Source organism: Pseudomonas sp. PB101 (genome assembly GCF_009764265.1).
Taxonomy (GTDB): domain Bacteria; phylum Pseudomonadota; class Gammaproteobacteria; order Pseudomonadales; family Pseudomonadaceae; genus Aquipseudomonas.
Genome location: NZ_RWIR01000066.1, coordinates 1 through 48,430, shown reverse-complemented (window position 1 = coordinate 48,430; position 48,430 = coordinate 1). Strand labels below are relative to the sequence as shown.

Here is a 48,430-nt window from a genome sequence, read left to right as displayed (position 1 = left end):
AGGCTCGCTCCCACATTTGCAATGTATTCCCCTGTGGGAGCGAGCCTGCTCGCGAAGAGGCCAGCACTTTCACCGCACAACTTGAGAGACGTCCCTATGCCCGGACTCAAGAAAATCCTCATCGCCAATCGCGGTGAAATCGCCTGCCGCATCCAGCGCACGGCCCAGGCGCTGGGTTATCGCACGGTCGCCGTGTTCAGCGATGCCGATGCCGATGCCCTGCACGTGCAGATGGCCGACGAAGCGGTCAACATCGGCCCGGCGGCGGTGCAACAGTCTTACCTGAACATCCCCGCCATCCTCGACGCGGCCCGGCGCACGGGGGCGGATGCGATCCATCCGGGCTACGGTTTCCTCTCGGAAAACGCAGGCTTTGCCCTCGCCTGCCGGGATGCCGGCCTCACCTTCATCGGCCCCAGCCCCGAAGCCATCGAACTGATGGGCAGCAAGCGCCTGTCGAAGATCGCCATGCTCGAAGCCGGCGTGCCCTGCATCAAGGGCTATCAAGGCGCCGAACAGGACGACGTCACCCTCAGTCGCGAAGCCGCGCGCATCGGCTATCCGTTGATGATCAAGGCCAGCGCCGGCGGCGGCGGACGCGGCATGCGCCTGGTGCACGATGCCAGCGATTTGCCGGATCAGATCCGTACCGCGCGTTCCGAAGCCTTGAACGGTTTTGGCAGCGGTGAACTGATTCTCGAGCAGGCACTGGTCGAACCTCGTCATGTCGAGATCCAGCTGTTCGGTGACCAGCACGGCAACCTGATCTACCTCGGCGAGCGCGATTGCTCGGTGCAGCGCCGACACCAGAAAGTCATCGAGGAAGCCCCCTGCCCGGTGATGACGCCTGAACTGCGCCAGGCCATGGGCGAAGCGGCGCTCAAGGCCGGGCGGGCAGTGCAGTATGTCGGTGCGGGCACCGTGGAGTTTTTGCTGGATGCGCGCGGACAATTTTACTTCCTGGAGATGAACACCCGGCTGCAAGTGGAGCACCCGGTCACCGAACTGATCACCGGGCTGGACCTGGTGGCCTGGCAGTTGAACATCGCCGAAGGGCAGCCGCTGCCCTTGCGCCAGGAACAGGTGCAACTCCACGGGCACGCCATGGAAGTGCGCCTGTATGCCGAAGATCCGGCCCAGGGTTTCCTGCCGCAGACCGGGCGTGTCGTGGCTTGGGAACCGGGTCTGCAGGACGGCGTGCGGATCGACCATGGCCTGATCGAAGGTCAGGTCATCAGCCCCTTCTACGACCCGATGCTCGGCAAGCTCATCGCCCATGGGGCCACCCGCGAGGAAGCCCGGCGCAAATTGCTGCGGGCGGTACAAGACAGCGTACTGCTGGGCGTGCAAAGCAATCAGCGCTTGCTCGCCAGCCTGCTGGATCACCCGCAGTTCGCTGGCGGCGATTTCAGCACCGGGTTCATCGCGCAGCATTTTTCCGCGCATGCCTGCCTGCAACCCCACGCCCCTGACGCGCAACACCTGGCGATCGCCACCGTCCTCCTCTATCAGGCTTCAGCGCAGACTCATTCGGCCCCGCTTTGTGGTTGGCGCAACAACGCCAGCGTACCGCTGCACTATCGCATCGGCCTTGAGGATCAGGATTGGCCCGTAGCGCTGCTCGCCATCCCGGGCGAACCGCTGCGCATTCAAGCCGCCGAGCGCACCCTCGAACTGAGGATCATCCATTGCGACGGACGCTGGGCCACCCTCGAAATCGACGGCATCCGCCAACGTCACGCCTACCGGCTGGAGACCGGGCGACTTTGGTTGTTCACCCGGCCGGGCAGTCTGCAGTTCACCGATCGCACTCAAGCGCCGGTCAGCAGCCAGGCCAATGTCAGCTCCGGCACCCTCAAGGCACCGATGGACGGGGCGATTGTCGACGTCCTGGTCAACGAAGGCAGCAAGGTGACCAAGGGCCAACTGCTGGTGGTGCTGGAGGCGATGAAAATGGAGCACCCATTGAAATCGGGCGTCGACGGCGTTCTCAAGCGCCTGCAAGTCAAAGTCGGGGATCAAGTGAAAAACCGGCAGATTCTGTTGGAGGTCGAATAAGCCGCTAGGCGGAACCGCCGGGTTTGGCTACGCTCAAACCCTACAGGACGCGGATACCAGGAACCCTGCAATGCCTCATTGGCTGGTCATTGATCTGGAGGCCACCACCGATGAGGGGGGATGGCCCGTAACGGATATGGAAATCATTGAAATCGGCGCCGCTCTGGTGGACCGCAAGGGACGCGAACTGGATCACTTCCAGCGCTTCGTCCGCCCTGTGCGGCGTCCGTTGCTGACGCCGTTTTGCCGCGAACTGACGCACATCACCCAGGCAAACATCGATACCGCGCAACCGCTGGGCGAAGTCTGGCCGGCGTTTGAGCGCTGGCTTGGCCATCACCACACGCGTCTCGAAGGCTGGGTCAGTTGGGGCGATTACGATCGCAAACAACTGCTTCAGGAATGGCAGCGCCTGGGACTCGCCAGCGTGCTGGCCAACGTGCCGCACATGAACCTCAAGCAGCGCTTTGCCAAGGCCCGACGCCTGGAACGTCCGCTGGGGCTCAACGGCGCGCTGCAACTGGCCGGGCTGCAGTTTACCGGCCAGCAACACCGGGCACTGGAGGATGCGCGCAATACCGCACGCCTGCTGCCACTGGTTCTTCCGCTTTAGACAGGTGACGACTCCCGGGGCCTTGTGCATACTGGCCGGCCCTTTTTAGCCCTTTTCGAGGAATCGCCCATGTTTAAAGTCAACGAGTACTTCGACGGCACCGTCAAGTCGATCGCCTTTGGCACCGCAGAAGGTCCAGCGACCATCGGCGTCATGGCACCGGGCGAATACGAATTCGGCACCAGCCAGCGTGAAATCATGCACGTGGTCAGCGGTGCACTGACCGTCAAACTGCCGGACAGCAGCGACTGGGAAACCTTCGCCGCCGGCAGCCAGTTCAACGTACCGGCCAACAGCAAGTTCCAGCTGAAAGTCGCCGTCGACACCGCTTACCTGTGCGAATACCGCGGCTAAACCTGCGCGGCCTCTTCCAAAAAAGTCGCTTCAATAAAAAATGCCCGTGTTGTCAGAAACGGGCATTTTTTGTTCTGCGCAAAATTACTCGAGGATCTCCACCGGCATGCCGACTTCGAGTCGACCGTTGCCGTCGTTGACCAGGTTCTGGCCGAACATTGCGCCGTCGGCTTGCGAACGGTATTTCTGCAAGGTTGCCAAGGGCTCGCGGTCGTCGCTGCGCTCCCCGGTCTGCGGATCGATAGTGGTCAGGATGCAACGTGAACAGGACTTGACCACGCGGAACTCGACTTCGCCGATACGGACACGCTTCCAGCCGTCCTCGGCGAAGGCTTCACTGCCTTCGATCACCAGGTTTGGCCGAAAGCGCAGCATCTCCAATGGGCGCCCGACCCGTTGCGACAAGTCCTCGAGGGAGGCCTGGCCAATCAGCAGCAGCGGATAACCATCGGCGAATGCCACCTGATCGTCGTCCTTGCCGAACCCGGCCTCGGTCATCCGCGCCCGATCCAGCGGCACTTGCACCAGGCGTGTCGGCTTGCCAATGAACCGGCTGACCCAAGCCCCTGCTTCATCGCCTGCATCGGGGACTCGCAAGGTGTCGCGCCAGATGGTCACGCCACGCAGCTCTGCATCACTGCCGGGCAAAGCGATGTCGATCGGCGAATGGCCGGCTGCACTGAGGGTCAAGCCGCCTGCGGCATTCCATAACGCCGACAACTGGCTCATCTGCGCCACCGCACGCTGGGTCAGGAAGCGACCGCTGGCCTCATCCACCAGCATCCAGCGGCGATCGCCGTCCAGCCCGAGTTTATCGAGACCGATCTGTTGCAGGGCCTCACCCCTGGCGGACTTCAACGGATAACGATACAACGCGCTCAGACGCAACATGGCCAGCTCCCTGGTTAGCAAAACGCCACCCTATACGAGCTTGAAGGCCGAATCAAAGGCTGACGAGCACCCTGTGGGAGCGAGCTCGCTCGCGATTGCGGTAGGACAGTCAACATTGATGCTGAATGCAATATCGCCATCGCGAGCAAGCTCGCTCCCACAATGACCGTATCTTGATCAGGCCGGTACTTCGTCCAGCATCAGGCGCTGACGGACCACGTCGACGAGTTTGTCCGGCTGGAACTTGGAGAGGAAATTGTCGCAGCCGACCTTTTTCACCATCGAGTCGTTGAAGCTGCCGGACAAAGACGTGTGCAGCACCACGTACAAGCCACGCAGGCGCGGGTCGTTGCGGATCTCGGTGGTCAGGCGATAGCCATCCATTTCCGGCATTTCCGCATCGGTGAAGACCATCAGCAGCTTTTCGGTCATGTCCACGCCGGTGTCGGCCCAGGCCTTGAGCATGTTCAGGGCCTTCAACCCGTCGCTGGCGATGTGCATCTTCACGCCCAGCTGTCCCAGGGTATCGCGCAACTGCGCCAGGGCGACGTTGGAGTCATCCACCAACAGCACTTCACGGCCACGGGCGCGTTCCAGTACCGGATCTTCAAGTTTCTCGCGAGAGACCTTGGCGTTGTACGGGACGATTTCGGCCAGGACCTTTTCGACGTCGATGATTTCCACCAGTTGATCATCGACTTTGCTGATGGCCGTCAGGTAGTGCTGGCGGCCGGCGCTGGTCGGCGGCGGCAGGATGGCTTCCCAGTTCATGTTGACGATCCGGTCCACGCCACCGACCAGGAAGGCCTGCACCGAACGGTTGTATTCGGTGACGATGATCGTGCTGCCAGGCCCCGGCACCAAGGGACGCATGCCGATGGCCTGGGACAGGTCGATCACCGGCAGGGTCTGACCACGCAGGTTGACCACGCCGCACACGAAAGGATGGCGCTGCGGCATCAGCGTCAACTTTGGCAGCTGCAAGACTTCCTGTACTTTAAAGACGTTGATCGCGAACAGTTGTCGTCCGGCGAGGCGGAACATGAGAATTTCCAGGCGATTCTCACCCACCAGTTGCGTGCGTTGGTCTACCGTGTCGAGAATGCCGGCCATCAATGACTCCTGGTCTTGTTCGGATGAATCCACTTGAAGAAGGTTATCGGCTGTCTTTGCCGAAGCTTGACCCTCGCTAAAATGCCACGCGCAGGCATTGATGTCACATTAACATCATGCTTAACTGACGCTGCAGTTACATCTAATGCGCCGCACTTCAACGCCTCGCGACCCCGGTTTTCGTGAAAGGTTCCGCTATGTAAGGGATTCCCCTATCAACAATCAGGTGCAACCTGATATTCGCAATATCCAATAGCCATTAATGTGACGCCATTCTCATTGCATGAACGGAGTCAGGCTTTTGTGTGCGATCGCAAGTAAGTGGCCAACCACCCTCTCGTGTTCCCCAGCCTGCCTGTGGGCCAGTCGCAGCCCGTTCACCCGACGACTCGGCAATGCCGGGGTCCCGACCGCCCTCGTCGACACACACGATATCCCCTCATTTGCCATGACGTTGTGGAGATAAGTATGCCGAACGACCGTAAAGAGTGGGCCCTGCGGCTCCCGGAGTTTCTCGTCGAGGCTGAAACACTCCTGGCTAAAACCGAGGAATGCCTGAGTCATCTTCAGCTGATCAGCAATGACAAGGACGCCATCGACTGCATGCTCAGTACGCTGCTCAAGCTGGCCAACAAGGCCGATGCCCTGGCATTGGCCGCCGTGTCGGAATTTTCCCTGCATATACATGGCCTGCTGAACCACGCACAGAACACCATGAGCCTGCACGACGAGGCGTTGAGCGCACTGAAAGACTGTCTGACCCTGATTGCCTGGCAACTCGAACTCATCGACCAGACCACCGGACAACTCAGCCTCGACGACAGCGAACAGGCCACCCTTATCGAAGCCTTCGCCTTTCAGGTCGGACAAAGCCGGTTCCAGCCACCGGTCAACGCCAGGCCGTTTACCCTCGTGTCCTATTCGGAACGTCAGGCGTGAACTGACCCAACTCTGCCGTCTGGCGTGACTGGGTTATCAATCCCGCACTGTTACTTAAGTGCGCACATGTCGCAAATGAATATCTCATAGCTATAAGCGACATCTTTCAACAACCACTTTTACTCATCGACTAGTTCACGACCGTATAGACAAGGGCATTGCCTGACCTCGGCATTCTGCCAACTTGCTGCATTATGGAACCATCGTCCAAACGGCTGAATTCCTGACTTCCCGGACATGTATACAGACGCGACCAACGGTATCTTAAGTGCTACTATGCCGCCTGTTAGTTGGCGCCAATTAATGGCAGTGTGGTTGCAGCCGGACACAGCTCGCTCCCGTTCGGGGCGAACTCTCCATTTAAAAGTACATTCCGTTGAAGTCGACGCTCCACATAAAAAAACAGGGGCCTGTCAGCCAGCATGACCGGTCAGCCCGCAGCGAACATCCATTGGCTCCATCCGCTATGCACGCCAGCCTCAAGTCAATCGCCACGTGGCCACCTTCCCGAGAAAATGCACGCACATTCACGCTGTTGCTATGCACCTTCTCGACGCTTGGCAGTTTGCTGGTCTATGGCTTGTCCATCCCTTTGCCCCTGCCATTGCTGCTGCTCGACATTGCCGCCCTGAGCAGCGTTGCCGTGCAGTACCGCCTCTCGCGCAAATCCATCAAGTTCCAGCCTCAGGAACTGGCCGACCGGCTGCTGCAGGTGCAGGAAAACGAACGTCACCGGTTGAGCCGCGAACTGCATGATGACATCGGCCAATTACTGACCGCCGCAAAGCTGCAAAGCGACTGGCTCAAGCGCCGGATGCCCGAAGAACTCCACGGGCAATGCTCGGTCCTGTGCGACACGCTGGAGGAAACCCTGGCCAAAGTGCGTGACGTCTCCGCCATTCTCAATCCCCGGCAGTTGACCAGCCTCGGGCTGGAAGCCAGTCTGCGCGCGCACTTGCTCAAGACCCTGGCCAACACCCCGGTGAACTGGAGCCTGGAATGCCAGCAGCGCCTGACCGGCATACCGGAGGAAATGGCCGTGGCCGCTTTCCGCATCACCCAGGAAGCGGTCACCAACATCCTGCGCCATGCCCAGGCCAAGAACCTGCTGGTATGCCTGCAGCGCCTGCCCCAAGGCCTGCAGTTGCAGATCCGCGATGATGGCCAGGGTTTCGCGCCGGCAACCGACCCAGGGCGCGAAGGGCAACGTGGCATGGCCGGGATGTCGGAACGGATCGACCAACTGGGCGGCACGCTGACCGTGACCAGCGAGCCGGGCAAAGGCACTCAAATCGAAGCTCTATTTCCCTGGGCGCCCCGTGCACTCGAACGGGCCAGTTCGAATAAGGTTATGCATTGACTTGTAATTTACTACTGGTGGATGACCACTCGCTGATCAGGGCTGGCGTGCGCGCCCTGGTGATGGACCTGCCCGGCTATGCCGTCATCGGTGAGGCCAGTGACGGCTCGCAGTTGCTCGAAATGGTCGCGCATCTGTCCCCGGATATTATTCTGCTGGATATTTCGATGCGCCACACCGGCGGCCTCGAAGCCTTGCAGCAGCTCAAGCGGGTGCGCCCGCAGAGCAAGGTCCTGATCCTGTCGATGCACACCGACCCGACCCTGATCATGCAGGCCCTGGAATCCGGCGCCCACGGCTACCTGCTCAAGGACACCACGGCGACCGAACTCGAGCATGCGCTGGACGCCTTGCGCAACAACGAGCGCTATCTGAGCCCGGCCATTGCCCACACGGTGATCACTCAGGCGCTGACCCGCAACCAGAAGCACCAACCCGACCCTGCCGACTCGCACAACCTGACGGCACGTCAGCTGGAAATCCTGCGGTTGATCGTGCGCGGCAAATCCACCCGAGAGATCGCCAACGGCCTGGGGCTGAGCGTGAAGACCGTCGAAACCCACCGTTCGCAGATCATGAAGCGTTTGCAGATCTACGATGTGGCCGGCCTGGTGCTGTTTGCCGTGCGTGAACAAATCATCAGCCTTGATGACTAGGTACTTCACTGGCCCGCAGTAGCGGTGATTTTTCGGGCATATGCACGAGCAACGCCGCCGGGCGAACCGCGAAACGCAGGTTGTCCCCTTCAAGAGGCTCACCATCCAGGTTGATATAGAGCCCTTCCGAGACCTTGATCTCGACCCAGGGCAGGCGCGCGCGGACAAACATGCTGTCGATGCCAAAGCCTTCGGTCAGCAGGTTTTTCAATGTAGCGACCACCTCCTGCGGTGCCGGCAAGATACTGATATCCAGCAAACCGTCGTCTACCAGCGCCTGCGGGCACAACGCCCGTCCACCACCTGCCTGCCGGCCATTGCCGATGCCCAGCGCCAGCAGATCGCCGCGCCATTGAAAACCCGGTCCCTGCAATTCACCGTAGGCGGTATGCAGCTCATTGAAGCGTGACAGGCCGGTAAACAGGTACGCCGCGCCGCCGAGGATTTTCTTCAGATCCTCCGGGGTGTTCGCTGTGACATGGCTGCCAAACCCACCGGTCGCCATGTTCAGGAATACCTGCCCGTCGACCTCGCCCAGATCAATGGCAGTCGGCACCACATCCAGCAGCGCCAGCGCCTGATCGGGCTCCAGCGGCACGCCCGCCGCACGCGCAAAATCGTTGGCGGTTCCCAGCGGCATCAAAACCAGGCTGGCCGTTTTCGGATGCTCCGCCATGGCTTCGGCAATATCGCGCAAAGTGCCATCGCCGCCACCGGCAATGATGTGTCGATACCCTGCCGCCAACGCTTCGCCCACCAGTCTCTGCGCATCGCCAGCTTCCCAGGTCAATCGAACAGCCAGCTCCCAACCTTGCTCACGCCGGCTTTCGACAGCGGCGCGAACCGCCTCGTTGAGTGCCTGTTTGCCGTGCAGAATCAACAATGCCTTGCGATCGCCCATCAGTTCACTCCCGGTTTGGATGCCATCTGGGAGATGTTGACCGCAAAGGCTCGGTTAAAAGTCGCAGACAACCGAATTATTTCCATTCGGACAGTCTTGATCGCTACACAACAGGATTTTTCTTACAAAACATGAGGAATCGGCTCAATTGACCGGAAATCCGAATTGGGAGACTTTTGGGGGCCACAGCAGGACACCACAAGGACGTGCCATGCAAAGCCAAGACCTCGGATCAGCGGCCAGCACAAAGGCCACGGGAGAAATTGATATGGAACCGCGCGTCACCGAGCTGGAAACACACCTCAAGCACATACGCAGGGACATGGACGAAATCCGCGCTGACCTCAATTCCATCAAGCACAGGCTTGCCTACTCGGCATGCGGAACGATCGTAATCCTCGGCCTCCTTGGCTGGATCGCCAATAGCCGCTTCGAACAGGTCGTTTCATTGCTTCTGGCGAGTTGAATGGCCATCAACCTGAAACCCGGTCAATCGACCGGGTTTCATGTAACAAAGGCGCTGCAATTTCAGCTCAGGACTTCGCTCAGTGGAATGAAGAAAACGCTGTCGCCCTGAACCAGTGTGCGACCTTCCAGGACTTCTACCAGCCCATCAGCCCAGGCAGCGCTGCGCAGCACGCCGGAACTCTGGTTTTTGTAGATAGTCGCCCTGCCGTTCTCCAGCCGCCCACGCAAATACTCACGCCGATTGCCAGGCTGCGGCCAGTCAAACCCTGCCGGCAGCTGCACCTTCAGTGGCTCAACCTCTTTTACACCCTGACGACGCAGGAGATATGGCCTGGTCAACAAGGCAAAGGTCACGAGGGTCGATGCCGGATTACCCGGCAAGCCAATCACCGGCACCCCGCGAAAATGCCCGAACGTCAACGGTTTCCCAGGCTTGATGGCGAGCTTCCACAGCGTCAACTCGCCCTCTTCGCGCAAGGCGATACCGAGAAAATCGGCTTCTCCCACCGATACGCCGCCGGTCGAGAGGATCAGATCGACATCCTTCAACTCAGCCAATCGGGAACGGGTGGTTTGCAGATTGTCCGGCAGAATGCCCGCGTCGACGACCTCACACCCCAAACGCTGCAACCAGCTACACAACAACACCCGGTTGCTGTTGTAGATCTGTCCTGGCCCCAGCGTTTGCCCGGGCTCAATCAATTCGTCGCCGGTAGACAGCACCGCCACTCGCACCTTGCGAACCACTTCCAGCTCGGCGCACCCCAGCGAGGCAGCCAGCCCTTGCTCGATCGGCCCCAGCCGCGTACCCGCTGGCAGAATCAATTCGCCGACGGTGGCTTCCTGGCCTTGCGGGCGAATGTTCTGGCCTTGGGCCAGGGCTTGGGTGAAACGCACTCGCTCATCGACCTGAACCTCGGCGTTCTCCTGCATCTCGACACAATCGGCACCGGCGGGCACAGGTGCCCCGGTGAAAATGCGCGCACAGGTGCCTGGCTGCAACGGATCGGGGGCCTGGCCGGCAAACACCTTCTGGCTGACCGCCAACGGCTCTCCCGTCCAGTCCGCCATGCGCAAGGCATAACCGTCCATGGCACTGTTGGGCCAGGGCGGCAGGTCAAGGGTCGACAGCAGATCTTCAGCCAGTACACGCCCCTGTACCTGCGCCAACGGCAAGCGTTCACGCTCGACAATCCTTGAGGCCTCGGCCATTTCCAGCAAGCGCGCCAGCGCCTGCTCGACCGGCATCAGGCTGCCGGTCTTGCCAGGCTTACCCACGGGATTCACAAGGCGCAGCCTGTTTCAGGTGAGGCACGAAATTGCACGGACGATGCCGCGCATCCAGTTGCTCGGCCAGAATGCCGTCCCAACCGGTGCGCACGGCATTGGTCGAGCCCGGCAAACAGCAAACCAGCGTGCCATTGGCCAGACCGGCCAACGTCCGGGACTGAACGGTCGAGGTGCCGATATCGGCAACCGAGATCTGGCGGAACAGCTCGCCAAACCCATCAACCTGTTTGTCCAGCAGGCAGCTGACGGCTTCCGGTGTGCTATCACGCCCGGTAAAACCGGTGCCGCCGGTGATCAGCACAACCTGCACGACATCGTCGGCAATCCAGTTGGCGACTTGCGCGCGAATTTTGTAGAGGTCATCTTTGAGCAACACCCGGGCTGCCAGGTTATGACCGGCAGCGGTCAAACGGTCGACAAAGAGCTGGCCCGAGGTGTCGGTGTCCAGTGTGCGGGTATCGCTGACAGTCAGCACAGCAATGTTCAGCGGTGCGAAAGGTACATCAGCCTTGGCTTTCATAGGCTCGTCCAGTTGTAGGAGAAACAGCCCGGTGTTATATCACAGCGCTCCGTTTTTTCGCCGCTCCCATGGAGAGCTGCCATGACCACGAATTCACAATTGCCGCCCTGCTCCATTCTGCTCCTGGCGGGCGGTCGCGGCCAACGCATGGGTGGCCAGGACAAAGGGTTGCTGGACTGGCGTGGCGAACCACTGATTGCGCATTTGCATCGCAAGACTCGCCCGCTGACCGATGACCTGATCATCTCCTGCAATCGCAACCTAGAGAAGTACGCCCCCTACGCCGACCAGTTGGTCCACGATGACGAGGGTGACTTCCCCGGGCCGCTGGCTGGAATTCGCGCTGGCCTCAAGGCTGCCCGGCACACCCACCTGCTGGTCCTGCCCTGTGACGTTCCGGGCATTGATGCGGCACTGATCGGCACGATGCGCGAGACCGCCAACCTGCACCCGGACAAGCCGCTGATGGTGCGGCATGACGAGCACTGGGAGCCATTGTTGTGTGTCATTCCCGTGCTGCACGGGGCAGCCTTTGAACAGGCCTGGAACGAGGGTGAGCGCAGCCCTGGCCGATTGATGCGCAAGCTCGGCGCGACCGCGCTGCAATGTCCCGACAAAGACCCGCGGCTGGCCAACCTCAACACGCCGGAACTATTAAGCGGTCATGACACTGTGTCAGACTGACGGTGATCCGGAACTTGCGCGGGCGGTACACGTCTCAAGTTCAGTAACCAAAGATTTCTTATTCGGAGACACACACTCATGACTCAACGGACCCTCGCCACTTTCATGCTCGCACTCGGCCTGGCCACCCTCGCCGGTTGCGCATCACCTACGGTGATCACCTTGAATGACGGTCGCGAAATCCAGGCCGTCGACACGCCAGAGTTCGACAAGGATTCCGGTTTCTACGAATTCGAACAGCTTGACGGCAAGCAGACCCGCATCAACAAGGATCAGGTTCGTACCGTTAAAGAGCTGTAATCCGACGCTGCCGGATACAGAAAAGCCCGCTTGATGCGGGCTTTTTCATGCCTGAAGCACGGCACTGCAGGGGCGCTTTCCTGATCACCATTGCAGGGTGATTTCACTCTCGAACACTCGCTCCTGGCCCGTGACCGGATCGATGAACTTCAGCCCCTGAGCCAACAGTTTCAAAGGATTGGCGTAGTCATCCTGCGCATCCTTGAGCACCTCGGGGTAAAACGGGTCGTTGCAGATAGCGGCGCCCAACGCGGCCATGTGTACCCGCAACTGATGTTTCTTGCCCGTTACCGGGTAAAGACCATAACGCCAGAGATCGCCCTGTTTCTCCCTGACTTCGACCGCCGTCTCGGTGTTGCTGGCCCCAGGCCCTTCCTGCATGCGGAAGAACGGCTCGCCATCGACCAGCCGGCTTTTATGCACCAACGGGAAAGCAACGTCGGGCAACGCCGCTGCGATGGCCTCGTAGCGTTTTTCGATCCGACGGGTTGGAAACAACGACTGATAAGCCGAGCGGCTCTGCGGATTGGCGGAAAACAGGACCAGCCCTGCGGTATGCCGGTCGATGCGATGCAATGGCACCAGGTGCGGATTGTCCAGGCGACGGATCAAGCGCCTCAGCAGCGTCTGTTCGACGTATTCGCCCGCCGGCGTCACGGGTAGAAAATGCGGTTTGTCCGCCACCACCAGATGCTCGTCCGCGTACAGGATCGACTCGGTCACCGGAATCGGCTTCTCATCCGGCACTTCGCGAAAATAATGAATCCGCAAACCTTCCCTGTAGGCCAGGTCGAGGGCGATCGGCTTGCCCTGCCCATCGAGGACCCGGCCACGGGCGATTCTGTCCAGCCATTGTTCACGACCGATGGCGCTGAAATGCTCACACAGGCAATCGACAACGGTGTGCCACGGGCCAGGTGGCAAGTAGAGCGTACTGGCCTGACTGTGTGCCGCGGAAAAAGAAGAAGTGGACATACGGAAGCTCTAACCCTCAGTGCAGGGCAGCATTATCCAACAGCAGCGGAAATGAACCTAGAGGAGATTCCTCAAGCCGGGATCTGCGTGCGTGCCGCCGCTTCGGTGTACTCCTTGAGCCAACGCAGTACATCGACCGCTTCCCAGCGAGCGGGGTCATACAGGGCGTACAACAATCCCTGATAACCCACGACATCGAGTTGCCGGTGATAGCCCGCGCGTTGAAACAAGGCTTCGATTTCAGCGAAACAGGTATTGAAATGCGTTTTGTTGAAGGGCGTTTTGCCCTCGGTCACCAGTCCGTCCAGGCGCAACTCCAGGACGGCCTCGCGCACGACGTCCGCGGACATCCGGTTCACGCTGTTCTTCAACTGTTCGACATTGACCACGATTCATCCCTCTCACGCCCGGGGCCGCCTGCTCACTTCCGAAAATCGGCTACGGCAAGGCAGGCACCGCGAATAACTGTATGCGCATACAGTATCCGATCAACACCGATTAAGCCAAGAGGATCAATCGCAAAGTTCGACAGGCGGGACATGCCGCCAGGGCAAAACCGCTTAACGCAGGAACGCCACCACCTCATCGGCACTGAACGGCCAGCCCAGTTCGGCACCGGTGTCGACTCGCCGCAACACCGGAATACGCAGGCTGTAGGCGGCGAACCAGGATTCATCCTCAGCGATGTCCACCAGTTCCACCAGCAGGCCACGCTCGACAAACTCCATCAGCATGGCTTCGGCTACTTCACAGAGATGGCATCCAAGGGTGCCGAACAGCTGGCATTCGGGAAGCATGAGCGCTCAACCAGAAAATGAAGTGACCATTCTAGGCCTGCCCCGAAAAACCGTCGAGCCATTGAATCTCCTGCCCGGATGCCACCAACGATGAAGAGACCCGAGTCAGTCCTGACTCACGGCGCCGATCTTGTGGATCGACAGGTCCGCGCCGTAATACTCCTGTTCCTGGCTCAGGCGCAAGCCATGCAGCGCCTTGATCACGCCATACACCGCGAAGCCGCCGACCAGTGCCACAGTCACGCCCAGTGCAGTGCCGATCAACTGACTGATCAGACTGACTCCACCCAGCCCGCCCAGCGCGCTCTGGCCGAAAATGCCGCAGGCAATGCCGCCCCATACACCGCACAAGCCATGCAAAGGCCAGACACCCAACACATCGTCGATGCGCCATTTGACCTGGGCGGCGGTAAAGCACCAGACAAACAAGGCGCCCGCGACGGCGCCAGTGACCAGCGCGCCGACAGGATGCATCAGGTCGGACCCGGCACAGATTGCCACGAGCCCCGCCAACGGGCCGTTGTGCAGGAAACCGGGGTCGTTGCGCCCGACAATCAGCGCCGCCACCGTACCGCCAACCATGGCCATCAGCGAGTTCACCGCCACCAGTCCGCTGACGCCTTGCAGGGTTTGCGCGCTCATGACGTTGAAGCCGAACCAGCCAACGATCAGGATCCACGAGCCCAACGCCAGAAACGGGATGCTCGACGGTGCGAACGCGACCAGCCGACCCTCGCGATAGCGGCCATTGCGCGGCCCGAGCAACAGCACCGCCGCCAGTGCCAGCCAACCGCCCATGGCATGCACCACCACTGATCCTGCGAAATCATGGAAACCGGCGCCAAAGCGCTCCAGCAACCAGGCCTGCAAGCCCAGGTTGCCGTTCCAGACCATGCCTTCGAAGAACGGATAGATGAACGCGACGATCAATGCGGTTGCACACACCTGGGGAACAAACCGGGCGCGCTCGGCGATCCCTCCGGAAATGATCGCCGGGATCGCCGCAGCAAAGGTCAACAGGAAGAAAAATTTCACCAGCCCATAACCATGATCGGCATTTAGCACGGCCGCCGGTTGCATGAACGTCACGCCATAAGAAATCCAATAGCCTATAAAGAAGTAGGCCAGTGTCGATACGGCGAAGTCGCTGAGGATTTTCGACAACGCATTGACCTGGTTTTTCTGTCGCACGGTTCCGACTTCGAGAAAGGCAAAACCGGCGTGCATGGCCAGAACCATGACCGCACCGATCAGAATGAACAGCGTGTTGGAACTATGGACCAGGGTGTCCACTGCGCTTTGCAGATTTTCCATGGGATGGGCAGACCTTATGGCAGAAAAAAGCACCAAAGCAGTTCGCGACGACCATCGATGCACCAAGTTGCGGCTTCGAAGCATCAGTGGACTGATCCCGCCGAACCACTTTGGCGCACGGACACCGTCCAGGAAAAACCTGCCCCGGACGTTTGCGCGAGTTTTTGATTGTTGGTCCTACGGTTTTACTGAAATCATGCCCGGCTATAGCGCAATGGTGCGGACCGGCGCACCACGACACAGCAAAAGTTGTACCAGTCATTTGTACTGAACCTTCGCCGAAGGCTCATACTCGAACACATCAGAAAGCCACTTATGGAGATCCCCCATGGCCCGCACCCAGGCAAAGACTGCTCAAGAAATCCTGATGAACGACTTTCAGACACTGGTCAGCGATACCGAACGCTTGCTGGAGCACACCGCGACCCTGGCCGGTGACCAGGCCGACGAGTTGCGCGAGCAGATTCACGACAGTCTCCTGCGCGCCCGTGAAACCCTGAAACTGACCGAAGACTCCCTGCGCGAACGCGGCAAGGCTGCTGTCACCGCCACGGAGGACTATGTCCAGGCCAACCCTTGGCAATCCGTCGGGATCGCGGCCGGCGTGGGGTTCCTGATCGGCCTGCTGGCCAGCCGGCGCTGATATGTCGATCGGCGAATCCGGCCCGTCCATGACGGGAACAAGCTCCTCATCGCGGCGCCTGGGTGCTGCCTTCCTTGGGTTGCTGCACAGTCATGTCGAACTGTTCGGCATCGAATTGCAGGAACAGAAAGCCCGCACCGTCAGCCTGTTACTGTTCGCCGGCCTGGCGCTGGTGTTTGCCTTGCTGTTGTTGGTGGGGCTGTCGACGCTGGTGCTCATCCTGTTCTGGGATACGTATCGCCTGGCCGCGATCATCGGGCTCTGTGTGTTCTACACCCTCGCCGCCATCTTCTGTGGAATGCGCTTGAGAGCGGCGATTTTCGATGAGTCCTCGCCCTTCCACGGCACCCTGGAAGAGCTGGCCAACGATCGGGAGCGCCTGCTGCCATGAGCCTGCCTGAATTGCCACAAAACAGCTCACGCACGGAAATGCGCAAGGCGCTGATCCGCCTGCGCATGGAAATGCATCGCCAGGAAATCCGCCACGAATCCGCGCAACTGCTGCAGCCTTTGCAACGGGTACGTGGAATGACGCAAAACCTGCAGGACGGTTTCGGCATCAAACACGCGCCACTCTGGGGCGTGGCCGCCGTCACCCTGCTGGGTTTTCTGACCGGCAAGGGTGCAAAAAACGGCGGAGGCCTGAGCAGCCTGACCAGGCTGGTCCGCCTCGGCACCACATTGGGGCCGCTGATCAAACTGATCATGCAGGGTTCTTCACGCAAAGACTGATCTTGACGCACGCTTGCAATGTTCACGGAATGCCCCCCTCCATCGAGGGGCGCAATCCTGTGCGCCTGCCCGGCTGCTCATCGATATCGACTTCACCGGCTCCCGTTCCCCTTGCAGGTCCGCGCGCGAAACGGGAAGCTAGGCCATCAGTCACCTGACGGAGAGACCCCGCCTTGGATTGGCACACCCTGCTCACCCGCGAACGCCTCGGAAAACCTCTGCACAGCCCTGAAGAACTCGGCCGCAGCCCTTTTCACAAAGACCACGACCGCATCATTTTCTCGGGGGCTTTCCGCCGCCTCGGGCGCAAGACCCAGGTCCATCCGGTGTCCAGCAACGATCACATTCATACGCGCCTGACCCACTCGCTGGAAGTCAGTTGCGTGGGGCGCTCACTGGGCATGCGGGTTGGTGAAACCATCCGCAACACCCTGCCCGACTGGTGCGAACCCAGCGACCTGGGAATGGTGGTGCAATCGGCCTGCCTGGCGCACGACATCGGCAACCCGCCTTTCGGCCACTCCGGTGAAGACGCGATCCGCCACTGGTTCCAGCAGGCCGCCGGGCGTGGCTGGCTGGACGCAATGAGTGAAGCCGAGCGCAATGACTTCCTGAATTTCGAAGGCAATGCCCAGGGCTTTCGGGTGCTCACTCAACTGGAGTACCACCAGTTCGACGGCGGCACCCGACTGACCTATGCAACGCTGGGCACCTACCTGAAGTATCCATGGACGGCCAAGCACGCCGACTCGCTGGGCTACAAGAAACACAAGTTCGGCTGTTATCAGAGCGAGCTGCCGCTACTGGAGCAGATCGCCCAGAAACTCGGCTTGCCGCAACTGGAGGAGCAACGCTGGGCGCGGCATCCGCTGGTGTACCTGATGGAAGCCGCCGACGACATCTGCTATGCGCTGATCGACCTGGAAGACGGCCTGGAAATGGAGTTGCTGGAATACGCCGAAGTCGAGTCCCTGCTGCTGGGCCTGGTGGGCGACGACTTGCCGGAGACCTACCGCCAACTCGGCCCCGGCGACTCGCGTCGACGCAAGCTGGCGATCCTGCGCGGCAAAGCCATCGAACACCTGACCAATGCCGCAGCCCGCGCCTTCGTCGAGCAACAGGACGCACTGCTGGCCGGCACATTGCCCGGCGACCTGGTGGAGCACATGCACGGCCCCGCCAAACGTTGTGTGCTGAACGCCAAGGACATGGCCCGCAAGAAAATCTTCCAGGACAAGCGCAAGACCCTGCACGAAATCGGCGCCTACACCACGCTGGAAATCCTGCTCAACGCCTTTTGCGGCGCAGCTCTGGAGCAGCACAACGGTCGGACTCCGTCGTTCAAAAGCCGGCGCATTCTTGATCTGCTGGGTAACAATGCTCCCGATCCTCACGGCCCGCTGCACACCTCGTTTTTACGCATGATTGATTTCATCGCCGGCATGACTGACAGTTATGCCAGTGACATGGCCTTGGAAATGACCGGACGCGCCAGCCACTGAGGTGTATCGAGTGATCAGCCATTGCGGCATTCGTTATGGCTGATCCCCCCTTCAACAACCAACAGCGCTCAAGCTTCGTCGAATCGCCCTACAACACATGGCGAGCGAACTGATCGCTTGTCCGCCACTCTCGCGAAACAATCCCCATTCCTTCTGTTCGACAGATGAAGTGCGCCCCATGGCCGAAGACGATCTACGCATCCTCGTGGTGGAGGACCACCCCTTTCAACTCATAGCGACTCAATATCTGCTGGAAAGTTATGGCTTCACCCGACTGACGACCACCGACAGCGCCAAAGGCGCCATGCAGCGAATGCTCGAGGTCGACCAGCCATTCGACATTCTTTTATGCGATCAATGCCTGCCTGATCTGACAGGACTCGATCTGGTCCGGTTCGCCGGCCGGCAAGGGCTGATCAAGCATGCAATCCTTCTGAGCAGCCTGACGACCTGCGAACTGGACGAATTGGTAAAAACGGCCACTGAAGACGGATTGCCATTATTGGGTTACTTGATAAAACCTTTGAAACAATCTGAATTTAGAGACTTGTTGACCTCAGCATCAACATAAGAAAAAGACATATATAAAAACCGACAAAGACATTACGTAAAACCTACAAACAATCTCCTCAAAAAACGCACTAGATAACTGATTTTTCCTATCCTTCCTAATAAGAATCCTAGTTAATGCGTAGTCCTATTCCTTTTAATTTGTAGGACTTCTCCTAAATTGCTGCTACAGCTCGGTCCGTTCATGCGTCCCTGCAAGTATCTGAGCTAAGGTGCGCGCTTTATTTGAGCTCGCATGGGACTTGATTATGAACTCCGTTTTTATTGTCGACGATCACCCGGTTATCCGCCTTGCCGTTCGAATGCTGCTGGAACACGAAGGTTACAAAGTTGTCGGCGAAACTGATAATGGGGTCGACGCCATGCAGATGGTTCGCGAATGCATGCCGGACCTGGTCATTCTCGACATCAGCATTCCAAAACTCGATGGCCTGGAAGTGCTTTCCCGCTTCAACGCAATGAGCAACCCTCCTAAAACACTGGTACTGACTGCACAATGCCCGACACTCTTCGGTATTCGCTGCATGCAATCCGGTGCCTCGGGTTATGTCTGCAAACAAGAAGACATCAGTGAACTGGTCAGTTCCATAAGAGCGGTATTTTCAGGTTACAACTATTTCCCGAGTGAGGCATTGAACCCCATCCATGGCGATGAAACACGCTGTATTGAATTGGAACTTTTCAAATCCGTAAACGACCGGGAACTGATGGTCTTGCAACTTTTTGCCCAAGGTCGCACAAACAAGGAGATCGCCAAGGGCATGTTTCTGAGCAACAAGACCGTGAGCACTTACAAAAAGCGCCTCATGCAAAAACTCAAAGCCAAATCCCTGGTTGAACTGATCGAGATGGCAAAACGTAACGCACTCGTGTGAGAACCTGGATGCCCAGCCGTTTGAAGGTCTACCTGATTCAATTGACCGCAGGTCTATGCGTGTGTACCTCGTTGTTCGGGGCACCGGCCAATGAAAATTACACCCTGCTCAGCCGCTCGAAGGCCGGGGCTCTGGAGATTCGACTGGATGAATCCCAGCGACAATGGATAAAAAACAAAAATCAGCTGACGCTCGGCACCTCAGCCCCCGACTATCCTCCTTTCGACCTGACCACCAGCGGCCAGGACTATGAAGGGTTTACCGCCGATTACGCCGGTCTTCTGGAAAAAGTAACCGGTTTGCCCATCAAGGTTCAGCGCTTCGATTCCCGAGGAGCCGCGATCGCTGCGCTGCAGAACGGCGATGTCGATCTGCTTGGCACCGCCAATGGATTCGAAGCCGGCATTGCCGGCATCACACTGTCCATACCCTATGCCGTCGACCAACCCGTGTTGGTGACCCGCGAAGGAGAAACCCGATCCCTGACCGATGGCCTGGCCGGATTGCGCCTGAGCATGGTGTATCACTACTTGCCGCTGGAGGAAGTCAAGGCGCTGTATCCAAAGGCCATCATCACGTCCTATCCGTCCTACCAGAATGCGATCAACGCCGTTGCATTCGATCAGGCGGACGTGTTTCTCGGTGACACGATTTCAACGCACTACATGATCAACAAGGGGTACCTGAACAACATCCGGATGGCCAACTTCGGCAAACATGAAGCCCATGGCTTCAGCTTTGCCGTCAGCAGGAACAACCCCGAGCTGCTCGTCATCATCAACGCGATGATCAGGGCCATCCCCCCCAGCGAACGTGAAAACATCGCCAAACGCTGGAGCGCCGGCAGCGACATCCTGCTGACCGATCAAAAACTGCAGCTCACTGATCGGGAAGAACGCTGGCTGGCGCACCACCCGACTGTGCGAGTCGTCGTCAACGAAGCTTTTGCACCCCTGTCGTTTTTCGACAGCGATGGCAACTTTCGCGGAGTCACCGCAGATTTGCTTGAGCTGATCAGGCTGCGCACCGGTTTGCGCTTTGACATCCAGCGCAGTCGAAGCGATCACGAGATGATCAAACAGATCAAGGACGAAAAGGCCGATGTGATCGCCGCGTTGCTCCCCAGCGCCAAACGTCAGACCCAACTGAACTTTACCCGCCCCTTTCTGGAAAATTCCTACGTCCTGCTGACCCGCAAAGCCGTCGACAGCCCGACCAACCTCGAGCAGTTGCAGGGCAAACGCCTGGCCATTGCCCGCGGCAATCCACTCATGGATTACCTGCGCAAAGAATTTCCCCGGATCAAATTGATCGAAGCTGCGGACACCTTCAGCGCCGTAGAGCTGCTCGACGAAGGTCAGGCCGAGGGCGCGGTGAACTCACTGGTGATAGCCAACTACTTCATTTCATCACAGTTGTTCGAGCACTCATTGCAGATCAGCACCACCATCGGTACCGAGCAGGCAGCGTTTTCCCTTGCCACCGCCCGGGGTGCCAGAGAGCTCAACGCCATTCTGAACAAGGCGTTACTGAGCATCTCGCCTGAAGAGCTGGGCGTCATCAACAGTCGTTGGCGCGGCTATTCGGCGTCCTCGCAAAGTACCTGGCGCAACTATCAAAGACTGTTCTACCAAATCGCCATCGGTGCCGGTGCGCTATTGCTGATTTCCATTGCGTGGAACGACTACATGCGACGCCAGATCAAGCAGCGCAAGGCCGCCGAGCGTGCCTTGAACGATCAGTTCGAATTCATGCGCTCGCTGGTCAACGGCACCCCTCATCCGATCTACGTACGTGATCGCCAGGGGCTGCTGCAAAGTTGCAACGACAGTTACCTGCAAGCGTTCTGCGCCAGGCGTGAAGATGTCATCGGCAAAAGCGTCATGCACGGATCGATGAGCAATGTGTTCGAAGCCCGGGAGTATCAGGCTGACTACCAGCGCGTAGTGGCCGAGGGCAGGCCGTTGATCGTCGATCGCGAACTGCACATAGGTGGCCGGCGGCTGACGATCTATCACTGGATTCTTCCTTACCGCGATTCCAGCGCGAAAGTGCAAGGCATTATCGGTGGCTGGATCGACATCAGCGAACGGCGGCAACTGCTCGATGACCTGCGTTGCGCGAAAGAACGCGCCGATAACGCCAATCGGGCCAAAAGCACGTTTCTGGCTACGATGAGCCATGAGATCCGCACGCCGATGAACGCAATCATCGGCATGCTTGAACTGACCCTCAAGCGTCTTGATCACCAGCACCCGGAGCGTCCGGCCATCGATGTCGCGCACAACTCGGCGAAAGGATTGCTGGAACTGATCGGCGACATCCTCGACATTGCCAGAATCGAATCCGGGCGCTTGAGCCTGAGCCCGGAGCGCGTCAACCCGGGTGAACTCGTGGCCTCGGTCGTGCGGATTTTCGATGGCCTGGCAAGACAGAAGGAACTCGAATTGATATTGGAGTTTTCTCCGGCCACCCCGACCTTCGATGTGTTGCTGGACCCTTTGCGCTTCAAGCAGGTGCTGTCCAACCTGATCAGCAATGCCATCAAGTTCACCGAGCAAGGCCAGGTCCGGATCATTGTCGACCTGCACCCGGCAACGCAGCCTGATCGCGTGCAAATGCGGGTGCAGGTCCACGACAGCGGTATCGGGATCAGTGAACAGGATCAATACCGGCTGTTCGAACCTTTCGCCCAGGCCGACAACGCCATTCAATCGGCCAGGGGCGGCGCGGGACTGGGGCTGGTCATCAGCCGCAACCTCTGCGAGATGATGGGCGGCAGTCTGCAATTGCGCAGCGAACCGGGCGTCGGCACCCAGGTGGAGGTATCGCTGCAGCTGGAAACGTTGCCGCTGCAACCCTCAGCCCAGGTGGCCGAAACGCAAATTGTCGTTGCCACAACCCCTTTGAATGTTCTGGTCGTCGACGATCACTCGGCCAATCGCTTGCTCACCTGCCAGCAACTGGAGTTCCTTGGCCATCGATTTACCGTTGCGGCCGATGGTCAGGAGGGATTGGAGGCTTGGAAAGGCCAACCGTTCGATCTGGTGATCGCCGATTGCAACATGCCGGTCATGAACGGTTACGAGCTGGCCCGCGCCATTCGAAAGCAGGAAAGACAAAACCATCGTCCTCCCTGCACCGTGCTCGGCTTTACCGCCAACGCCCAACCGGAAGAAATCCAACGCTGCAAGCAAGCCGGGATGGACGACTGCCTGTTCAAACCCCTCAGCCTCGGCGCCTTGAGTCAGTGGCTGGAAAACATTCAACCCACCCGGGCAGCCCCGGCGTTCAGCCTGCACGGATTGAAACTGCTGACCGGCGGCAATCCGGTGTTGAACCGCAGATTGCTCAATGAACTGGTGAACAGCAACCGCCAGGATCTGCAAACGCTGTTGTCGCTATCCAGCTCCGGGGATACGCAGGCGCTGCTGGATATTGCCCACAAAATCAAAGGCGCAGCCCGGATCGTGCAGGCCTCCCCCCTGATCGACCGCTGCGAGGCGCTCGAAGCTGCCTGCCATGAGGATTTCGATCACGAAAAAGTGGCTGAATGCTGCAAATTCATGGAGTGCACGATACTTGAGTTGGAGGACGCGTTAATACGTCAGATCGCCCATTACGACGAAGGCAAAATCGCAGAGCCTTAACTATGCTTGGACCCTCGGCAGTGTGTTGACCATCATGGAGAAACCCGCAATGCCATTGCGCACGGTTCAACGCCGGTTTCCACTGCATGTCCATATCAGCGTGATGTTCACCTTCCTGTTGTTGCTGACCGGAGTGCTGCTGGGTCTTTTCAACTACCGGCAAACGACCCAGATCATATTGTCGAGCAGTGAAAAACTCTTCAACCGTATCGAGCAGGATGTCCGGCTGGACCTGCACTCGACCTATGCACCCATTCGCCATCTTTTGAGCCTGCTGGCACTCGATCCGGCGGGCCAGTCCGCTGACCTGGAGCACCGCCTGGCACTGCTCAAGCCGTTCAGCCAGTCGCTCGAGGACAACCCCAATCTGGCTTCGCTGTACCTGGGCTACGACAATGGAGACTTTTTCATGGTCCGCCCGCTACCTACCCCAGAGGTCAAGGCCCTGGTCAAGGCCCCGGACACGGCGGCTTACCAGGTCTGGAGCATCGAGCACGACAGCAGCGGCCAGGCCCGTTCCCAGTCGTTGTTTTTCGACACGAACCTGGCACTTGTCAGCCGCCAGGACAACCTGAACGACCCCTACGACCCTCGCAGCCGTGCCTGGTTTACCAGTGCGCGCAACGACAGTGACCAGATCACGACCGAACCCTATATCTTTTTTTCCACCCATAACATTGGCACAACGCTGGCACGACGCAGTGGCGACAAGGCAATCATCGCCGCCGACCTGACCCTGGCCGAACTCAGCGCGACCCTGGCCAAACACGTCGTGACTCCCAATACCGAAATCGTGCTGTTCGATGGCGAAGGCAATGCCATTGCCTATCCCGACAGCCGCAGGCTGATCATCGACGATCAGACATCGCGCCTGATCAAGGCGGCGGATCTGAGCCCCAGCCTGGCTGCGTTGCTCAGCAACCCCGCGCAAGGCAATCGCCTGGACGCCAATGGCCGACAGTGGATCGTCGCCCGCAGCAGCATGCAGGAAGGCGGACCACAAGGTCTGCAACTGGCTTTGCTGGTACCGGAAGACGAGTTGCTCGTCGATGCTTACCGGATGCGCTGGCAAGGCGCGCTGATTACTCTGGCAACATTGCTGTTATGCGTGCCGCTGGGCTGGCTGACGTCAAGGATCCTGGTCAAACCCTTGCGCGCCCTGGTGCAGGAGGCCGATGCGATTCGCAGTTTCGATTTCAACTTTCCGCTTTCCCGTCGCTCACCGGTGCTCGAAGTCGACCAACTGAGTGTGTCGATGGCACGGATGAAAGACACGCTGGCGAGCTTCTTCCAGATCACTGACAGCCTCAGCGCGGAAACCCGTTTCGCCCCGCTGCTGCAACGGGTGTTGTTTGAAACGGTGAAAATCGGGCAGGCCCAGGCCGGCCTGATCTATCTGCGCGAAGCTGATGGCGGGCACATGCAACCCCACGGACTGGTCATCAATAACACCGCCGAAAACCTGCAATCCTTCGGCATCCGCGGGCATTCGCTGGAAAACCCGCAAAGCCCGCCTTGGCTGCAGCAATTGGCAAACGTCGACAATGTCGTCAGCAACCTTGGGTTCGAGCAGGCGGGCGATCTGCAGAAAGTCTTGCTCGCGCTGAACAGTCCCCGGGTCCATCTGGTCGGAATCCGCCTGCACAACCGTCACAACGAAACCGTGGGACTGCTGGTGTTGCTATTGGCCGACAGCGGCGAGCAAAGCGACCTGGACAAACTGCGGCCGGACCGCATTGCGTTCCTCCAGGCCGTATCCGGCGCGGCGGCCGTGTGCATCGAAAGCCAGCGCCTGCAAGCCCGGCAAAAACAACTGCTGGACGCCTTCATACAGCTGCTGGCCGGTGCAATCGACGCCAAAAGCCCCTATACCGGCGGCCATTGCCAGCGCGTCCCGGAACTGACCCTGATGCTGGCCCACGCGGCGGCGGCCAGCCAGGAACCGGCCTTCAGTGAATATCAGCCGAGCGAAGATGAATGGGAGGCACTGCACATCGCCGCCTGGCTGCACGATTGCGGCAAGGTCACCACACCGGAATACGTCGTCGACAAAGCCACGAAGCTGGAAACCCTGACCGATCGCATCCACGAAATCCGTACCCGCTTCGAGGTGCTCAAGCGCGATGTCTGGATCGGTTACTGGCAGGCCATTGCCCTGGGCGGCGACGAGCAATCGCTGGCTGAACTGCGCAATGCCAGCCTGGCCGGGCTGGATGACGATTTCGCCTTCGTTGCCCGCTGCAATCTGGGTGGCGAAGCCATGGCCGACGCTGATCTGCAACGCTTGCGCGACCTGGCCGGACGCACCTGGACCCGGACCCTGGATGACCGGCTGGGCGTGTCCTGGGAAGAGAACCGGCGTCAGGCCCGAACGCCCGCCCCCACCCTGCCCGTCAGCGAACCGTTACTGGCGGACAAACCCGAGCACCTGTTCGAACGCAACGAAAACGAATTGATACCGCAGGACAATCCCCTGGGCTTCAAACTCGACGTTCCGCCCCACAAATACAACCGGGGCGAGCTGTACAACCTGAGCATTGTCCGCGGCACCCTGACGAGCGAGGAGCGTTATGTCATCAATAACCACATCGTCCAGACGATCCTGATGCTCAACCATCTGCCGTTCCCCGCGCACCTGCGCAGCGTCGCGGAAATAGCCGGCGGGCATCACGAGAAAATGGACGGCAGCGGTTATCCGAAACGCTTGAAGCGGGAAGAGATGAGCCTGCCGGCGCGGATGATGGCGATTGCCGATATCTTCGAAGCGTTGACGGCAGCCGACCGCCCCTACAAAAAAGCCAAGACCTTGAGCGAGGCGCTGGGCATCATGGCGTTCATGTGCCGTGATGCCCACATCGACCCGGAACTGTTCGGGCTGTTCATCAAGGCGCAGATCTACTTGCAGTACGCCAGGCGCTTCCTCGACCCTGCGCAGATCGATGCGGTGGACGCATCGGGCCTGCTGGCCAAGGCCGGCCTGGCGTCTTGATCAGCAGTCGGTCAGGCGCAGGAAAATCGTCGCCAGTTGTTCGATGCCGGCCTGGTCCTGCGCAGTGAAACGCGCCAGTTTCGGGCTGTCGAGGTCGAGCACGCCGATCAACCGGCCGTCCTTGACCAGCGGTACCACCAGCTCGCTGTTCGAGGCGCTGTCACAGGCAATGTGACCGGGGAACGCGTGCACATCCTCGACCAACTGAGTCTGCAAGGTGGCGGCCGCCGCCCCGCAGACGCCACGCCCGAACGGAATCCGCACGCAGGCGATCTGCCCCTGAAACGGGCCGAGCACCAGCTCCTCATTACGGTTGAGGTAGAACCCGGCCCAGTTCAGGTCATCGAGCTGATTGAACAGAAACGCCGAGAACTGCGCGGCATTGGCGATGAAATCCCGCTCGTCCGCCAGCAAGGACTCCAGTTGCGCATGCAGCATGCCGTAGCCTTCGAGACCCTGGCCGCTCTGCTGTAAATCGATCATGCCTTGTGCTCCAACAGTTTCAGCCCGACCCAGTAACGGGCAAATTGATAGGCGCAACGTCCATTGCGATTGCCCCGGCCGGTGGCCCAGCGTACCGCCAGAATGTCCAGCTCTTCGCTGCGCTGCCATGCCAGCCCGGCCTTGGCGGCCAACTGGCCGATCCAGTGCTCGACAACGTTGAGGAAGTGTTCCTGGGTAAACGGATAGAACGACAGCCACAGGCCGAAGCGGTCCGAGAGCGCGATCTTGTCTTCCACGGCTTCGCTTGGATGCAGCTCGCCGTCGACCCGTTTCCAGTTTTCGTTGTCGCTTTCCTTTTCCGGCACCAGGTGGCGACGGTTGGACGTGGCGTACAGCAGAACGTTGTCCGGTGCCTGCTCCAGCGAACCATCCAGGACGCTTTTGAGCACTCGGTAATCGCCCTCGCCCGACTCGAACGAAAGGTCGTCGCAAAACAGCACGAAACGCTGGGGCAGCTTGCCGATCTGTTCGACCACCCGCGGCAGGTCTGCCAGGTGATCGCGTTCAATCTCGATCAAACGCAAACCGGCTTGAGCGTGCTCGGCCAACAAGGCGCGCACCAGCGACGACTTGCCGGTGCCGCGCGAGCCCCAGAGCAAGGCATGGTTGGCGGGCATGCCATCGAGGAATTGCTGGGTATTGCGCCCCAGCTGTTCGACTTGCCGGTCGACGCCGATCAGGTCGGACAGGCGCATGTCGAGGCTGACTTCCAGCGGCATCAGATAACCGCCGCGCGACTCACGCTGCCAGCGCGCGGCCAGGCATTGCGTCCAGTCGATGGCTGGCCTTGGTGCCGGCAGCAACGGCTCGATACGGGCCAGAACGGCATCGGCACGTTCAAGAAAAGCATTCAATCGGGAATCCACGACTTCTCCTCGGGCACATTCACAGTAATGATGGTGATACAGCGGCCAAACACCGCGTCACACAGTGGCTGACCCCGCAGTACAGGCCTCGCGAGAACGTCAGCAGACAGACATGATCGGCTATGCTTGAGCAGCGAAAGGAAACGGAAGTGGTTCACCCCCCCATGGACATCAAATTCACCAACCGGCTGTCATTCAAGCAAGCCCGGCTTACCGTGCTGGTCGGTTTCATTTTGGGCACGCTGCTCAGCCTGCTGCAAATAGGCATCGATTATGCCAGTGAAGACGCCTCCATCAATCGTGAAATCCTTTCATTACTTGAAATCAGCCACAACCCGGCCTCGCGAATCGCCTACAACATCGACGCCGAACTCGCCAAGGAACTGACCCAGGGCCTGCTGCGCTCGCCGGCAATCATCGGCGCGAAACTGACCGACAACAACGGCACCGTGCTGGCCAACGTCAAACGATCCGGCATACAGAACGACTATCGATTGTTCAGTGACTTCCTGTTCGGGGCCAATCGGCAGTTCGAAGACCGGCTCTACCTGGATCATTTACCCAACGAGTCCCTGGGCACACTGCGGCTGAACGTCGACACTTATGCCTTCGGCAACCGTTTCCTGCGCCGGGCCGAAGTGACCCTGCTCAATGGCTTCGCCCGTAGCCTGCTGCTGTCCGGCATCCTGCTGGCGCTGTTCTATGTGATGCTGACCAAACCTCTGGTGCGGGTCATCCGCGAGCTCAGCGGTCGCGACCCGAGCAGTACCGAACCGACGTCGCTGGAGTGTCCCGCCGGGCACGCCAACGATGAGATCGGCGTGCTGGTCAAGGTTGCCAACCAGCAATTCAAGAACATCGCCACCGAAATCCAGCAGCGGCGCAATGCGGAAAACCGTCTGACCGAATATCTGGGTCAACTGGAAAACATCGTCTCGGCCCGCACCGCCGAGCTCAAGGCGATCAACGCCCGGCTGAGCCAATCCAATGAGGAACTGGAAGCCGCCCGCAGTACCGCCCTGGACATGGCCGAAGCCCGCTCGGTGTTCCTGGCGAACATGAGCCATGAAATCCGCACGCCCCTCAACGGCTTGCTCGGGATGATCGCACTGTCCCTCGACGGACCGCTGAATGCCGAACAACAGCAACAACTGTCGATCGCCCATGACTCCGGCAAGGTGCTGGTGGAATTGCTCAACGATATTCTCGATCTGTCGAAGTTCGATGCCGGCCAACTCGAACTCGAACACATTCCCTTCGACCTCGGCTCGCTGATCGAAGACACCGCCAACCTGCTGTCGCAGAACGCCGCCCCCAGTGTCGAACTGACCTGCCTGATCGATCCGCATTTCCCGGCGCTGGTGCTCGGCGATCCGACCCGCGTGCGGCAGATCGTCAGTAATCTGCTGTCCAACGCTCTCAAGTTCACCCGGTTCGGGCGAGTCGACGTGCGCCTGTCGACGTTCGGCGACGGTGTCCGGATCGAGGTGTGCGACACCGGCATCGGCATTCCTCAAGATGCCCAGGTCAAGATATTCCAGCCCTTCACCCAGGCGGGTGCCGGCATTACCCGCCAGTTTGGCGGTACCGGGCTGGGTCTGGCGCTGACCTACAACCTGTGTGAAGCCATGCAGGGACGCCTGTCGATCAGCTCCGAGGCGGGTTTTGGCAGCCAGTTCTGCGCGGACTTGCCATTACCCAGCCATACCCGCGCAATGCCTGCCGTTTCGCTCAAGGGCAAAGTCATCGCCATCACGGCCGCCAGCAGCGGGCTGGGCGAGCTGCTGAACAGCCTGTTGCCTGGCTGGGGGCTGGACTATGAACGGCGCTCCATGGATGACCCACTGCTTGGCCTGGCGGCCGACGTGCTCATCACCGACTGCCCCGAATGCCTGTTCACTTTGCGCCCCACCCTCAGTGCGCCGATCCTGCTGATCACCGCCTATGGCAATTTCATGCCCGGCGAAGAGGTCCACGCCCTCGCCCCCCTGCAACAACAGGCCCGCCCCCTGGCCCGCAATACGCTGTTTCAGACCTTGCGGCGGATCCTGCAACCGCAAGCCCGGCCGGTCAACGATGTCCCGCTCGACGCGCAATGTCCGCAACGACGCGGGCGCGTACTGCTGGTGGAAGACAATCCGGTGAACCAACTGGTGGCCAAGGGCATGCTCGGCAAGCTCGGCTGCGAGGTCACCACGGCGGCTCATGGTGGCGAGGCCCTGGATCAACTCGAACAACGGGAGTTCGATCTGGTGCTGATGGACTGCAACATGCCGGTGATGGACGGCTATGAAGCCAGCCGGCAAATCCGCCGCAGCGGACGCTGGCCTCAACTGCCGATCGTCGCCCTGACGGCCAACGCCATGTCGGAGGAGCGCGAGCGCTGCCGTGCCGCGGGCATGAGCGACTACCTGGCCAAACCCTTCCGGCGCGAAGAACTGGCCGCGCTGCTGGACTTGTGGATCCCCGCTACGACAGCGCCTTGATCTGCCCCAGCAGATGATCGAGACCATCGCGCAAGTCGTTGAGACGATTCAGATCGACCCCGCTGTCGCACAACAGGCGCGCCTTGAGTGGCCCGACCTGATCGCGCAAGGCCATGCCGGCCGGCGACAGGCTCAGATGCACCTCACGCTCATCGCGCGCCGAACGCTGACGCTGCACCAGTTGCAGTTGTTCGAGGCGCTTGAGCAAGGGTGTCAGCGTGCCGGAATCCAGGGCCAGACGCTCACCCAATGCCTTCACGGTCGGTTGCTCGGGAGCTGCCTGCTGCCACTCCCACAGCACCAGCATCGCCAGGTACTGAGGGTAAGTCAGGCCCAACTGATCGAGCATGGGCTTGTAGGCGCGAATCACCGCCCGGGAAGCAGCGTACAGCTTGAAACACAGCTGGCTGTCGAGCTTCAGGGAATCAACTGACAAGGTGGTCATTTGAGCAGGGCTTCGATCTCTTGGGTCAGGTCCTGCGGCTTGGTCGCCGGGGCGAAGCGCTTGACCAGTTGCCCGTCCTTGCCGATCAGGAACTTGGTGAAGTTCCACTTGATGCCCTGGGAGCCCAGCACACCCGGAGCGCGCTTTTTCAATTGCACGAACAACGGATGGGCGTCGGCACCGTTAACGTCGATCTTTTTGAACAGCGGAAAGCTGACACCGAAGTTCAGCTCGCAGAACTCGGAGATCGCCCCTTCATTGCCCGGCTCTTGCTTGCCGAACTGGTTGCAGGGAAAACCGAGCACCACCAGGCCCTGGTCCTTGTAGGTCTGCCAGAGTTCTTCCAGGCCTTTGTACTGCGGAGTGAAACCGCATTTGCTGGCCGTGTTGACCACCAGCACGGCTTTGCCGGCGAAATCCGCCAGGGTCTTTTGCTCACCCTTGATCGTGGTGCAAGGGATGCTCAGCAGGTTGTCGCTCATGTTTGGGGTTCCGAGTGAATGCCAGAGACAACAAAATAGCGAGCAATTGAATTGTGTGCAATTTAAATAATGGTACAGACGCCCAACTGCAGGAGCTGGCTTGCCAGCGATGGCGTCCCTTGGTGCACCGCTGCACTTGAGGGCCTCTTCGCTGGCAAGCCAGCTCCTACAGGGCTCGCATTACGAGCGGGGTACGAGTTCCAGGCACACCGAATTGATGCAATAACGCAGGCCCGTCGGCGGCGGACCATCAGGGAATACATGCCCCAGGTGCGCGTCGCATTTGGCGCAGACCACTTCGGTGCGGATCATGCCGTGGCTGACATCACGGATTTCGGTCATGGCGCTGTCGCCGATCGGCGCATGGAAGCTGGGCCAGCCGCAGCCGGAATCGAACTTGGTCGCCGAGTCGAACAGCGGCTCCTTGCAGCAGATGCAGTGGTAGACCCCGTCGGTCTTGGTGGCGTTGTACTTGCCGGAAAACGGTCGTTCGGTGCCCTTGAGACGGCACACGTTGTACTGCTCTGGATCGAGCATCGCCTTCCATTCTTCCAGGGTTTTTTCCAACTTTTCCATCATCACACCTCAGCGGCTGAAAAAGCCCGATCTGTACCTTTTCCACGGATCGGGCGGCACGTATGATTGCGCCTCGTCAAACGCCAGTCTGGCAGCCAGACCACGCGCATTCAAACGGAAATATGGGTGCTGCATCTCAAGGCGTCAGGCCTGTGTGAATACGCAGGATTCCCAGTACGGTTGTCCAAACGCCGTCTGGATCGTTCATTTTCGGGAACACATCGCCATGCAGGTCAGCAAATCGAACAAGCTCGCCAACGTCTGCTACGACATTCGCGGCCCGGTGCTCAAGCACGCCAAGCGCCTGGAAGAGGAAGGCCATCGCATCCTCAAGCTGAACATCGGCAACCCGGCGCCTTTTGGTTTCGAAGCGCCGGATGAAATCCTCCAGGACGTGATCCGCAACCTGCCGACAGCCCAGGGCTATAGCGATTCCAAGGGTCTGTTCAGTGCGCGCAAGGCCGTGATGCAGTACTACCAGCAAAAGCAGGTGGAAGGCGTCGGCATTGAAGACATCTACCTGGGCAATGGCGTTTCCGAACTGATCGTGATGTCGATGCAGGCCCTGCTCAACAACGGCGACGAAGTGTTGGTGCCCGCTCCCGACTATCCGCTGTGGACCGCAGCCGTGAGCCTGTCCGGCGGCAATCCGGTGCACTACCTGTGCGACGAGCAGGCCAACTGGTGGCCGGACCTGGCCGACATCAAGGCCAAGATCACCCCGAACACCAAGGCGCTGGTGATCATCAACCCGAACAACCCGACCGGCGCGGTGTATTCGAAGGAAGTGCTGCTGGGCATGCTGGAACTGGCCCGCCAGCACAATCTGGTGGTGTTCTCCGACGAGATCTACGACAAGATCCTTTATGACGATGCCGTGCACATCTGCACCGCCTCCCTGGCGCCGGACCTGCTGTGCCTGACCTTCAACGGTCTGTCCAAGTCCTATCGCGTGGCCGGTTTCCGTTCCGGCTGGATCGCCATTTCCGGCCCGAAACACCACGCCCAGAGCTACATCGAAGGCATCGACATGCTGGCTAACATGCGCCTGTGCGCCAACGTGCCGAGCCAGCACGCTATCCAGACCGCCCTCGGCGGTTATCAGAGCATCAATGACCTGGTGCTGCCGCAGGGCCGCCTGCTGGAACAACGCAACCGCACCTGGGAATTGCTCAACGATATTCCGGGCGTAAGCTGCGTCAAGCCGATGGGCGCGCTGTATGCATTCCCGCGCATCGACCCCAAGGTCTGCCCGATCCATAACGACGAAAAATTCGTCCTCGACCTGCTCCTTTCCGAAAAGCTGCTGGTGGTTCAAGGCACTGCATTCAACTGGCCATGGCCAGACCACTTCCGCGTCGTGACCCTGCCACGGGTCGATGACCTGGAGATGGCCATCGGGCGCATTGGCGGCTTCCTCAAGTCATACCGCCAGTAACCGGCCCGTCACCGTGCGACGCTGCTGCAGCGTCGCACGGTGATTCATTCAGCAACACATGCATGCGCGCCACCGGTGGCAGCCGCTTCGCGCCCTGCCGGATGTCGCCCGACCTGCTCGCGCCTAACAAAGGCGGGGGCTTTCGACAGGATTTGACTGACAAACACTTCCCGCACTCGCGTCGGAAATGCCCTGCAAGCAGCTAGACTATTGCCGTAGGACACAGTTTGAAATAGTCACCCGGTTGAATACCCCGGTGCAGCACCTTATATACCCCGCAGTAAGCTACATCTTTAGCATGAGGAGATTTCTACAACCATGATGCGCATCCTGCTGTTCTTGGCCACTAACCTGGCGGTCGTGCTGATTGCCAGCATCACCCTGAGCCTTTTCGGCTTCAACGGGTTCATGGCGGCCAATGGGGTTGATCTGAACCTCAATCAGCTGCTGATCTTCTGTGCGGTCTTTGGTTTCGCAGGTTCGCTGTTCTCGCTGTTCATCTCCAAGTGGATGGCGAAGATGAGCACCAGCACCCAGATCATCACCCAGCCACGCACCCGTCACGAGCAATGGCTGCTGCAAACCGTCGAGCAACTGTCCCGCGAAGCCGGGATCAAGATGCCCGAAGTCGGTATCTTCCCAGCCTATGAGGCGAACGCCTTCGCCACCGGCTGGAACAAGAACGACGCACTGGTCGCGGTGAGCCAGGGCTTGCTCGAGCGCTTCTCGCCGGATGAGGTGAAAGCCGTCCTGGCCCACGAAATCGGCCACGTGGCCAATGGCGACATGGTTACCCTGGCGCTGATCCAGGGCGTGGTTAACACGTTCGTGATGTTCTTCGCCCGGATCATCGGCAATTTCGTCGACAAAGTGATTTTCAAGAACGAAGAAGGCCAGGGCATTGCCTACTATGTGGCGACCATCTTCGCCGAACTGGTCCTGGGCATCCTCGCCAGCTCCATCGTCATGTGGTTCTCGCGCAAACGCGAATTCCGTGCCGACGAAGCCGGCGCAAACCTGGCCGGTACTGCCGCGATGATTGGCGCCCTGCAGCGCCTGCGTGCGGAACAAGGCCTGCCGGTGCACATGCCCGACACCTTGAACGCCTTCGGCATCAACGGTGGCATCAAGCAAGGGTTTGCCCGCATGTTCATGAGCCACCCGCCGCTGGAAGAGCGTATCGACGCCTTGGCGCGTCGTCGGGGCTAACAGGCTCCACAGCAAATCAAAAGGCCCGCTGCGATGCGGGCCTTTTTTTGTCTGCTGATTATTGGGGTGTCTGTGAGGCCCTCATCGCGAGCAAGCTCGCTCCCACAGGGGATCGCGGTCAAATGTGGGAGCGAGCTTGCTCGCGATGAGGCCAGAACAAACAACCTGTCTTTTAGCGGGTGGAAACCCGATACACCCGCTCCTCAAGCCGCGTCACACCCGCCTCCAGGAATTTCCCGCTCTCGCTCAACACATCCTGATCTTCCAGGATCTTCAGCGCCCATGAGTCCCCGAACAACCGCTGCACCTCATCGTCAAGCACGGCAAACGGCGGGCCGGGCAATTGCGCCTGGTTATAGTCCAGGGTAATCAACAAGCCATGGGACTCTTTGGGCAGTATCCGCTTCAAATGGGCAGCGTAACGCTCTCGCATTTGCGCCGGCAACGCGATCAACGCCGCACGATCATAAACAGCCGAGCAATCGGCAACATCGCCGGCCGTGAGCTCAAAGAAATCACCGCACCACAGCTCGATGGAACCTGCCCGATAAACCTTGAACGGCCCCTGCTCGCTGACGGCCGGATCAAAGCCATGCTCGCTGAAAAACTCCTCGATGGCTTTTTCCGACAATTCGACGCCCAGGACCTCATGGCCTTGATGGGCGAGCCATAGCAAATCCAGGCTTTTTCCACATAACGGCACCAGCACGCGTGACCCCTCTTCAAGGCTTAACGCTGGCCAGAACCGCTTCAGATGAGGGTTCACCTGCGGCAGGTGAAAGCCGATCTGGTTCGCCGCCCACTTTTTGTGCCAAAACTCCGGCTGCATAAATAACCCCGAAAATTCGATCAAAACACCCTAAAACTTATATTAGATTTAGATCAATGATCTGACTGAAGATGTTGCATCTTAACTCTCAGGAGCTCTTTCATGTTCCCCAGCCTGTACATATCCCACGGCTCCCCCATGCTCGCCCTCGAGCCCGGCGCCAGCGGGCCGGCCCTCGCCCGCCTGGCCGCCGAAATACCCAGGCCCAAGGCCATCGTGATTGTGTCGGCGCACTGGGAAAGCCATGAGCTGCTGGTCAGCGGTAATCCACAACCGGAAACCTGGCATGACTTCGGCGGCTTCCCCAAAGCCCTGTTCGAGGTCCGCTACCCGGCTCCCGGCGATCCACGACTCGCCGCAGAGGTTGCCGAGTTACTGCAAACCGCTGGTTTGCCTGCACGTATCGACAGCAATCGGCCTTTCGACCATGGCGTGTGGGTGCCTTTATCGCTGATGTACCCGCAAGCCGACATCCCGATTGTCCAGGTTTCGCTGCCCACCCGCGGCGGCCCCGCCCTGCAGACCGGCGTCGGCCACGCACTGGCCAGCCTGCGCGAGCACGGAGTCCTGCTGATTGGCTCCGGCAGCATCACGCACAACCTGCGGGAACTCGACTGGCATGCCGGCCCCGAGAGCGTTGAACCGTGGGCCCAGGCGTTTCGCGACTGGATGATCGACAAGCTCGCCGCGAACGACGAAGCCGCGTTGCACGACTATCGCGCGCAAGCACCGAATGCCGTGCGCAACCACCCCAGCGACGAACACTTGCTGCCGCTGTACTTTGCCCGCGCTGCCGGCGGACCGTTCAGCATTGCCCATCAGGGGTTCACCATGGGTGCGTTGGGCATGGACATCTACCGCTTCGGCTGAGGCTTTTGCGCAGGCAAAAAAAATCCCCGAACAAGTCGGGGATTTTTCATGTTCGATCAATCAGCTCGAGAGCGGATCAATCTTCGCGGTAGCGACGCAGCTTCAACTGCTTGCCGGCAACGCGAGTGTCCTTCAGCTTGGTCAGCAACTTCTCGAGACCGTCTTCCGGCAGCTCGACGAGGCTGAAGCTGTCACGCACCTGGATGCGACCGATCGCTTCACGGGCCAGACCACCTTCGTTGAGGATGGCGCCCAGCAGGTTCTTGGCAGCGATACCGTCACGCGCGCCCAGCGCGGTACGGCAACGTGCACGGCCTTCGCCCAGTGGCATCGGAGCACGACGCTCGCGGTCACCACGCTCAGGACGATCACCGGAACGCTCTGGACGATCGCCACGCGGTGCGTTGTTCGGCACCAGTGGACGCTCTTTCTCGATAGCGGCCAGGTTCAGCGCTTGACCGTTGGTTGCCTTGCGCAGCAGGGCTGCGGCCAGGGCACGCGGGCTGCAACCGATGTCGGCGGTCAGGCGATCGAGCAGATCACCGTGAGTCGATTCGGCCTCGGCCACCAGCGGCGACAGGCTGTTGGTCAGTTTCTTGATGCGCGCATCCAGAACGGCTTGAGCGTCCGGCAGGCGAACTTCAGCAACTTTCTGACCGGTTACACGCTCGATCACTTGCAGCATGCGGCGCTCACGCGGAGTCACCAGCAGCAGTGCACGACCTTCGCGACCGGCACGGCCGGTACGGCCGATACGGTGAACGTAGGACTCTGGGTCGTACGGCATGTCAACGTTGAATACGTGAGTGATGCGCGGAACGTCCAGGCCACGAGCAGCAACGTCGGTCGCCACAACGATGTCCAGACGGCCATCCTTGAGGGAGTCGATCACGCGCTCACGCTGGTTCTGGGCGATGTCACCGTTCAGCGCAGCGGCTTTGTAGCCTTTGGCTTCCAGGGCACTGGCCAGGTCCAGGGTCGCTTGCTTGGTGCGCACGAACATGATCAGGGCGTCGAAATCTTCCACTTCCAGCAAGCTGAGAACGGCCGAAGTCTTCTGGTCAGCGTGAACCAGCAGGTGAGCCTGCTCGATCGCGGTAACGGTCTGGGTCTTGGTCTGGATCTTCACGTGTTGCGGATCGCGCAGGTGGCGTTCGGCAATGGCACGGATCGACTGCGGCAAGGTGGCCGAGAACAATACGGTCTGACGGGTGGCAGGCAGAGCCTTGAAGATAACTTCCAGGTCGTCCATGAAGCCCAGTTTGAGCATTTCGTCAGCTTCGTCGAGAACCAGGTGGTTCACGGTCGCCAGTACTTTTTCGTCACGACGCAGGTGGTCGCACAGACGGCCCGGAGTGGCGACAACGATCTGTGCGCCATTACGGATTGCTTTCAATTGTGGGCCCATCGGCGCGCCGCCGTAGACAGCCACAACAGTTACGCCCGGCATTTGCTTGGCGTAGGTTTCGAAAGCGGTTGCAACTTGTAGCGCCAACTCACGAGTTGGGGCCAGGATCAGGGCTTGCGGCTCGCGCTTAGCAGGATCGATGCGATGCAGGATCGGCAGGGCGAACGCAGCGGTTTTACCCGTACCGGTTTGCGCCTGACCAATCATGTCGTGACCGGCCATGATGATCGGGATCGATTGCTGCTGAATAGCCGATGGCTCTTCGTAGCCAGTCGCGGTGACGGCTGCAAGAATATTCGGATTAAGATTAAAAGCGGCGAAGCCGCCGGTTTCCTGGGTCATGGGTCTGCCTCTAAGTGCATCCGCAAAGACCCATGCTCCAAAGCTGCGCGTGCCGTGTTGAGACTCAAGAGTCGCCCTGGCAGCTTTGTCGGCGGGGATTTGCGAAAACGAATGAATGAAAAGAATCGTCAAGGGAGAGTCCGCAGTACGGACATGCAGCCGAAGCTGACTTCGGGGAATTGCTCTACCTAAACGCGGCCCGGCTAAAGGCCGGCGCGCACTATACCGGAATTCGCCCAAAAAGGGAGCTTTTTTTATCGGAAATCCACCGGATACACCGTTGTGTCACAGGCTTTGCGAATAATCGGTCAGCCGTCTATTTTTCAAAGGCCCGGCTTGGCGGGTGACGGCGCTAAAACGGTTCACCCTTTGCCGTGCAGACCGCAGGTCCCGCACGCCTTTCCCACCCCGAGGATCGCTCCATGAATCAGCCCAGTTCCAGTCGAGTCAGCCGCGAACGGCGTGGTCATGTGTTCCTGATCGGCCTGGATCGGGTAGCCAAGCGCAACGCCTTCGATCTCGACCTGCTCAACGCCTTGAGCCTGGCCTATGGCGAGTTCGAAGCCGACAGCGAAGCGCGGGTGGCGGTGGTGTTCGCGCATGGCGAGCACTTTACCGCCGGGCTCGACCTGGTCAATGCCAGCGCCACACTCGCCGAAGGCTGGCAGGTCCCTCCTGGCGGCTGTGATCCGTGGGGGGTGTTCGCCGGTCCCAGGGTCAGCAAACCGGTGATCGTCGCCGCCCAGGGATATTGCCTGACCATCGGCATCGAGCTGATGCTGGCCGCCGACATCAACCTGTGCGCCAGCAACACCCGGTTCGCGCAGATGGAAGTGCAACGCGGGATCTTCCCGTTCGGCGGCGCCACCCTGCGCCTGCATCAGGTCGCCGGCTGGGGCAACGCCATGCGCTGGTTGTTGACCGGTGATGAGTTCGACGCCCGCGACGCCTTGCACCTGGGGCTGGTGCAGGAGGTCATGGCCAGCGAGGACTTGCTGCCCCGGGCGGTTGAACTGGCAGAACGAATCGCCCGCCAGGCCCCGCTTGGGGTACAGGCGACACTGATGTCCGCGCGACAGGCTCGCTATGAAGGAGAAACCGCAGCGGCACAGGCGTTGCCGCTGCTGGTCAAGAAATTGATGGCCAGCGAGGACGTCAAGGAAGGTGTGCGGTCGATGGTGGAGCGGCGGCCGGGGGTCTTCAAAGGGCTTTAACTCTGCATTGCCCGTTAGAAAGCCATCGCGGGCAAGCCCGCTCCCACAGGGTCTTGTGGACACCGAAGATCCACTGTGGGAGCGGGCTTGCCCGCGAAGGGGCCCGTCCAGACGATCAATTAATCAGGTAGCCGGACGAATGCACTTGATCAACGAATCCAGCGAATACCCCAACCGCGGAGCCAGCGCTTCGGCGCGGGTGATCAGCCCGTCCATGTCCAGATCCTGATCCAGCTCCGAGGGCACGATCAGGATCACGTTGCCCTCCTTCACCGGCAGTTCCCAGTAATGGCGGTGATACAACCCGCGCAACAAGGCGGCACCCAGGGGTTTGCCATCGTCGGTAGCCCACTGATTGATGACCAGCCAGCCCCCAGGATTCAATCGCTTCTGGCAGTTTTCCAGGAAACTCCAGGCCAGATGCCCGACACCCGGGCCGACATCGGTATAAAGGTCGACGAAAATCAGGTCGGCCGATTCCGCGGTATCCAGCAACTCCAGCGCATCGCCAACGCGGATGTACAGGCGCGGATCGTCATCCAGCCCAAGGTATTCGATGGCCAGGCGCGGCACGTCCGGGCGCAGTTCGATGGCTTCGACATCTTCCAGCGGCAGGAACTTGAGGCAGGCCTGGGTCAGCGTCCCGGCGCCGAGGCCGAGAAACAGTGCGCTGTCCGGTTGTTCATGGCACAGCGCACCGATCAGCATCGCCCGGGTGTAGTCGTATTCGAGCCAGCTCGGATCGGCCGTGAACACGCAGCTTTGCTCGATGGCATCACCGAACTCGAGAAAACGGTAATCGGCCACTTCCAGCACACGAATCACGCCGAACTCGTCCTGCACCTCGGCGAGCAGATGCTCGACGCGCTCCTCAGTCATTTCATCTCCTGATCGTCACCGGGGCCGGCAACGCAATAACACCGCGTGTAGAGAGCGGCAAAGGCGAGATTGTCGACGAAGCGACGGGAACAGGTCACGCACTAATTTGCTGATAACATGGACGTCCGAGCGAAAACACTAGAGACCGTGATGAGCCAACCCTGGAGCCCTGACAGCTGGCGCGCCCTGCCGATCCAGCAACAACCCCGATACCCCGACGCCGCGCATTTGCAGCAGGTCGAACAGACCCTGGCCAGCTATCCGCCGCTGGTGTTTGCCGGCGAAGCCCGGGAGTTGCGCCGTCAGTTCGCCGAGGTGACCCAGGGCCGTGCGTTTCTGTTGCAGGGTGGCGACTGCGCCGAAAGCTTCGCAGAATTCTCCGCGGCGAAAATCCGCGACACCTTCAAGGTGTTGCTGCAGATGGCCATCGTGATGACGTTTGCCGCCGGCTGCCCGGTGGTCAAGGTCGGGCGCATGGCCGGGCAGTTCGCCAAGCCGCGCTCGGCCAACGACGAAACCATTGATGGCGTGACCCTGCCCGCCTACCGTGGCGATATCGTCAATGGCATCGGTTTCGACGAAAAAAGCCGCGTGCCGGACCCGGAACGCCTGCTGCAGTCCTACCACCAGTCCACCGCCACCCTGAACCTGTTGCGCGCGTTCGCCCAGGGCGGTTTTGCCGACCTGCATCAGGTGCACAAGTGGAACCTGGACTTCATTGCCAACTCGGCGCTGGCGGAAAAATACAGCCACCTGGCCGACCGCATCGATGAAACCCTGGCGTTCATGCGCGCTTGTGGCATGGACACTTCGCCACAACTGCGCGAGACCAGCTTCTTCACCGCCCACGAAGCACTGCTGCTGAACTACGAAGAAGCTTTTGTGCGTCGCGACAGCCTGACCAACGATTACTACGACTGCTCGGCGCACATGCTGTGGATCGGCGACCGCACCCGACAGCTGGACGGCGCCCACGTCGAATTCCTGCGTGGGGTGAACAACCCGATAGGGGTCAAGGTTGGCCCGAGCATGAACCCGGACGACCTGATTCGCCTGATCGACGTGCTCAACCCGGACAACGACCCGGGTCGCCTGAACCTGATCGCACGGATGGGCGCGAATAAGGTCGGCGATCATTTGCCGCAACTGATCCGTGCCGTCCAGCGCGAAGGCAAGCAAGTGCTGTGGAGTTCCGACCCGATGCACGGCAACACCATCAAGGCCAGCAGCGGCTACAAGACACGCGACTTCGCGCAGATCCTTGGCGAGGTGAAACAGTTCTTCCAGGTGCACGAAGCCGAAGGCAGTTATGCCGGTGGTATTCACATCGAAATGACCGGGCAGAACGTGACCGAGTGCATCGGCGGTGCACGGCCGATTACCGAGGACGGTTTGTCGGACCGCTACCACACCCATTGCGACCCGCGGATGAATGCCGATCAGTCGCTGGAGCTGGCGTTTTTGATTGCCGAGACACTGAAGCAGGTTCGACGCTAAATCCCGTCGCCGCCATCGCGAGCAAGCTCGCTCCCACATTGACCGCGTCGCTCACAGATTTTGTGTGCGGCGCGGATCCTGTGGGAGCGAGCTTGCTCGCGATGGCGTCAGATCAAACACCACCAATTTGTGTGAATGCCACCCGCAACCGCGCCGCACTCGCCCGCGGGCAATTCAACTGAACCTGCGCCAACCCCAACCAATCCGCCATCTGCCGCAGATTGACCGCCAACGCCAGCATCCCCTCGTCGTCCAGCCCCGTTTGCTCTTCATGCACTGCATGCACTGCCAAACGTCCGGCGGCCCGCTCGGCACGCAGATCGACCCGCGCGGCAATCCGTTCGTTGTGCAGGAAGGGCAGCACGTAATAGCCATAAACGCGCTTGTCCTGCGGCGTGTAGATCTCCAGCCGATAGCGGAAATCAAACAGTCGCTCAGTCCGGTTGCGCTCCCAGATCAACGAATCGAACGGCGAAAGCAATGCACTGGCCGCAACTTTGCGTGGCACTTTTGGCTCCGGCAGACAATAGGCCGGTTGTCGCCAGCCCTGGACTTCGCAAGTGAGCAATTCTCCGGCCTCGACCAGTTCAGCCAGTCGCGGACGGCTATCGGCGGGGTTCAAACGGAAATAGTCACGCAAGTCCTTCTCCGTACCGACACCCAGGGCCGCTGCCGCATGCCGCAACAGGCCACGCTGGGCATCGCCTTCACTCAGGACGGGGTGCGCGAGTACAGCCGAGGGAATCACGCGCTCCGGCAGATCGTAGAGCCTTTCGAATCCGCGCCGGCCGGCAACGGTCACTTCACCGGCAGCGAACAACCATTCCAGCGCATGCTTCTCCGCGCTCCAGTCCCACCAGGGCCCGGCCCGCTCCTTTCGGGTCGACAGGCTCCCGGCGCCCAATGCGCCCTGCTGCTCGACCGACGCCAGCACCCGACGAATAGTGTCTTGCTGTTCACGCCCAAAACGCGCCAATTGCTGATAGATGTCTTCGCCACGGCTCGCACGCTGCATCCGCCAACGCATCAAGGGATACATGGAAAGAGGCAGCAACGAGGCTTCATGGCCCCAATATTCAAAGAGTGTTCGGCGACGGCCCTGACTCCAGGCAGCCTGGTCGAGCAAATCGGCAGGATAGTTGCCGAGGCGGGAAAACAGCGGAAGGTAGTGCGAACGCACCAAAGCATTGACCGAGTCGATCTGCAAGATACCCAGGCGCTCGATCAAGCGGTTGATCCCGGCAGGCCTGATCGCAACTGGCGGCTGACGCCCGGTAAAACCTTGGGCAGTCAGCGCCAGGCGCCTGGCCTGTTTCATGGAAAAGCTCAGGGAAGCAATCATTCAATGGCTCATCGGCAAGGCTCTCGCCACCATAGCGGCAGGCGCGAAAAACGCCAAGGCCGACGCGTCAGCGCTTGAGCGGATCATCCCAGAATGGCCGCGATGCCTCCCGTACCACATCGGCCCGACTCAAGCCGATATCGCGCAGACGCTCATCACTCAGACGCGCCAGTTCCACGCGCTCGTTGCTCAGTTGATGCCAACGCCGCAGTTTCACGACCACGTTGGTTAGCGGTTTCCTGAACGTTCTCAGTGCAACGCCCACTGCCTGTAACGTAACGCTTCCTGCAATGTTTTTTCGTTCCATCACTGCATACCTCGAAATTGAGGACGCAATCTTCGATGGGTCCGGGAAAACGCTCCAGTCAGGGTCTATGACGATCTGTTGCGGGCCGGTGCCGACCCCTTTAGCCCGGGCTTTTGCCAGGATAACGGGGTCGTGACCGGAGATTTCCACAATCCGCCGGGCTTACTTTCCGCGCCCCATCGGATCCTGCCAGAAGTGCAGTTCGGCTTCGTGTGCAACGTCCGCGCGACTGAGTCCGATGTCCTTCAGCGCCTCATCACTCATGCCCGCCAGCATTTCGCGTTCACGGTGCAGTTCGTACCAGCGATTGATTTTGTGCAGCAGGTCCGATACCAGGTGGATGGAGTGTTTTTCAACTTCGACAAAACCTTTTTGACCTTTCATCTTGTTGCCCTCCGTTTGGATGGCCCCAGTCTCGCGCCAGGTCTAAGATCAATCCAACGAATGTTTCTGATGTCACACATCTCGGAGATTGATGGATGTCCGCCTACCCGAGTATCGATACCGAAGTGCTGCGTACCTTCGTCGCGATCGCCGACCAGGGTGGCTTTACCCGTGCAGGTGAATTGGTCAACCGCACTCAGTCCGCCGTCAGCATGCAGATGAAGCGACTGGAAGAAGATGTACTGCAGCGCCAGTTGTTCCAACGCGACGGCCGGCAGGTGCGACTGACCGCCGAAGGCCAGATTTTGCTGGGCTATGCACGGCGAATCCTCAAGTTGCACAGCGAGGTTTTCAATACCCTGCGCGAGCCCGACATGGTCGGCACGGTGCGCATCGGTACGCCGGACGATTACGTGATGCGATTCCTCCCGGGGATTCTGCGCCGGTTTGCCCAGTCCTACCCGCTGATCCAGATCGAAGTGCACTGCGAATCATCGAAACAGCTGTTGATGCGCCAAGACCTGGACCTGTCCATCGTGACCCGCGAGCCGGGCAGCGAAATCGGCCAGTTGTTGCGCAAGGAGCGTTTTGTCTGGGCCGAGGCGCAATGCTACAGCGCTCACGAACAGACACCGCTGCCGCTGGCGATGTTCAACAGTGATTGCTTCTGCCGCCTGTGGGCCTGCAATGCCCTCGATGCCCAGGGGCGCGATTACCGGGTGGCGTACAACAGTGACAGCCTGTCGGCGATCATGGCAGTGGTCAGTGCCGGCCTGGCCGTCACCGCGCAGCTGGAAAGCCTGATTACCGCGGACATGCGCATCCTCGGTGAAGCCGAGGATCTGCCGTTGTTGCCCGAGGCCAGCATCATGCTCGTGCGCAATTTGCATAACCCGTCACCGATCACCGAGTGCCTGGCCGAGCACATCGTTGAAGGCTTCAAACTTTGAAGGCGAGCATCACCGCGCAGAACACCAGGAACCCGCAAAACAGCCCGCGCAACAATCGCTCCGGCAATGCGTGGGCAACCTTCACGCCCCAACTGATGCTCATCAGCCCGCCGACCGCCAAGGGTAGGCCGATCACCCAGCTGACCTGATGGTGCACGGCGTAGGTCACCAGCGTAACCCCGGTACTCGGCAAGGCCAGCGCCAACGACAACCCCTGCGCAACCACTTGGCTGGTGCCGAAAAGACTGGTCAGCACCGGTGTCGCCACCACCGCGCCCCCCACACCGAACAGCCCGCCCATCGTGCCGGATGCAGCGCCAAGCACGCCCAGCCAGGGCCATGAGTAGTTCATCTGCGAAGCCGCCGGGGCGTTGGCGGTGAACATGCGCACGAGGTTGTACGCCGACAGTGCGATCAGGAACGCGACAAAGCCTATGCGCATGGTTTGCGCATCAATGCCCACGGCCCAGATCGATCCGAGCCAGGCGAAGCAGAATCCCATGATGGCCAGCGGCAGCGCGTGGCGCGGCTCGATCCGGTTGCGCTGATGATAGCGCCACAGCGCCAGCATCACGTTCGGCACCACCATCACCAACGCTGTGCCTTGGGCAATCTGCTGGTCGAGCCCGAACAGCACGCCCAGCAGCGGAATGGCAATCAGGCCGCCACCGATTCCAAACAAACCGCCAAGCGTGCCCAGGGCGGCACCAAAGACCAGGTACATCAGAAAGTCGATCACGGCCAATTTCTCCTCACTTCATGGAATCGATCCTACGCAGTTGCTTCTGGCGCGGAAACGCACAGCGACGCACAATGGCTGTGCCAATTTCGCATAAGCGTTTACCTGCCATGAACCCCAATCAACTGACCGACCAATTGGCTCTGTTCCTTGATGTACTGGAAACCGGCAGTTTTTCCGCCGCCTCACGCCGTCATCCGTTGACCCCTTCGGCCGTGGCACGGCGGATCGACAGGCTGGAAAACGCGGTCGGCAGCCAATTGTTCATCCGCAGCACTCACGCGGTACGCGCCACCCCGGCGGGATTGGCTTTTGCCGAGCGGGCACGGCGGATCGTCGCCGAGTTGCGCCTGGCGCGGGCCGAGGCGGTGTCCCTGAGCAGCGCCCCGGAAGGCCTGATTCGCATCGATGCACCCGCAGCGTTTGGGCGTCGGCACCTGGCGCCGGTGATTGCCGATTTCCTCATGCTCTACCCGGGGCTCGACGTCCAACTGCACCTGATCGACAGTTTCGTCGACATGCAGGGCCAGAACCTCGGCAAGGTCGATCTGGTGCTGCGCGCCGGACAATTGGCCGACACCCGACTGGTGGCCACGCCTCTGGCGAGCATGGTGCGTATCGCCTGTGCCAGCCCCGATTATTTGCGCCGCCGCGGCGTGCCGACCGACCCGTCACAGCTGACAGACCATGACGGACTCGATTGGGATGGCCTAGCCCCGCTTTTTGCCTGGCGATTCGAGAGCGACGGACAAATGCAATTGCACCGGCCGGCGCGGGTCCGCATGAGCGCCAACAATGCCGAAGCACTGGTATGCGGCGCATTGGCCGGACTGGGAATTGCGCATCTGCCAACCTGGCTGGCCAGCGAATACCTGTTGCGCGGTGAGTTGCTGCCGCTGTTCTGCGACAGAGGCCTGCCGAAACCGGAAAATACCGGCATCTATGCCTTGCGCCTGGAACAACAACCCAATTCCCGCAGCCGCTTGTTGCTGGAGTACCTGAAAACCCGCTTCAGCCCGGTTCCGCCCTGGGATCTGTTGCTGCAAACCCATTTGCAGCAACACTGATCAGAATTATCTGGCGCATTAAAGATTCGCCCGCTAGATTCTTCAGATCACAGATCAAGGCTTCGACATGACCACCGAGCGCAACACCCCGGATAATTGCGACAACCTGCTGCTGGACAATCAGGCCTGCTTCGCCCTGCATTCCACTTCGCTGATGATGACCAAGGTCTACAAACCCTTGCTGCAAGCGCTGGGCCTGACCTACCCGCAATACCTGGCGATGATGGTTTTGTGGGAACGGGATGGTTTGACCGTAGGCGAAATCAGCACGCGATTGCTGACCGATCCCGGCTCATTGACGCCGCTGCTCAAGCGCCTGGAAGCCGAAGGCCTGCTGAGCCGTACCCGCAGTCGTGAGGATGAGCGCGTGGTGATTGTCGAACTCACCGAACAGGGCCGGGCCTTGCGCGACAAAGCCCGGGATGTTCCCCAATGCATTCTCGGCGCCAGCGGGATGACCCTGGAGCGCCTGCAAAACCTGCAAGCGGAGCTGCAGGAACTGCGTCGGCACCTGCAAGACAGCCTGTAATTTCAAGGCCAGCACATCCCCCCTGTGGGAGCGAGCCTGCTCGCGAAAGCGGTGGGTCAGTCGACATCTCTGTTGGATGTGCCGGCCTCTTCGCGAGCAGGCTCGCTCCCACATTTGTTTTGCGTGGGACCGAAAAGCCGGGTTCGCCACTTTTTCTTGAAAATCCCCCTCGATAGCTCTAGCTCGACACTTCCAACCAAAACTCCCCGCTGCCTTTTCGTCTATTTCAAATTTCTTTGAGAAATTATCTTGCGCACTAAATATTTGCGAGATACATTTATCTCGCACTTACTTAGCGCGCAAACATTTAGCGCAAAATAAACCAACCCTGAACGAGGCTTCCACCATGCAAACTCTCTACACCGCAATCGCAACTTCCACCGGTGGCCGTGACGGTCGTGCGGTTTCCAGCGACAACATCCTCGACGTCAAACTCGCCACCCCGAAAGAACTCGGCGGTGCCGGTGGGGCAGCCACCAACCCCGAGCAACTGTTCGCCGCCGGCTACTCTGCCTGCTTCATCGGCGCGCTGAAATTTGTGGCCAGCCAGACCAAGCGCAGCATCCCGAACGACGCCTCGATCACTGCCCATGTCGGCATCGGCCAGATCCCTGGCGGCTTCGGTCTGGATATCGACCTGCACATCAGCCTGCCAGGTCTTGAACAGGCCGATGCACAAGCGCTGGTCGACGCGGCCCACCAGGTCTGCCCGTACTCCAACGCCACCCGTGGCAACGTCGATGTGCGTCTGCACGTAACCGTCTAAGCGCTGACTCCCCAGGCCCGAACAGGAAACGAACATGAACACTTTCAGCAAAGTCTTGACCGGTACCCTTCTCGCCCTGTCCATCAGCAACGCGTTTGCAGGCACCGGGGTCGAACACAACACCCAGGCATTCCTCGACGCTCTGAACGCCGGTACCGGCAAGCCGATGGAACAAATGACGCCCGCCGAAGCCCGCGCCGTTCTGGTAGGGGCGCAGGCCGGGGTGAAGCTGACGCTGCCAAAAGCCGATGTCAGCCAGAAGACCATTCAAGTCGAAGGCCAACCGATCAGCCTGACCATCGTCCGGCCGGCCGGGGTCAAGGGCGAGCTGCCGGTGTTCATGTTCTTCCACGGCGGTGGCTGGGTGCTGGGCGACTTCCCGACCCACGAGCGGCTGGTGCGTGATCTGGTGACGGGTTCCGGTGCAGCGGCCGTCTTCGTCAACTACACGCCGTCGCCGGAAGCGCACTACCCGGTGGCGATCAACCAGGCTTACGCCGCGACAAAATGGGTGGCCGAGCACGGCAAGGAAATCAACGTCGATGGCCAGCGCCTGGCGGTAGCCGGCAACAGTGTCGGCGGCAACATGGCGGCGGTGGTCGCGCTGATGGCCAAGGACAAGGGCTCACCGGCGATCAAGCTCCAGGTGCTGTTGTGGCCGGTGACTGATGCCAACTTCGAAACCGCGTCCTACAACCAGTTCGCCGAAGGGCACTTCCTCACCAAAAACATGATGAAGTGGTTCTGGGACAACTACACCACCGACGCCAACCAGCGTAACGAGATTTATGCCTCACCCCTGCGGGCAACCACCGCCCAGTTGAAAGGATTGCCTCCAGCGCTGGTGCAGACCGCCGGTGCCGACGTGTTGCGCGACGAAGGCGAAGCCTACGCCCGCAAGCTCGATGAAGCCGGTGTGCCGGTGACCTCGGTTCGCTATAACGGCATGATCCACGACTATGGTTTGCTCAACGTGGTGAGTCAGGTGCCGGCGGTGCGTTCGGCGATGCTACAAGCGTCTGAAGAACTGAAGCATCACTTAAAGAAATAACACCATCACCCTGTAGGAGCCGGCTTGCTGGCGATGGCGTCTTCAAGATCGCCATC

General features: G+C 59.9%; 49 protein-coding genes. 28 read left to right on the top strand and 21 right to left on the bottom strand.

Annotated elements, in window-relative coordinates; genetic code table 11:
- The first annotated feature begins 96 nt into the window (after positions 1 to 96).
- From EI969_RS20215 to EI969_RS20205, 3 genes are all read left to right on the top strand, one after another.
- Positions 97 to 2,058 (top strand): acetyl/propionyl/methylcrotonyl-CoA carboxylase subunit alpha, encoded by a 1,962-nt coding sequence (locus EI969_RS20215; protein ID WP_160389337.1) that lies wholly within the window; start codon positions 97 to 99, stop codon positions 2,056 to 2,058.
- 70 nt (positions 2,059 to 2,128) lie between these two features.
- Positions 2,129 to 2,671: an exonuclease domain-containing protein gene (locus EI969_RS20210; RefSeq protein ID WP_160389336.1), complete on the top strand. Its 543-nt coding sequence runs from the start codon at positions 2,129 to 2,131 to the stop codon at positions 2,669 to 2,671.
- A 69-nt stretch (positions 2,672 to 2,740) separates the two neighbouring features.
- Entirely contained in the window at positions 2,741 to 3,025 is a 285-nt protein-coding gene (locus tag EI969_RS20205; RefSeq protein WP_007940055.1) for a pyrimidine/purine nucleoside phosphorylase, read from the top strand.
- 84 nt (positions 3,026 to 3,109) lie between these two features.
- Here EI969_RS20205 and EI969_RS20200 read toward each other — a convergent pair whose 3' ends face one another.
- Positions 3,110 to 3,916 (bottom strand): MOSC domain-containing protein, encoded by an 807-nt coding sequence (locus EI969_RS20200; RefSeq protein ID WP_160389335.1) that lies wholly within the window; start codon positions 3,914 to 3,916, stop codon positions 3,110 to 3,112.
- A 177-nt stretch (positions 3,917 to 4,093) separates the two neighbouring features.
- Positions 4,094 to 5,029, bottom strand: coding sequence for a chemotaxis protein CheV (locus tag EI969_RS20195; RefSeq protein ID WP_160389334.1), 936 nt, complete (start codon positions 5,027 to 5,029; stop codon positions 4,094 to 4,096).
- Positions 5,030 to 5,497: 468 nt separating this feature from the next.
- Between EI969_RS20195 and EI969_RS20190 the strand changes: the two genes are divergently transcribed.
- The 3 genes from EI969_RS20190 to EI969_RS20180 all read left to right on the top strand — a co-directional run bounded on the left by EI969_RS20190 (position 5,498) and on the right by EI969_RS20180 (position 7,984).
- A complete protein-coding gene (locus EI969_RS20190) occupies positions 5,498 to 5,968 on the top strand; it encodes a hypothetical protein (RefSeq protein ID WP_160389333.1) in 471 nt (156 codons plus the stop codon).
- 466 nt (positions 5,969 to 6,434) lie between these two features.
- Positions 6,435 to 7,328, top strand: coding sequence for a sensor histidine kinase (locus tag EI969_RS20185; protein WP_160389340.1), 894 nt, complete (start codon positions 6,435 to 6,437; stop codon positions 7,326 to 7,328).
- Positions 7,325 to 7,984: a response regulator transcription factor gene (locus EI969_RS20180; RefSeq protein ID WP_160389332.1), complete on the top strand. Its 660-nt coding sequence runs from the start codon at positions 7,325 to 7,327 to the stop codon at positions 7,982 to 7,984. The genes EI969_RS20185 and EI969_RS20180 overlap by 4 nt, the downstream gene beginning before the upstream one ends.
- On the opposite strand, the gene yegS is transcribed toward EI969_RS20180, so the two are convergent.
- Positions 7,968 to 8,885, bottom strand: coding sequence for a lipid kinase YegS (gene yegS / locus EI969_RS20175; protein WP_160389331.1), 918 nt, complete (start codon positions 8,883 to 8,885; stop codon positions 7,968 to 7,970). The two genes, EI969_RS20180 and yegS, sit on opposite strands and share 17 nt — an antisense overlap.
- A gap of 211 nt (positions 8,886 to 9,096) precedes the next feature.
- Between yegS and EI969_RS20170 the strand changes: the two genes are divergently transcribed.
- Entirely contained in the window at positions 9,097 to 9,351 is a 255-nt protein-coding gene (locus tag EI969_RS20170; protein WP_256678338.1) for a hypothetical protein, read from the top strand.
- Positions 9,352 to 9,413: 62 nt separating this feature from the next.
- Here the strand turns inward: EI969_RS20170 and glp are convergent, their stop codons facing one another.
- On the bottom strand, positions 9,414 to 10,601 hold the full coding sequence (gene glp / locus EI969_RS20165) for a gephyrin-like molybdotransferase Glp (protein ID WP_160389338.1): 1,188 nt from the start codon (positions 10,599 to 10,601) through the stop codon (positions 9,414 to 9,416).
- Positions 10,602 to 10,623: 22 nt separating this feature from the next.
- Positions 10,624 to 11,163, bottom strand: a complete 540-nt coding sequence (gene moaB, locus EI969_RS20160; RefSeq protein WP_160389330.1) for a molybdenum cofactor biosynthesis protein B — start codon at positions 11,161 to 11,163, stop codon at positions 10,624 to 10,626.
- Positions 11,164 to 11,244: 81 nt separating this feature from the next.
- On the opposite strand from moaB, the gene mobA reads away from it, so the two are divergent.
- The gene (gene mobA, locus EI969_RS20155) at positions 11,245 to 11,847 is read left to right on the top strand and encodes a molybdenum cofactor guanylyltransferase MobA (protein ID WP_160389329.1); all 603 of its coding nucleotides are present in this window, start codon (positions 11,245 to 11,247) and stop codon (positions 11,845 to 11,847) included.
- Between the two features lie 78 nt (positions 11,848 to 11,925).
- The gene (locus EI969_RS20150; protein ID WP_160389328.1) at positions 11,926 to 12,147 is read left to right on the top strand and encodes a YgdI/YgdR family lipoprotein; all 222 of its coding nucleotides are present in this window, start codon (positions 11,926 to 11,928) and stop codon (positions 12,145 to 12,147) included.
- Positions 12,148 to 12,231: 84 nt separating this feature from the next.
- On the opposite strand, the gene EI969_RS20145 is transcribed toward EI969_RS20150, so the two are convergent.
- From EI969_RS20145 to EI969_RS20130, 4 genes are all read right to left on the bottom strand, one after another.
- A complete protein-coding gene (locus EI969_RS20145) occupies positions 12,232 to 13,122 on the bottom strand; it encodes a pseudouridine synthase (RefSeq protein ID WP_160389327.1) in 891 nt (296 codons plus the stop codon).
- A gap of 71 nt (positions 13,123 to 13,193) precedes the next feature.
- Positions 13,194 to 13,511 carry a hypothetical protein gene (locus EI969_RS20140; RefSeq protein WP_008020364.1) on the bottom strand — a complete coding sequence of 106 codons (318 nt, stop codon included), beginning with the start codon at positions 13,509 to 13,511 and terminating at the stop codon, positions 13,194 to 13,196.
- A 171-nt stretch (positions 13,512 to 13,682) separates the two neighbouring features.
- Entirely contained in the window at positions 13,683 to 13,919 is a 237-nt protein-coding gene (locus tag EI969_RS20135; protein WP_160389326.1) for a glutaredoxin family protein, read from the bottom strand.
- Between the two features lie 105 nt (positions 13,920 to 14,024).
- The gene (locus tag EI969_RS20130; protein WP_160389325.1) at positions 14,025 to 15,233 is read right to left on the bottom strand and encodes an ammonium transporter; all 1,209 of its coding nucleotides are present in this window, start codon (positions 15,231 to 15,233) and stop codon (positions 14,025 to 14,027) included.
- Positions 15,234 to 15,561: 328 nt separating this feature from the next.
- On the opposite strand from EI969_RS20130, the gene EI969_RS20125 reads away from it, so the two are divergent.
- The 8 genes from EI969_RS20125 (at position 15,562) to EI969_RS20090 (ending at position 26,194) form a co-directional block, all read left to right on the top strand.
- The gene (locus EI969_RS20125) at positions 15,562 to 15,876 is read left to right on the top strand and encodes a YqjD family protein (RefSeq protein WP_007983472.1); all 315 of its coding nucleotides are present in this window, start codon (positions 15,562 to 15,564) and stop codon (positions 15,874 to 15,876) included.
- Position 15,877: 1 nt separating this feature from the next.
- Positions 15,878 to 16,267 carry a phage holin family protein gene (locus tag EI969_RS20120; RefSeq protein ID WP_160389324.1) on the top strand — a complete coding sequence of 130 codons (390 nt, stop codon included), beginning with the start codon at positions 15,878 to 15,880 and terminating at the stop codon, positions 16,265 to 16,267.
- Entirely contained in the window at positions 16,264 to 16,608 is a 345-nt protein-coding gene (locus EI969_RS20115) for a hypothetical protein (RefSeq protein ID WP_150718135.1), read from the top strand. The genes EI969_RS20120 and EI969_RS20115 overlap by 4 nt, the downstream gene beginning before the upstream one ends.
- 173 nt (positions 16,609 to 16,781) lie before the next feature.
- A complete protein-coding gene (locus EI969_RS20110) occupies positions 16,782 to 18,110 on the top strand; it encodes a deoxyguanosinetriphosphate triphosphohydrolase (RefSeq protein WP_150718134.1) in 1,329 nt (442 codons plus the stop codon).
- 178 nt (positions 18,111 to 18,288) lie between these two features.
- Positions 18,289 to 18,681 carry a response regulator gene (locus EI969_RS20105; protein WP_160389323.1) on the top strand — a complete coding sequence of 131 codons (393 nt, stop codon included), beginning with the start codon at positions 18,289 to 18,291 and terminating at the stop codon, positions 18,679 to 18,681.
- Positions 18,682 to 18,928: 247 nt separating this feature from the next.
- A complete protein-coding gene (locus EI969_RS20100; RefSeq protein WP_150718132.1) occupies positions 18,929 to 19,555 on the top strand; it encodes a response regulator transcription factor in 627 nt (208 codons plus the stop codon).
- Positions 19,556 to 19,563: 8 nt separating this feature from the next.
- Positions 19,564 to 23,205 (top strand): transporter substrate-binding domain-containing protein, encoded by a 3,642-nt coding sequence (locus tag EI969_RS20095; protein WP_160389322.1) that lies wholly within the window; start codon positions 19,564 to 19,566, stop codon positions 23,203 to 23,205.
- Between the two features lie 49 nt (positions 23,206 to 23,254).
- Positions 23,255 to 26,194, top strand: a complete 2,940-nt coding sequence (locus EI969_RS20090) for an HD domain-containing phosphohydrolase (RefSeq protein WP_160389321.1) — start codon at positions 23,255 to 23,257, stop codon at positions 26,192 to 26,194.
- Here EI969_RS20090 and EI969_RS20085 read toward each other — a convergent pair whose 3' ends face one another.
- Both EI969_RS20085 and EI969_RS20080 read right to left on the bottom strand, forming a co-directional pair.
- Complete coding sequence (locus tag EI969_RS20085; protein WP_160389320.1) at positions 26,195 to 26,677, bottom strand: GAF domain-containing protein; 483 nt, start codon at positions 26,675 to 26,677, stop codon at positions 26,195 to 26,197. It lies immediately after the preceding gene.
- Positions 26,674 to 27,564, bottom strand: coding sequence for an ATP-binding protein (locus EI969_RS20080; RefSeq protein ID WP_160389319.1), 891 nt, complete (start codon positions 27,562 to 27,564; stop codon positions 26,674 to 26,676). The genes EI969_RS20085 and EI969_RS20080 overlap by 4 nt, the downstream gene beginning before the upstream one ends.
- A 122-nt stretch (positions 27,565 to 27,686) precedes the next feature.
- Between EI969_RS20080 and EI969_RS20075 the strand changes: the two genes are divergently transcribed.
- On the top strand, positions 27,687 to 30,050 hold the full coding sequence (locus EI969_RS20075; protein WP_160389318.1) for a response regulator: 2,364 nt from the start codon (positions 27,687 to 27,689) through the stop codon (positions 30,048 to 30,050).
- Here EI969_RS20075 and EI969_RS20070 read toward each other — a convergent pair.
- The 3 genes from EI969_RS20070 to msrB all read right to left on the bottom strand — a co-directional run bounded on the left by EI969_RS20070 (position 30,034) and on the right by msrB (position 31,553).
- Positions 30,034 to 30,495 carry a MarR family winged helix-turn-helix transcriptional regulator gene (locus EI969_RS20070; protein ID WP_160389317.1) on the bottom strand — a complete coding sequence of 154 codons (462 nt, stop codon included), beginning with the start codon at positions 30,493 to 30,495 and terminating at the stop codon, positions 30,034 to 30,036. The two genes, EI969_RS20075 and EI969_RS20070, sit on opposite strands and share 17 nt — an antisense overlap.
- A complete protein-coding gene (locus EI969_RS20065) occupies positions 30,492 to 30,977 on the bottom strand; it encodes a glutathione peroxidase (protein ID WP_110659420.1) in 486 nt (161 codons plus the stop codon). The genes EI969_RS20070 and EI969_RS20065 overlap by 4 nt, the downstream gene beginning before the upstream one ends.
- 180 nt (positions 30,978 to 31,157) lie before the next feature.
- Positions 31,158 to 31,553, bottom strand: coding sequence for a peptide-methionine (R)-S-oxide reductase MsrB (gene msrB, locus EI969_RS20060; RefSeq protein WP_160389316.1), 396 nt, complete (start codon positions 31,551 to 31,553; stop codon positions 31,158 to 31,160).
- 226 nt (positions 31,554 to 31,779) lie between these two features.
- Here msrB and EI969_RS20055 point away from each other — a divergent pair, with 226 nt between their 5' ends.
- Together EI969_RS20055 and htpX are read left to right on the top strand one after the other, a co-directional pair.
- Positions 31,780 to 32,991, top strand: coding sequence for a pyridoxal phosphate-dependent aminotransferase (locus EI969_RS20055; RefSeq protein WP_007973513.1), 1,212 nt, complete (start codon positions 31,780 to 31,782; stop codon positions 32,989 to 32,991).
- Positions 32,992 to 33,309: 318 nt separating this feature from the next.
- Positions 33,310 to 34,200, top strand: a complete 891-nt coding sequence (gene htpX / locus EI969_RS20050; protein WP_095061105.1) for a protease HtpX — start codon at positions 33,310 to 33,312, stop codon at positions 34,198 to 34,200.
- Positions 34,201 to 34,372: 172 nt separating this feature from the next.
- Here the strand turns inward: htpX and EI969_RS20045 are convergent, their stop codons facing one another.
- Positions 34,373 to 35,029: a thiopurine S-methyltransferase gene (locus EI969_RS20045; RefSeq protein WP_160389315.1), complete on the bottom strand. Its 657-nt coding sequence runs from the start codon at positions 35,027 to 35,029 to the stop codon at positions 34,373 to 34,375.
- A gap of 102 nt (positions 35,030 to 35,131) precedes the next feature.
- On the opposite strand from EI969_RS20045, the gene EI969_RS20040 reads away from it, so the two are divergent.
- On the top strand, positions 35,132 to 35,899 hold the full coding sequence (locus EI969_RS20040; RefSeq protein ID WP_160389314.1) for a class III extradiol ring-cleavage dioxygenase: 768 nt from the start codon (positions 35,132 to 35,134) through the stop codon (positions 35,897 to 35,899).
- Positions 35,900 to 35,975: 76 nt separating this feature from the next.
- On the opposite strand, the gene EI969_RS20035 is transcribed toward EI969_RS20040, so the two are convergent.
- Positions 35,976 to 37,649, bottom strand: a complete 1,674-nt coding sequence (locus EI969_RS20035) for a DEAD/DEAH box helicase (protein WP_034150150.1) — start codon at positions 37,647 to 37,649, stop codon at positions 35,976 to 35,978.
- 422 nt (positions 37,650 to 38,071) lie between these two features.
- Here EI969_RS20035 and EI969_RS20030 point away from each other — a divergent pair, with 422 nt between their 5' ends.
- Positions 38,072 to 38,863, top strand: a complete 792-nt coding sequence (locus EI969_RS20030; RefSeq protein WP_160389313.1) for a crotonase/enoyl-CoA hydratase family protein — start codon at positions 38,072 to 38,074, stop codon at positions 38,861 to 38,863.
- 123 nt (positions 38,864 to 38,986) lie between these two features.
- On the opposite strand, the gene EI969_RS20025 is transcribed toward EI969_RS20030, so the two are convergent.
- Positions 38,987 to 39,742: a spermidine synthase gene (locus EI969_RS20025; RefSeq protein WP_160389312.1), complete on the bottom strand. Its 756-nt coding sequence runs from the start codon at positions 39,740 to 39,742 to the stop codon at positions 38,987 to 38,989.
- A 150-nt stretch (positions 39,743 to 39,892) separates the two neighbouring features.
- Here EI969_RS20025 and EI969_RS20020 point away from each other — a divergent pair, with 150 nt between their 5' ends.
- Positions 39,893 to 41,239 (top strand): class II 3-deoxy-7-phosphoheptulonate synthase, encoded by a 1,347-nt coding sequence (locus EI969_RS20020; protein WP_056727104.1) that lies wholly within the window; start codon positions 39,893 to 39,895, stop codon positions 41,237 to 41,239.
- Positions 41,240 to 41,351: 112 nt separating this feature from the next.
- Here the strand turns inward: EI969_RS20020 and EI969_RS20015 are convergent, their stop codons facing one another.
- From EI969_RS20015 to EI969_RS20005, 3 genes are all read right to left on the bottom strand, one after another.
- On the bottom strand, positions 41,352 to 42,581 hold the full coding sequence (locus EI969_RS20015) for a winged helix-turn-helix domain-containing protein (RefSeq protein WP_160389311.1): 1,230 nt from the start codon (positions 42,579 to 42,581) through the stop codon (positions 41,352 to 41,354).
- Between the two features lie 67 nt (positions 42,582 to 42,648).
- Entirely contained in the window at positions 42,649 to 42,888 is a 240-nt protein-coding gene (locus EI969_RS20010) for a DUF1127 domain-containing protein (RefSeq protein ID WP_160389310.1), read from the bottom strand.
- A 162-nt stretch (positions 42,889 to 43,050) separates the two neighbouring features.
- Positions 43,051 to 43,272 (bottom strand): DUF1127 domain-containing protein, encoded by a 222-nt coding sequence (locus EI969_RS20005; RefSeq protein WP_150717529.1) that lies wholly within the window; start codon positions 43,270 to 43,272, stop codon positions 43,051 to 43,053.
- 95 nt (positions 43,273 to 43,367) lie between these two features.
- Here EI969_RS20005 and EI969_RS20000 point away from each other — a divergent pair, with 95 nt between their 5' ends.
- A complete protein-coding gene (locus EI969_RS20000) occupies positions 43,368 to 44,222 on the top strand; it encodes a LysR substrate-binding domain-containing protein (protein WP_160389309.1) in 855 nt (284 codons plus the stop codon).
- Here the strand turns inward: EI969_RS20000 and EI969_RS19995 are convergent.
- A complete protein-coding gene (locus tag EI969_RS19995) occupies positions 44,212 to 44,961 on the bottom strand; it encodes a sulfite exporter TauE/SafE family protein (protein ID WP_160389308.1) in 750 nt (249 codons plus the stop codon). The two genes, EI969_RS20000 and EI969_RS19995, sit on opposite strands and share 11 nt — an antisense overlap.
- A gap of 110 nt (positions 44,962 to 45,071) precedes the next feature.
- On the opposite strand from EI969_RS19995, the gene EI969_RS19990 reads away from it, so the two are divergent.
- The 4 genes from EI969_RS19990 to EI969_RS19975 all read left to right on the top strand — a co-directional run bounded on the left by EI969_RS19990 (position 45,072) and on the right by EI969_RS19975 (position 48,374).
- Positions 45,072 to 46,028 (top strand): LysR family transcriptional regulator, encoded by a 957-nt coding sequence (locus tag EI969_RS19990; RefSeq protein WP_160389307.1) that lies wholly within the window; start codon positions 45,072 to 45,074, stop codon positions 46,026 to 46,028.
- Between the two features lie 67 nt (positions 46,029 to 46,095).
- Positions 46,096 to 46,557, top strand: coding sequence for a MarR family winged helix-turn-helix transcriptional regulator (locus EI969_RS19985; protein ID WP_160389306.1), 462 nt, complete (start codon positions 46,096 to 46,098; stop codon positions 46,555 to 46,557).
- Between the two features lie 346 nt (positions 46,558 to 46,903).
- Positions 46,904 to 47,323, top strand: coding sequence for an organic hydroperoxide resistance protein (locus EI969_RS19980; RefSeq protein ID WP_046031808.1), 420 nt, complete (start codon positions 46,904 to 46,906; stop codon positions 47,321 to 47,323).
- A gap of 34 nt (positions 47,324 to 47,357) precedes the next feature.
- The gene (locus EI969_RS19975; protein ID WP_160389305.1) at positions 47,358 to 48,374 is read left to right on the top strand and encodes an alpha/beta hydrolase; all 1,017 of its coding nucleotides are present in this window, start codon (positions 47,358 to 47,360) and stop codon (positions 48,372 to 48,374) included.
- Positions 48,375 to 48,430: the final 56 nt, after the last annotated feature.

Excerpts from the sequence above, each read along its gene's own strand:
- EI969_RS20085 (WP_160389320.1), bottom strand. The coding sequence starts at position 26,677 with ATGATCGATTTACAGCAGAGCGGCCAGGGTCTCGAAGGCTACGGCATG.
- EI969_RS20215 (WP_160389337.1), top strand. The coding sequence starts at position 97 with ATGCCCGGACTCAAGAAAATCCTCATCGCCAATCGCGGTGAAATCGCC.
- htpX (WP_095061105.1), top strand. The coding sequence starts at position 33,310 with ATGATGCGCATCCTGCTGTTCTTGGCCACTAACCTGGCGGTCGTGCTG.
- EI969_RS20145 (WP_160389327.1), bottom strand. The coding sequence starts at position 13,122 with ATGTCCACTTCTTCTTTTTCCGCGGCACACAGTCAGGCCAGTACGCTC.
- glp (WP_160389338.1), bottom strand. The coding sequence starts at position 10,601 with ATGCCGGTCGAGCAGGCGCTGGCGCGCTTGCTGGAAATGGCCGAGGCC.
- EI969_RS20015 (WP_160389311.1), bottom strand. The coding sequence starts at position 42,581 with ATGATTGCTTCCCTGAGCTTTTCCATGAAACAGGCCAGGCGCCTGGCG.
- EI969_RS20120 (WP_160389324.1), top strand. The coding sequence starts at position 15,878 with ATGTCGATCGGCGAATCCGGCCCGTCCATGACGGGAACAAGCTCCTCA.
- EI969_RS20020 (WP_056727104.1), top strand. The coding sequence starts at position 39,893 with ATGAGCCAACCCTGGAGCCCTGACAGCTGGCGCGCCCTGCCGATCCAG.
- EI969_RS20025 (WP_160389312.1), bottom strand. The coding sequence starts at position 39,742 with ATGACTGAGGAGCGCGTCGAGCATCTGCTCGCCGAGGTGCAGGACGAG.
- EI969_RS20045 (WP_160389315.1), bottom strand. The coding sequence starts at position 35,029 with ATGCAGCCGGAGTTTTGGCACAAAAAGTGGGCGGCGAACCAGATCGGC.
- moaB (WP_160389330.1), bottom strand. The coding sequence starts at position 11,163 with ATGAAAGCCAAGGCTGATGTACCTTTCGCACCGCTGAACATTGCTGTG.
- EI969_RS20190 (WP_160389333.1), top strand. The coding sequence starts at position 5,498 with ATGCCGAACGACCGTAAAGAGTGGGCCCTGCGGCTCCCGGAGTTTCTC.
- EI969_RS20095 (WP_160389322.1), top strand. The coding sequence starts at position 19,564 with ATGCCCAGCCGTTTGAAGGTCTACCTGATTCAATTGACCGCAGGTCTA.
- EI969_RS20055 (WP_007973513.1), top strand. The coding sequence starts at position 31,780 with ATGCAGGTCAGCAAATCGAACAAGCTCGCCAACGTCTGCTACGACATT.
- EI969_RS20065 (WP_110659420.1), bottom strand. The coding sequence starts at position 30,977 with ATGAGCGACAACCTGCTGAGCATCCCTTGCACCACGATCAAGGGTGAG.
- EI969_RS19990 (WP_160389307.1), top strand. The coding sequence starts at position 45,072 with ATGAACCCCAATCAACTGACCGACCAATTGGCTCTGTTCCTTGATGTA.
- EI969_RS20135 (WP_160389326.1), bottom strand. The coding sequence starts at position 13,919 with ATGCTTCCCGAATGCCAGCTGTTCGGCACCCTTGGATGCCATCTCTGT.
- EI969_RS20035 (WP_034150150.1), bottom strand. The coding sequence starts at position 37,649 with ATGACCCAGGAAACCGGCGGCTTCGCCGCTTTTAATCTTAATCCGAAT.
- EI969_RS20195 (WP_160389334.1), bottom strand. The coding sequence starts at position 5,029 with ATGGCCGGCATTCTCGACACGGTAGACCAACGCACGCAACTGGTGGGT.
- EI969_RS20130 (WP_160389325.1), bottom strand. The coding sequence starts at position 15,233 with ATGGAAAATCTGCAAAGCGCAGTGGACACCCTGGTCCATAGTTCCAAC.
- EI969_RS20105 (WP_160389323.1), top strand. The coding sequence starts at position 18,289 with ATGGCCGAAGACGATCTACGCATCCTCGTGGTGGAGGACCACCCCTTT.
- EI969_RS19985 (WP_160389306.1), top strand. The coding sequence starts at position 46,096 with ATGACCACCGAGCGCAACACCCCGGATAATTGCGACAACCTGCTGCTG.
- EI969_RS20005 (WP_150717529.1), bottom strand. The coding sequence starts at position 43,272 with ATGAAAGGTCAAAAAGGTTTTGTCGAAGTTGAAAAACACTCCATCCAC.
- EI969_RS20200 (WP_160389335.1), bottom strand. The coding sequence starts at position 3,916 with ATGTTGCGTCTGAGCGCGTTGTATCGTTATCCGTTGAAGTCCGCCAGG.
- EI969_RS19980 (WP_046031808.1), top strand. The coding sequence starts at position 46,904 with ATGCAAACTCTCTACACCGCAATCGCAACTTCCACCGGTGGCCGTGAC.
- mobA (WP_160389329.1), top strand. The coding sequence starts at position 11,245 with ATGACCACGAATTCACAATTGCCGCCCTGCTCCATTCTGCTCCTGGCG.
- EI969_RS20210 (WP_160389336.1), top strand. The coding sequence starts at position 2,129 with ATGCCTCATTGGCTGGTCATTGATCTGGAGGCCACCACCGATGAGGGG.
- EI969_RS20115 (WP_150718135.1), top strand. The coding sequence starts at position 16,264 with ATGAGCCTGCCTGAATTGCCACAAAACAGCTCACGCACGGAAATGCGC.
- EI969_RS20075 (WP_160389318.1), top strand. The coding sequence starts at position 27,687 with ATGCTTGAGCAGCGAAAGGAAACGGAAGTGGTTCACCCCCCCATGGAC.
- EI969_RS20205 (WP_007940055.1), top strand. The coding sequence starts at position 2,741 with ATGTTTAAAGTCAACGAGTACTTCGACGGCACCGTCAAGTCGATCGCC.
- yegS (WP_160389331.1), bottom strand. The coding sequence starts at position 8,885 with ATGGGCGATCGCAAGGCATTGTTGATTCTGCACGGCAAACAGGCACTC.
- EI969_RS20100 (WP_150718132.1), top strand. The coding sequence starts at position 18,929 with ATGAACTCCGTTTTTATTGTCGACGATCACCCGGTTATCCGCCTTGCC.
- EI969_RS20070 (WP_160389317.1), bottom strand. The coding sequence starts at position 30,495 with ATGACCACCTTGTCAGTTGATTCCCTGAAGCTCGACAGCCAGCTGTGT.
- EI969_RS20000 (WP_160389309.1), top strand. The coding sequence starts at position 43,368 with ATGTCCGCCTACCCGAGTATCGATACCGAAGTGCTGCGTACCTTCGTC.
- EI969_RS20040 (WP_160389314.1), top strand. The coding sequence starts at position 35,132 with ATGTTCCCCAGCCTGTACATATCCCACGGCTCCCCCATGCTCGCCCTC.
- EI969_RS20170 (WP_256678338.1), top strand. The coding sequence starts at position 9,097 with ATGCAAAGCCAAGACCTCGGATCAGCGGCCAGCACAAAGGCCACGGGA.
- EI969_RS19975 (WP_160389305.1), top strand. The coding sequence starts at position 47,358 with ATGAACACTTTCAGCAAAGTCTTGACCGGTACCCTTCTCGCCCTGTCC.
- EI969_RS20090 (WP_160389321.1), top strand. The coding sequence starts at position 23,255 with ATGCCATTGCGCACGGTTCAACGCCGGTTTCCACTGCATGTCCATATC.
- msrB (WP_160389316.1), bottom strand. The coding sequence starts at position 31,553 with ATGGAAAAGTTGGAAAAAACCCTGGAAGAATGGAAGGCGATGCTCGAT.
- EI969_RS20010 (WP_160389310.1), bottom strand. The coding sequence starts at position 42,888 with ATGGAACGAAAAAACATTGCAGGAAGCGTTACGTTACAGGCAGTGGGC.
- EI969_RS20125 (WP_007983472.1), top strand. The coding sequence starts at position 15,562 with ATGGCCCGCACCCAGGCAAAGACTGCTCAAGAAATCCTGATGAACGAC.
- EI969_RS20185 (WP_160389340.1), top strand. The coding sequence starts at position 6,435 with ATGCACGCCAGCCTCAAGTCAATCGCCACGTGGCCACCTTCCCGAGAA.
- EI969_RS20150 (WP_160389328.1), top strand. The coding sequence starts at position 11,926 with ATGACTCAACGGACCCTCGCCACTTTCATGCTCGCACTCGGCCTGGCC.
- EI969_RS20030 (WP_160389313.1), top strand. The coding sequence starts at position 38,072 with ATGAATCAGCCCAGTTCCAGTCGAGTCAGCCGCGAACGGCGTGGTCAT.